General features: G+C 60.9%; 46 protein-coding genes and 1 pseudogene (2 of these 47 only partly in view). 21 read left to right on the forward strand and 26 right to left on the reverse strand.

All coding sequences use genetic code 11. The features are described 5' to 3' along the window. Positions 1-1,220, forward strand: the 3' portion of a protein-coding gene (locus AB3G88_RS27840) for an aminoacyl-tRNA deacylase and HDOD domain-containing protein (protein ID WP_099586025.1). The gene continues 181 nt to the left of window position 1, outside the view; only the last 1,220 of its 1,401 coding nucleotides appear in the window; its start codon lies beyond the left edge, outside the window; the stop codon is at positions 1,218-1,220. Positions 1,221-1,335: 115 nt separating this feature from the next. Here the strand turns inward: AB3G88_RS27840 and AB3G88_RS27845 are convergent. The 5 genes and pseudogenes from AB3G88_RS27845 to AB3G88_RS27865 form a co-directional block, all read right to left on the reverse strand. After that, positions 1,336-1,497 (reverse strand): annotated as a pseudogene (locus tag AB3G88_RS27845) (helicase); the annotation flags it as partial. A 497-nt stretch (positions 1,498-1,994) separates the two neighbouring features. Continuing rightward, positions 1,995-3,410 carry a PAAR domain-containing protein gene (locus tag AB3G88_RS27850; RefSeq protein WP_400525636.1) on the reverse strand — a complete coding sequence of 472 codons (1,416 nt, stop codon included), beginning with the start codon at positions 3,408-3,410 and terminating at the stop codon, positions 1,995-1,997. Positions 3,411-3,467: 57 nt separating this feature from the next. Further along, positions 3,468-3,599, reverse strand: a complete 132-nt coding sequence (locus AB3G88_RS27855; RefSeq protein WP_480452563.1) for a hypothetical protein — start codon at positions 3,597-3,599, stop codon at positions 3,468-3,470. Between the two features lie 535 nt (positions 3,600-4,134). Next, positions 4,135-4,425: a DUF3077 domain-containing protein gene (locus AB3G88_RS27860; RefSeq protein ID WP_400525638.1), complete on the reverse strand. Its 291-nt coding sequence runs from the start codon at positions 4,423-4,425 to the stop codon at positions 4,135-4,137. A 543-nt stretch (positions 4,426-4,968) separates the two neighbouring features. Then, positions 4,969-5,340: a helicase gene (locus tag AB3G88_RS27865; RefSeq protein ID WP_400525640.1), complete on the reverse strand. Its 372-nt coding sequence runs from the start codon at positions 5,338-5,340 to the stop codon at positions 4,969-4,971. 276 nt (positions 5,341-5,616) lie between these two features. Between AB3G88_RS27865 and AB3G88_RS27870 the strand changes: the two genes are divergently transcribed. After that, complete coding sequence (locus tag AB3G88_RS27870; protein ID WP_480452566.1) at positions 5,617-6,492, forward strand: hypothetical protein; 876 nt, start codon at positions 5,617-5,619, stop codon at positions 6,490-6,492. A gap of 77 nt (positions 6,493-6,569) precedes the next feature. On the opposite strand, the gene tagQ is transcribed toward AB3G88_RS27870, so the two are convergent. The 12 genes from tagQ to tagH all read right to left on the reverse strand — a co-directional run bounded on the left by tagQ (position 6,570) and on the right by tagH (position 23,597). Beyond that, complete coding sequence (tagQ, locus tag AB3G88_RS27875) at positions 6,570-7,499, reverse strand: type VI secretion system-associated lipoprotein TagQ (RefSeq protein WP_099586026.1); 930 nt, start codon at positions 7,497-7,499, stop codon at positions 6,570-6,572. Positions 7,500-7,582: 83 nt separating this feature from the next. Then, complete coding sequence (locus tag AB3G88_RS27880) at positions 7,583-9,295, reverse strand: formylglycine-generating enzyme family protein (RefSeq protein ID WP_099586027.1); 1,713 nt, start codon at positions 9,293-9,295, stop codon at positions 7,583-7,585. Beyond that, on the reverse strand, positions 9,288-10,472 hold the full coding sequence (locus tag AB3G88_RS27885; protein WP_191946692.1) for an FtsX-like permease family protein: 1,185 nt from the start codon (positions 10,470-10,472) through the stop codon (positions 9,288-9,290). The genes AB3G88_RS27880 and AB3G88_RS27885 overlap by 8 nt, the downstream gene beginning before the upstream one ends. Beyond that, on the reverse strand, positions 10,472-11,176 hold the full coding sequence (locus tag AB3G88_RS27890) for an ABC transporter ATP-binding protein (protein WP_158879245.1): 705 nt from the start codon (positions 11,174-11,176) through the stop codon (positions 10,472-10,474). Before AB3G88_RS27890 ends, AB3G88_RS27885 begins: the two co-directional genes overlap by 1 nt. Next, positions 11,176-14,154, reverse strand: a complete 2,979-nt coding sequence (locus tag AB3G88_RS27895; protein ID WP_400525646.1) for a serine/threonine-protein kinase — start codon at positions 14,152-14,154, stop codon at positions 11,176-11,178. Before AB3G88_RS27895 ends, AB3G88_RS27890 begins: the two co-directional genes overlap by 1 nt. Beyond that, the gene (locus AB3G88_RS27900) at positions 14,151-14,870 is read right to left on the reverse strand and encodes a PP2C family protein-serine/threonine phosphatase (protein WP_158879247.1); all 720 of its coding nucleotides are present in this window, start codon (positions 14,868-14,870) and stop codon (positions 14,151-14,153) included. Before AB3G88_RS27900 ends, AB3G88_RS27895 begins: the two co-directional genes overlap by 4 nt. Further along, positions 14,871-15,524: a type VI secretion system-associated protein TagF gene (tagF, locus tag AB3G88_RS27905; RefSeq protein WP_480452570.1), complete on the reverse strand. Its 654-nt coding sequence runs from the start codon at positions 15,522-15,524 to the stop codon at positions 14,871-14,873. Further along, positions 15,521-19,021 (reverse strand): type VI secretion system membrane subunit TssM, encoded by a 3,501-nt coding sequence (gene tssM / locus AB3G88_RS27910; protein WP_480452572.1) that lies wholly within the window; start codon positions 19,019-19,021, stop codon positions 15,521-15,523. The genes tagF and tssM overlap by 4 nt, the downstream gene beginning before the upstream one ends. Beyond that, positions 19,018-20,307, reverse strand: coding sequence for a DotU family type VI secretion system protein (locus AB3G88_RS27915; RefSeq protein ID WP_099586034.1), 1,290 nt, complete (start codon positions 20,305-20,307; stop codon positions 19,018-19,020). The genes tssM and AB3G88_RS27915 overlap by 4 nt, the downstream gene beginning before the upstream one ends. 6 nt (positions 20,308-20,313) lie before the next feature. Further along, positions 20,314-21,648, reverse strand: a complete 1,335-nt coding sequence (gene tssK, locus AB3G88_RS27920) for a type VI secretion system baseplate subunit TssK (RefSeq protein ID WP_099586035.1) — start codon at positions 21,646-21,648, stop codon at positions 20,314-20,316. 18 nt (positions 21,649-21,666) lie between these two features. Then, complete coding sequence (gene tssJ, locus AB3G88_RS27925; protein WP_099586036.1) at positions 21,667-22,176, reverse strand: type VI secretion system lipoprotein TssJ; 510 nt, start codon at positions 22,174-22,176, stop codon at positions 21,667-21,669. A 56-nt stretch (positions 22,177-22,232) separates the two neighbouring features. Continuing rightward, positions 22,233-23,597, reverse strand: a complete 1,365-nt coding sequence (tagH, locus tag AB3G88_RS27930) for a type VI secretion system-associated FHA domain protein TagH (protein WP_480452575.1) — start codon at positions 23,595-23,597, stop codon at positions 22,233-22,235. Between the two features lie 394 nt (positions 23,598-23,991). Here tagH and tssA point away from each other — a divergent pair, with 394 nt between their 5' ends. The 14 genes from tssA to AB3G88_RS28000 all read left to right on the forward strand — a co-directional run bounded on the left by tssA (position 23,992) and on the right by AB3G88_RS28000 (position 46,413). Next, positions 23,992-25,011 (forward strand): type VI secretion system protein TssA, encoded by a 1,020-nt coding sequence (tssA, locus tag AB3G88_RS27935; RefSeq protein WP_112192774.1) that lies wholly within the window; start codon positions 23,992-23,994, stop codon positions 25,009-25,011. Between the two features lie 54 nt (positions 25,012-25,065). Beyond that, positions 25,066-25,572 (forward strand): type VI secretion system contractile sheath small subunit, encoded by a 507-nt coding sequence (gene tssB / locus AB3G88_RS27940; protein ID WP_017135823.1) that lies wholly within the window; start codon positions 25,066-25,068, stop codon positions 25,570-25,572. Between the two features lie 2 nt (positions 25,573-25,574). Next, positions 25,575-27,071 carry a type VI secretion system contractile sheath large subunit gene (gene tssC / locus AB3G88_RS27945; protein WP_099586039.1) on the forward strand — a complete coding sequence of 499 codons (1,497 nt, stop codon included), beginning with the start codon at positions 25,575-25,577 and terminating at the stop codon, positions 27,069-27,071. A 171-nt stretch (positions 27,072-27,242) separates the two neighbouring features. Beyond that, positions 27,243-27,731 carry an Hcp family type VI secretion system effector gene (locus AB3G88_RS27950; RefSeq protein WP_017735732.1) on the forward strand — a complete coding sequence of 163 codons (489 nt, stop codon included), beginning with the start codon at positions 27,243-27,245 and terminating at the stop codon, positions 27,729-27,731. Positions 27,732-27,809: 78 nt separating this feature from the next. After that, positions 27,810-28,325: a type VI secretion system baseplate subunit TssE gene (tssE, locus tag AB3G88_RS27955; RefSeq protein WP_005792513.1), complete on the forward strand. Its 516-nt coding sequence runs from the start codon at positions 27,810-27,812 to the stop codon at positions 28,323-28,325. Then, a complete protein-coding gene (gene tssF, locus AB3G88_RS27960) occupies positions 28,322-30,181 on the forward strand; it encodes a type VI secretion system baseplate subunit TssF (protein ID WP_480452578.1) in 1,860 nt (619 codons plus the stop codon). Before tssE ends, tssF begins: the two co-directional genes overlap by 4 nt. Next, positions 30,145-31,188: a type VI secretion system baseplate subunit TssG gene (tssG, locus tag AB3G88_RS27965; protein ID WP_099586041.1), complete on the forward strand. Its 1,044-nt coding sequence runs from the start codon at positions 30,145-30,147 to the stop codon at positions 31,186-31,188. Before tssF ends, tssG begins: the two co-directional genes overlap by 37 nt. Continuing rightward, positions 31,181-33,835, forward strand: a complete 2,655-nt coding sequence (gene tssH, locus AB3G88_RS27970) for a type VI secretion system ATPase TssH (protein WP_112192775.1) — start codon at positions 31,181-31,183, stop codon at positions 33,833-33,835. The genes tssG and tssH overlap by 8 nt, the downstream gene beginning before the upstream one ends. A gap of 86 nt (positions 33,836-33,921) precedes the next feature. Continuing rightward, entirely contained in the window at positions 33,922-35,862 is a 1,941-nt protein-coding gene (locus tag AB3G88_RS27975) for a type VI secretion system Vgr family protein (RefSeq protein ID WP_480452581.1), read from the forward strand. Positions 35,863-35,877: 15 nt separating this feature from the next. Continuing rightward, entirely contained in the window at positions 35,878-36,312 is a 435-nt protein-coding gene (locus AB3G88_RS27980) for a DcrB-related protein (RefSeq protein ID WP_099586044.1), read from the forward strand. A 12-nt stretch (positions 36,313-36,324) separates the two neighbouring features. Further along, the gene (locus tag AB3G88_RS27985) at positions 36,325-40,686 is read left to right on the forward strand and encodes an RHS repeat-associated core domain-containing protein (RefSeq protein WP_191946686.1); all 4,362 of its coding nucleotides are present in this window, start codon (positions 36,325-36,327) and stop codon (positions 40,684-40,686) included. Then, complete coding sequence (locus AB3G88_RS27990; RefSeq protein WP_480452584.1) at positions 40,680-41,138, forward strand: hypothetical protein; 459 nt, start codon at positions 40,680-40,682, stop codon at positions 41,136-41,138. The genes AB3G88_RS27985 and AB3G88_RS27990 overlap by 7 nt, the downstream gene beginning before the upstream one ends. A 201-nt stretch (positions 41,139-41,339) precedes the next feature. After that, positions 41,340-45,794, forward strand: coding sequence for an RHS repeat-associated core domain-containing protein (locus AB3G88_RS27995; RefSeq protein ID WP_480452586.1), 4,455 nt, complete (start codon positions 41,340-41,342; stop codon positions 45,792-45,794). Positions 45,795-45,813: 19 nt separating this feature from the next. After that, on the forward strand, positions 45,814-46,413 hold the full coding sequence (locus tag AB3G88_RS28000; RefSeq protein WP_099586047.1) for a hypothetical protein: 600 nt from the start codon (positions 45,814-45,816) through the stop codon (positions 46,411-46,413). A gap of 100 nt (positions 46,414-46,513) precedes the next feature. Here the strand turns inward: AB3G88_RS28000 and AB3G88_RS28005 are convergent, their stop codons facing one another. The 3 genes from AB3G88_RS28005 to AB3G88_RS28015 all read right to left on the reverse strand — a co-directional run bounded on the left by AB3G88_RS28005 (position 46,514) and on the right by AB3G88_RS28015 (position 48,334). Beyond that, a complete protein-coding gene (locus AB3G88_RS28005) occupies positions 46,514-46,789 on the reverse strand; it encodes an HU family DNA-binding protein (protein ID WP_003176958.1) in 276 nt (91 codons plus the stop codon). Positions 46,790-46,980: 191 nt separating this feature from the next. Next, positions 46,981-48,129 carry an NAD(P)/FAD-dependent oxidoreductase gene (locus tag AB3G88_RS28010; RefSeq protein ID WP_191946685.1) on the reverse strand — a complete coding sequence of 383 codons (1,149 nt, stop codon included), beginning with the start codon at positions 48,127-48,129 and terminating at the stop codon, positions 46,981-46,983. A gap of 37 nt (positions 48,130-48,166) precedes the next feature. Beyond that, positions 48,167-48,334: a rubredoxin gene (locus AB3G88_RS28015; protein ID WP_017528588.1), complete on the reverse strand. Its 168-nt coding sequence runs from the start codon at positions 48,332-48,334 to the stop codon at positions 48,167-48,169. Positions 48,335-48,530: 196 nt separating this feature from the next. Here AB3G88_RS28015 and AB3G88_RS28020 point away from each other — a divergent pair, with 196 nt between their 5' ends. After that, positions 48,531-49,094, forward strand: a complete 564-nt coding sequence (locus AB3G88_RS28020) for a chorismate--pyruvate lyase family protein (RefSeq protein ID WP_112192779.1) — start codon at positions 48,531-48,533, stop codon at positions 49,092-49,094. Next, positions 49,094-49,984 carry a 4-hydroxybenzoate octaprenyltransferase gene (gene ubiA, locus AB3G88_RS28025; RefSeq protein WP_480452589.1) on the forward strand — a complete coding sequence of 297 codons (891 nt, stop codon included), beginning with the start codon at positions 49,094-49,096 and terminating at the stop codon, positions 49,982-49,984. The genes AB3G88_RS28020 and ubiA overlap by 1 nt, the downstream gene beginning before the upstream one ends. 113 nt (positions 49,985-50,097) lie before the next feature. Here ubiA and AB3G88_RS28030 read toward each other — a convergent pair whose 3' ends face one another. Continuing rightward, a complete protein-coding gene (locus tag AB3G88_RS28030) occupies positions 50,098-50,478 on the reverse strand; it encodes a COG4315 family predicted lipoprotein (RefSeq protein ID WP_480452591.1) in 381 nt (126 codons plus the stop codon). A gap of 155 nt (positions 50,479-50,633) precedes the next feature. Here AB3G88_RS28030 and phoB point away from each other — a divergent pair, with 155 nt between their 5' ends. The 3 genes from phoB to AB3G88_RS28045 all read left to right on the forward strand — a co-directional run bounded on the left by phoB (position 50,634) and on the right by AB3G88_RS28045 (position 54,241). Next, entirely contained in the window at positions 50,634-51,323 is a 690-nt protein-coding gene (phoB, locus tag AB3G88_RS28035) for a phosphate regulon transcriptional regulator PhoB (protein WP_003231714.1), read from the forward strand. 82 nt (positions 51,324-51,405) lie between these two features. Then, the gene (phoR, locus tag AB3G88_RS28040; RefSeq protein WP_178117271.1) at positions 51,406-52,692 is read left to right on the forward strand and encodes a phosphate regulon sensor histidine kinase PhoR; all 1,287 of its coding nucleotides are present in this window, start codon (positions 51,406-51,408) and stop codon (positions 52,690-52,692) included. 208 nt (positions 52,693-52,900) lie between these two features. Beyond that, positions 52,901-54,241, forward strand: coding sequence for a hemolysin family protein (locus AB3G88_RS28045; RefSeq protein ID WP_122306676.1), 1,341 nt, complete (start codon positions 52,901-52,903; stop codon positions 54,239-54,241). A 3-nt stretch (positions 54,242-54,244) separates the two neighbouring features. Here the strand turns inward: AB3G88_RS28045 and AB3G88_RS28050 are convergent, their stop codons facing one another. The 5 genes from AB3G88_RS28050 to pstB form a co-directional block, all read right to left on the reverse strand. Further along, positions 54,245-54,916, reverse strand: a complete 672-nt coding sequence (locus AB3G88_RS28050; RefSeq protein ID WP_099586054.1) for a peptidoglycan DD-metalloendopeptidase family protein — start codon at positions 54,914-54,916, stop codon at positions 54,245-54,247. 55 nt (positions 54,917-54,971) lie between these two features. Further along, entirely contained in the window at positions 54,972-55,271 is a 300-nt protein-coding gene (locus AB3G88_RS28055) for a helix-turn-helix domain-containing protein (RefSeq protein ID WP_400525680.1), read from the reverse strand. A 193-nt stretch (positions 55,272-55,464) separates the two neighbouring features. Continuing rightward, positions 55,465-56,373, reverse strand: coding sequence for a response regulator (locus tag AB3G88_RS28060; protein WP_099586057.1), 909 nt, complete (start codon positions 56,371-56,373; stop codon positions 55,465-55,467). Positions 56,374-56,541: 168 nt separating this feature from the next. Further along, entirely contained in the window at positions 56,542-57,303 is a 762-nt protein-coding gene (phoU, locus tag AB3G88_RS28065) for a phosphate signaling complex protein PhoU (protein ID WP_053127580.1), read from the reverse strand. 70 nt (positions 57,304-57,373) lie between these two features. Continuing rightward, a protein-coding gene (gene pstB, locus AB3G88_RS28070) for a phosphate ABC transporter ATP-binding protein PstB (protein WP_027608247.1) crosses the window boundary here: on the reverse strand, positions 57,374-57,671 show its end. 536 nt of this gene lie beyond the right edge of the window; 298 of the gene's 834 nt are visible here — the last part of the coding sequence; its start codon lies off the right edge, out of view; it ends in the stop codon at positions 57,374-57,376.

Genomic DNA, 57,671 nt, shown 5'->3' on the forward strand with positions numbered 1-57,671 from the left:
AGAACCAGTTGCTCGACCTCAACCGCCTCACCGAACTCACCGGTCGCCGCCTCATCGCTGTGTCGCCGGATCGCGTCAAACGCATGCTGGACAAGCATGAGCTGAACCTGCTGCCAGGCCTGCCGGCACTCACCAGTTCGCCGTGCCTGTACGAAGACAGCCTGCTCAATGAGCCAAGCCTGCTGGTGCACTCCGGCGAAGCCGGCCTGCTGCTGGAAATCGCCAGTGACGCTTTCAAGACCATGCTCACCAAGGCGAGCGCCGCGCAGTTCGGCGAGCCGCTGAGCAAAATCCGCCCGAACCTCGACCGCCCCAATGATGACCGCGAGGAAATCACCCAGGCGATGCAGGCGTTCACCGCCCGCCGTATCCAGCAGCGCCTGGAAGCGACCATCGAGATTCCGCCGCTGGCCGATACCGCGCAAAAGATCATCAAGCTGCGCGTCGACCCCAACGCCACCATCGACGACATCACCGGCGTGGTCGAAACCGACCCAGCCCTGGCCGCCCAAGTGGTGAGCTGGGCGGCGTCGCCGTATTACGCGTCGCCAGGCAAGATCCGCTCGGTGGAAGACGCCATCGTACGGGTGCTGGGCTTTGACCTGGTGATCAACCTGGCACTGGGCCTGGCCCTGGGCAAGACCTTGAGCCTGCCCAAGGACAACCCGCACCAGGCCACGCCGTACTGGCACCAGTCAATCTACACCGCCGCCGTGATCGAAGGCCTGACCCGCGCCATGCCCCGCGCCCAGCGCCCCGAAGCCGGCCTGACCTACCTGGCCGGCCTGCTGCACAACTTCGGTTACCTGCTGCTGGCTCACGTGTTCCCGCCGCACTTCTCGCTGATCTGCCGTCACCTGGAGGTCAACCCGCACCTGTGCCATAGCTACGTGGAACAACACCTGCTGGGCATCAGCCGTGAGCAGATCGGCGCCTGGCTGATGCGCTACTGGGACATGCCGGACGAACTGTCCACCGCCCTGCGCTTCCAGCACGACCCGACCTACGACGGGCAGTACGCCGAGTATCCGAACCTGGTGTGTCTGGCGGTGCGTTTGTTGCGCAGCCGGGGGATTGGCTCCGGGCCGGACGAGGCCATTCCGGATGCGCTGCTGGAGCGCCTGGGCCTGAGCCGCGACAAGGCTGAGGAAGTGGTCGGCAAGGTGCTGGATGCCGAGGTGCTGTTGCGCGAGTTGGCCTCACAGTTCAGCCAGGGCTGAATCTGGCGCCTGTCGGATAGCTATCGGGGGCAAGCCCCCTCCCACATTTGGAATGCATTCCCCTGTGGGAGGGGGCTTGCCCCCGATGAATCCAACTCGATTTTACTGAAAAACCTCAACTCTTCTTTTTCTTCGGCTTCAGATACTTGGTCAACCCCTGGAACCAGATCACCAGCGCCGGGTTGCCCTTGATCTGGATCGACTTGTCCTGAATCCCCGTCATGAACGCCAGTTGCTTGTTCTTCGCCTGCATCGTGGCGAAGCCGTACGAGACGTCTGGATGATCGGGTATACACAAATCACGAGATACGACCGATCAGATCAGAGAGTTTTCTGTAGATCTGCCAAGCACTGCCGTGATGTGGGCCTCGGGCGAAGCCCGTTTGATTTACCTAAACTTCAGCAGAACGGCTACTACTATCATCCAGGTAAAACTAGTGGCCATCACCGTCAAATTGATGACTAAATGCCGTTTTAGGTGAGGTGGGAAGTGTTCAAGGTCAGCAGGGTTTACCTCTCCAATAATGATGGACGCCCTCGGCCACACTACCATTCCGGCAATCTTTGATATTTCCAAGAGAGACCAAATCAATCCCCGACGCCCCAGGCTTGGCCCCCAAAGATAAACGTAACGGCTGCTCTTCAAGGCTTCCTTTATATCATCAAGGTGGCAGCGGCTTAGGTACAGACTGTGTGCAATACCGGCAATTGCGAGTAGGCCGGGCACTCCTATAAAAATGATCGCAACCCAGGGACTCCAATTATCGATACTGGTCAAGGTTGCGTGGCCTCGTAGATTTTTCCACCTATATATTCTCCACCCATACCACCGACAGTCGTACCTACCCATGCGCCAGTTCCCACTATGGCAGCGACGCAGACGACGCCTCCAACACCCCCTGTAGCTACGCCGATTGCTAAGCAGATCGAACCACTTGCAGAACTAGCAAAAGCGCCACCTGCAACACCTAGGGCAGTAGAAAGTCCGAACTTTCCCCCTTCAGTGAACTTGATCTTCTCGCAAGCCGCCTCAGAATCACCGCTACACACCTGCTCAATAGCAAGCACCGAAGAAACACCGCCAATGCCAATGGCGAGATAACCCCCCGTCTTCATATATTTGGTAGCACGACTGATCGCCTCCACATGAGCGGAATACCCCGGAATCTGCCCAGGCGCCCCAACTTTGTCCCAGTGATGCACCAAGCTTCGGCTGGAAATCCCGAGCGCCGTTTTCAGCTTGGGATGATCGCCCAGAGTGGTCTGGCCGCGCAGACGAGTGGAGTTCAACAGGTGAGCATCCAACTGCGCGAGCAGGCGCTGGCGTTCGGCGAAGAACTGCGGCGATTTAAGGTGACCATGCTGGCGATAGCTTTCCTGATGCAGGCGTTCGATGGCTTGGAGTGTGTCGCGCAGGTTGGTCAGGTGCTTTTCCATCACTACTGCGCTGACACCTAACCAAGTTGAGGTGTGGCCAATGAAACTGGCAATTTCTGCGCCGTGTCGATACAGAAAGTCAGCTTCATCTGGCGTCAGGGGATCCAGCGATGCGTCCACTTGTTGAGCGGCCTGCATCAGTTGTGCTTCCTGATAACTGCAGGTGGTGTTGTTCGGGTCGCCAAGCACGATCATGGCGCCAGCTTTTACGTAGCCAGTTTTGGGATTGAGGGCTTGAAACTTCCTCATTACGTCGGGATCAGGTGCGGGGAAAAGCAAGTTCTCCAATGCTTCTCGGCTCATGCTCTTGGGCACGACATAGAAGCCGGGTTCCTGGCCCAGCACCCCGTTCAATGCAGATGGGGCGGGAGTGTGCGAAGGGGCATAGGCAGATTGTCGCGGTGCGTCGGGGCGGCCGGTTAGCGTCGAAGACGTCGGTTCAACGGTTCGCCTGGTTGCTGGCGCTTCATAACCTTCGTTGCTGTAGGTCGCCGTGTACACCGAGGGAATGAATTTGGCTTGGCAGGGACAACTACTGAAACTGTCCAACGTGCCAGCCATAAGCCTGCCATGGCTTTCCATATGCGAGATACCGCCGAGGATTTTATAAATCCCTTTATGCTTTCCACACGTAACTTGGTCGCCTTCACAAGCATGTAGGAGGCCATATATATTGACTCTTGGGTCGCCATCCAGAACTGTCCCGCCGCAAGTGGTTTTGTCGCCAAGTCCGATGTAATAACCTTCAGGCATTTGCATTCTCCAATTTATTAAGTTGAAGCCATTTAACCGAGTGGTACGGCGCCCCCATTAAATCGTGCCAAGTATTGCGGTAGCTTTTTCAACGGGCGGCAAAAAATCTTCTGCCTTCTCTACACCTTTACGTCGAATAATCAGCGCAGAGCCTTGGGGTGTATTGATGATTTCGTCGTCATTGCTCAAATAGCTGCCCACCAACGCAACATGGCTATTACCTTTACCCGCACCAGTTACGATTTGTGCCTGGGTGCCGTCTGGATATACAACGTAATCGCCCGTACGCGCTGCGCGTACTTGACGGCGTAAATGGTGACGTGTTCAATGCGCGGAAAAGTTCAGGTGTAAGTTCATTGGTATAAAGCAGAGAATCTGGTGAAGTCATATGGATTATCCTGATCCAGAGGTACATTACGTAGCTTTCCATCTGCCATGTCGAACATAGTCGCTGTCTAAAAAGCAAATGATGAAAAAACAGTGTGTGTAGATTTATTGCCTCGCTACCCTGAAGTTGTAATCGCCAAAAGTACAGTCGGATATTTCCTTAAAAGCCTTAGGAAGAATCTGATGGCATCCCATCAATAGCGTCTACCGGCCGCGTGGAAAGCCAAATATTAGATAGCCTTAAATACAGGCGAAAAACCGGGAGTCGTGCGGGAAACGTGGCAAATGATGCCATGGAGATTCAGGTGCCCGGTGCGATGCACCGGGCAAGGACTACTTACTGCGGGTGCGGACCACCAGGCTGAATAGCCAGGAGCAGATCGTTAAGGATCGCCCTGGCCATTTCGCACAGGTAGTGCGAGGCGAATATGAACTTCTCGGCCCTAGGGTCCATTGCTGCTTCAAGCGAGAGTATTTCGGCGGATTCGAGCAGGTGGGCTGCGTGTTCAACGGCGTCGTACAGCGGAACGCCAGCGTTTACACGAAACAGCTTCAAATGGCTTTTGTTCTCGCCACAGTCTGCGAAGGTGGCGGCGCCAATGGTTTCTGCTGAGGAAAGAATGCTCATTGCTGATCTCCTGAACGCGAAGATTGGCAGGTATCGTGCGCGGTAAAAGATGTTTCATATGGCATAACTAACTCCCTTTGCATGAACAAAAAGAGCTGCCCCAGACGTTTCCAGGCGAAAGGTGGCAGCTGTACGCGGGCTGGAAACCGAGGCAAAAGGAACCCGGCAGACCCGGAGGTCTCCCACGCACAGCCGCCAAAAAGCACAAACATCAGGCAGAAAAAAAGCGCCTGCTGATTGTTTGACGACGCTGTAGCGTCCTTAAGCATCGGGTTTCCAGGCCCGGTCGCTGATGAGCAGCGACGCGAGGGAGGTTAGCGCGAAGGGCTTTGGGCTGCAACTTGTAGAGTGAGTAGGATCTTTCTGGTTGATGCGAAGGCAGTGAACTTGCTTCCCGGTTCAGCCGGGGATAAATCTGTAGTTTGTTAAACCGCATCCGCGAGCAAGCCCGCTCCCACAGGTGACCGAGTTCCAACTTTGGAATGCGGTCGAATGTGGGAGGGAGCTTGCTCCCGATGAATCCAACTCGGTCTAACTGAACGATTACTTCTTCTTCGGCTTCAGATACTTGGTCAACCCCTGGAACCAGATCACCAGCGCCGGGTTGCCCTTGATCTGGATCGACTTGTCCTGAATCCCCGTCATGAACGCCAGTTGCTTGTTCTTCGCCTGCATCGTGGCGAAGCCGTAGGCCGCATCTTTAAACGCAATGACGAACGCCGGCGCAGGATGAACCCCTGAGCGGCTGGTGATGCGCTGGTCTTTGACGATGAAGTGACGGGCAACCTTGCCGTCGAGGGTCTGCAACTGGAACGCCAGGTCTTTATCACCCAACTGTTGCTGGAAGGCAGGATTGGTGCGACTGGCTTTGCCCATCATCAGGCCCAGCACCCACAGCAGAAGACGAAACTTCATAAACGCACAGCCTCATAAATAATAAAGAGCTGGCGCAGTTTAGCCATTCGCCAGAAAAACGCCACTTCGTCATGGAAAAGTGAACAACTCAACACGCAACTTAAGTGCTGACTGACGAGTCATTGTATACGCCACCCACGTTCGGTGTTCACCAGCGGAATAATCAATATTCGAAATCAATATAAAAAACTGTCAATTCTAACAGCAGATAAAAAGCTTGCTGAAAGCCAAGATGATCACTCCTATATCTTACTTTATTGAAACAGGTCCCTCGCCATGAAGCCAACACCTAATACACTCGTCAAAGAGATAGAATTCCATATAAAACTCGGCGATATAAATTACACACTTGCCATCCCCCCAACCATCAGCCAGAAAGATGGAAAACTAATAATTAACGGCTCTCGATTTGTATTCGGCAATGGCCCAGAAGGTGGACTGCATATGTTCGCAGCAAGGATTACCGATGGGCTTACACCTGGCCGTCACAACTTGACTGGCGGATCGGGCAATTCTGTAAATCTGACTTACATAGCGCCAAAGACTAATGTAACGGATACATTCGAGCAAGAGAGCGGCTTTTTTGAACTAAGCACGACTGCAACTATTGAAAACATTGAAGCTAAGTTTGACTGCGTGGCGAAAAACGTAAACCCCCAGATCACGGAAAAAGCGCACCTGAGCCTAGGCAAAATAGCGTTCCATGAGCCGGCCGGTATTAAAACAACAACCGGCGAACTGGTCGGAACGATCACCCCAGGAGGTCATTCATTTGAGCCAACTGTATTTTCCATGCAGTTCGTTACAGCTCCAGGCCATCCGGTTTTTTTAGAGTTTGTCGCGACGGTGGATCACCAGCGTCTGTTTTTCTACCTCCCCGAATCGAAACTGGGCGACGGCACGCTACAAAAACTCCCCATCGACGAAGACCAGAGCGGAAAGTCGGCGGTAGCTGCTTTAGTTTATAACGCTCATGTGTTACATGCAGAGTCAGGCGAGATAGAGTTCAAGTACAACAAAGAGGCCCAAACACTCGAGGGCGATATCGTTTTCGAATCAACGGAAACCAACCCCACCCCAACAAAAATAACGTTCACGAGTAAGCAATTCAAAATAACTGGTTTAACCGGTCAAGCAGTAATATCACGCTAATGTTCCAGCCTGACTGCCGACCGCCACTACTGTCCAATGTGGCGGCCGGCATTCAACGTTTACAGTGAGCCTTCCACTTAAACGTTCGGGCAAGGTACCGGCGCCCAGTCGGCCAGGTTTGGATCGCGGCAGGTGCCTTCGATCTGAGTCTTACCGGCGCTGGCGACCTTCTTGCTTTCATCTTGCTTGGTTTGGGCGGTCTGGAAGGTTTTCTCGGTGGAAACCGCTTCAGTCGGTACGGTTGGCAGCGGTGGCTTCTTCGGCGGCTTGGTACCGGTGCCTTTCTTCTTGTTGGCCGGCGTCACGGCAGGTGCTGCATCGGCCTTGGCCACGGTGACCACGTCGGCACGCTGCACGCCCACTTGTTGCAGGTCTTTCTCGTAGGCCTGGGTGTAGTTGTTCAGGTCTTCGGCAGCTTTGCCGTTGACTGCAACGATCAGGTCATTGGACTCCTTCAGGCCCGAGACGATTTCCGCCAGGCGTTTGCGGCCTTCGGTGTCGTTGACGGTCTTGGCCTTGCGATCAGACACCAATTTGGTGAATGCGCTCTGGTAGCACTGCTGGGACGCCTTGGCGTACGCGGTGCTGCGATCGATGTCGGAGGCGCTTTTGTTGACGTCAGCCGCGTACGAGGCAATGCGCTGGTTGTCATCGGCGATCTGCTTCTGACGCTCGGTGTAATAACCCGCCGCGCCGCCCGCCAGGGCGCCGCCGGCTGCGCCAATGGCGGCATTACGGCCACGTTTTTCCTTGTCGCCGGTCAGGGCGCCGAGGAGGGCACCGCCGGCTGCGCCGATGGCCGCACCGGTGACGACCGACTTGGTCATGTTCGAATCGGTGGCACGCAAGTGCTGCACCGGCTCGTAGCAGTTGGGGTAGTACTCGACCTTGGTGCTGGACGCGACCTTGGAGGCCGGCGATGTGGCGCAACCTGTCAGCACGGTGCTGAAGCCAGCGGCAATCAGCAGTAAGTGACGCTTGGAAACCGCCTTACGGGAAAAAAGCATAAGTTGTGTTCTCTTCTAAGTTTGACTTGCCCAGCCGGCAACTGCCGCCTGAGTCCCTTCCAAGCTCGCCGCACAACCAACGGTCAAGACCGCTGACCGCTCGCTGCGAGCAGTTCCTTCAAGATCGTCGCCGGGTCGGCCCGCTGTTGCTTGCGGTAGTTGCCGACATGGCGAACGAACAGTGTTGCGCGCGTCACCAGGCTCTTGCCGAGCACGGGCTTGCGATCCAACTCTTCCTTGATCCGTTGAAACTGCGCCTGGATCACAGCATCGGTGTAGCGCGTGCCGGTGGCCAGGTTGTCGATGTAAATCGCCACCGCGCCGTCGAGGGCGCTGCGACCGTTGGCAATGGCCATATCAAACAGCTTCGCACTGGCCTCGTCCTTGTTGTCCAGAGACTGTTGGCGACTCTTCTGCAGGTTGGCCAGGCGGATGTTGTAGTTGCTGATGGTCTCGGCCACCAAGGCGGCTGACTGGATCAGGTTGCCCGCCGCTTCTTCGCGTTGCTGGGCGATCAGCGAGACATTGCGCTTGAGCTCTTCGTTGACCAGCCCCAGTTCGGCTTGCAGCTTGGGGTCAACGCTGGCGGCGATGATGCTGTCCAGGCGTTTGGTCGGGTCCTGGGCGTCGTCGATGGCATCGGTCAGCGCGGCAAGGCGCCCTTCTTTTTGCCACTGCACAAACAGCTCCTTGTAACGCGAACGTGGCGCCGACAGCGCGCCAATCGCTACGCGAAAACCCGTGGTTTCGTTGCTTTGCTCGGTGCCGTCGGCGGCGAACAGCGGGTATTCGCGGCGCATGCCGGTGAACAGCGTACCCTCGCCTTCCAGGTAGTTGCCGCCCTTGACCACAAAGCCGCCATAGGTGCCCTGACGTCGCCCGGCATGGACCAATTGAAAAGACTCCTGGACCATCTCCGCCGCATTGCCGATCACGTCGAACATGCCAATCGGATTGGGCAATTTGGTGCCGATGGGCATCAGGCGCGCCGCCTGGCCGGTACCGCCGGCGACTTGGTTGAACACAGCGTAGTCACCCAGCGGGCCATCACTTTCGCTGCCTTCGACGCGACGCGGGAACAGGCGCCCTTCCAGATCCTGACGGCTCACCGCCTGGCCACCGCGTGCGGCAAACTCCCACTCCACTTCGGTGGGCAGGCGCACAAAACCCAGGCCGCCGTCTTCTGCCGACGAACCGCGACCACTGACCGGCAGCAACTCGCGGTGGTATTTCATCAGCCACGCGCTGTACACCGCCGAGAAGCGCTCAGCCTCAAAACGCGACAGTTTCACCTTGGGCAAGCGCCCGGCCATGCCGGTCGGCGCATCGCAGGCGGGGGCCGGTTCACCGCTGGCCAGGGATTGCGCCTGGGCCATGACCTGGGCGTATTGGCGCGCGGTCACTTCGTACTTGCCGATGAAGTACAGCATCGGCTTGAGTGGCGTCTTGGCGTCGGTCTTGGGCATCAACGGCGCGATGACTTTGTTCCAGTCTTTCGGCAAATCCTTGAGGGTGAACTGGCCGTTGATAAAATCGCGGCGGTAGCCGGAAATAAACGACTGCTGGTAACCGGCCTCGCCCTCGGCGAAGGGGTAGCCGAGGCTGATCTCGCGGTCGTCCAGGGTGCCCTGGGCCAGCACGTAGGCGTAGCGGAACACCATATTGCCCTCGCACGGCAGCGGCAGGCTCACGTCATCCGGCAACGGTTTGGGGTTGTCCAGTTTATCGCTTGCTTCATCGGCCCAGGCCATCGAGGCCAGGCTCAGCGCCAGGGCGGCGCCCAGTAACTTATACATCTCTGATTCCTTCAGAAGCCTGGATACGCGCCACTCGCCAACCCCCGCACGCCGCCGCCACGGCGCTGACGCCGAGGACTGCAACCAGGGCCAGGCCGTAATGACGCGCCAGCAGGTGACTGGCGTGTTCGCCCGGCACCTGCACAAATAACGTGTTTAACGCCGCCTCGGCCAGGCCATACAGCCCGGCACTGAGCACGGCGGCAAACCCTGCGCTGTAGAGCGCCTGCACCACCACGAACAACAGCAACGCGCCGGTGGAAAACCCCAACAGACGCAACACCGACAATTCCCGACGCTTGCGCGCCACGGCGGCCAAGGCACCGGCGAAGATCGCCGCAAATGCCCCCGCCAACGCCAACCCAGCGATGACCCAGAATACGATCGACAGGTTGCGGCTCAACGACTGCACCTGGGCGATAGTGTTTGCCTGGGTCGACACCAACAGGTTCTGCCCAGCGAAATACACCCGTAACGGCTCCACATCGCCGAGGCTGCGCGCATACAAGCGAAACGCCGGATAGACCCGCTGTTCAGTCACCGCAACCTCATCACCCGCCCATCCCAACGCCGGTACAGCACGGCCGTCGCGGTAATCTTCCGCCGCTTCCAGCAAGCCCGGCGCGGCGAACAGGCCATCACGGGCGAACGCTTCCAGCGGCAGCACCCCCACCACTTGCACCCGTGTGCGCTGCTCCTCGACACGCCCTGAGATCTGGCGGGCAAAGCGGGTTTCCAATAAATCCCCAGGCCGCGCCGCCAGTTTCTCGGCAGCGGTGTGGCTCAGCACGATCTGACCCAGGCCCTGCGGCAGCGCCACAGCACCCAACAACGGATCACCCGGCGCCGTCGGCAGCATTTCCAAGGTCAGCGCGCCCACCTGCGCCGTCGCCGCAATCTGCCGCGTGCGCGGCACGGCGAACGCCACATCGCTGCGCTGGCCAAGCTGCTCGATAAATCCGCTGCTGAATCGACCACCGCCCAGCGGAATAATTTCACGGGTGGCCGGGTCGGTCTGCAAACGTTCGGTCAAACTGCTAACCAGTCCAAATTTCAGGCCGAATAACACCAGCAACGGCGCGATCACCGCCACCAATGCCAACACCGAACAGGCCGACAGCCAGGCGTCGTTGCGGTAATCCTGCCAGGCCAGCGAAGCGATCAAGGGGATGCGCATCAGCACGCCTCCCCAAGGGTGGCGGTGACGCCACCGTCGGCATCGCGTCGGCAACTGATACGCCGTATCAGCAAGCCACTGGCGCGGGCCAGGGGCTCGTCATGAGTAGCGATGACGCAAGCGGCGCGGTGCTCGCGGGCCTGGGTCAGCAGCGCGTGCATCACACGCTCGGCGTTCAGTGGGTCGAGGGAGGCAGTCGGCTCATCCGCCAGCACCAGTTGCGGTGCATGGGCCAGGGCGCGGGCGCAGCTCACACGCTGGCGCTGGCCCACCGACAGCGCCGAGGGCTTCTTCGCCAACTGGTCGCTGATTTCCAGCTGTTCGGCCAGGCGCGCCACACTGCCATCGTCCTCCAGGCCCAACAGTTGCCGGGACAAGGCGATATTGCCGCGCACATCAAGAAACCCCAGCAGCCCGCCGGTTTGCAGCACATAACCCAGGTGTTGGCTGCGCAACTGCGCCAGGCGCGATTGCTGATCGGCACGCCACAGGCCGCCGATGTCGACAGCATTGAAGTCGAACTGCCCGACCTGATCCGGCGCCAGGACCAGCGCCAGCAAGTCCAGCAAGGTGCTCTTGCCGCAACCGCTGGGCCCGACAATCGCCAACTGCTCCCCGGCACGCAGGTGCAACGCCGGGATCACCAGGCTGTAGCGCTGGCTCCCGACGCCCCGGCTCTTGTGCACCGCGCTCAGGTTCAGCATCACGGCAGCGTCGACAACGGCACGCGGTACAACGCATCGCCCGGCTCGGCATCGCCGAAACGGACCCAGTTGGCGACGTCGTTATGGAAGGTTTCGTAGAGGCGGATTTTCGAATCCAGCTCGTCGATAAAGTCTTCCTGCTCAGCCACGCTCAGCGACAACCACAAATCCTGGGTCATGTTCAGCGACTTGCTGCGGTACGGCAGGCCTTCCAGGTATTCGCCGAGGATGCCGCCGTCTGCCAGGTTGCCGCCCTTGCGCAGCGCTTGCGGGTCGCGGCTCATGTAGGCCGAGGCGCTGGCGATTTCCTGGAAGAAATCCTTGGGTGAGGTCTGGGTCTTGCGCGCCGCGTCGACGATCAGTTTCAACGACTGCTGCAAGTCGTTGAGCTGCAACTTGGTCAGCATCACGCACACCTGGAACGCCGGCAGCGCCGGGTTGGTCAGGTCGCGGTCGGCGGTCCAGGCACTCACCAGTTGCGGTGCCTGGCTCGCGGTTTTGCGGCCGAGGAAGTCCATGTGCATGGCGTAACCCACAGCGGCAGATTTGTCCGCCAGGGTCGGCGCCGAACTGAGCATCGGCACAGGCTGCGGCGTGTTGCTGCGCACCTGGTGTACCAGGTTGGCGAACACGCTGCCGATCTCGTCGACACGCTCACCCAGCTTGCGTACATCGCCACCGGGCACCGGTGTGTAAAGGTCGCCGATCTGCGGGTTGGCGTCGGCGGTGAGGATGCGGTACTGGCTCTCGGCGCCGGCGTGGGTTTTCTTGCCGGCGTCGGTGCGCAGGTGCAGGGCGTAGATCTTGATCTGTTTGCCCAGCGCCGCCTGGCGCACTTCGGCTTCGTTCATCTGGGTGGCGGCAAACGGATCGTTCTTGCGCAGCGCACCCGCATCGGTGACCAGCAGGATAATGCGCCCGCCATAGCCGGACCAGTCCATGCCGTCCACCGCCTGCATCACCCCGGCAAATGCGTCTTCGTTGAACGAATGGCTCGACACGCTGGAGGCTTTGACCTGCCGCGCCATGTCCAGGAAGCGTTGCGGGTCGCGGCCCTGGTCGAGGCTGATCAGGGTCTTGGCCACGTATTCCAGGCCAGGGGTTTTCTTGATGCTGCTGCGAAAACCCACCATGCCAAAGCTGACGCTGTCCAACTCGCCGCGCTCGCCGATGCGGGTTTGCAGCTCATGGACTACGTCGCGAATCTGGTCGATATACGGCTGCATCGACACCGTGGTGTCCACCACCAGCACCACGGCGGTGCGGAAGGCATCGGCATTGGCGTTGATCACCGGCGTCGCGGGCTTGGCCGCTGCGCTGCTGCCGGGGTCGATCGAAGCGACATTGAGCAACTGCACCGGCTGGCCGTTTTCGTCGAAGCTCTCCTTGGAGTCGAAGATCGGCAACAGGTAGAACTGGTTCTGCGGCACCGCGCTGGCGGTGGGTTCCAGGGCGAGGATTTGCGCGTTGTCTTCGCTGTTTTTCTGCGCCTTGGCCAACGCCCCCTTGGCGGCGGTCGGGTCGGCGAGCAGCTTTTCCACTTCGCCGGATTGGCGCAGGAACATCACCGGCGCACGGCCCGAGCGCTCGGTGAACTTGAGCACCAGGCTCTGCTTCCAGTCGCTGACCTGGGCGGCCGGCAGCCAACCGTCGCTGCGCCCGTCGGTGGCGGTGCCGACGCGCACCCACGGCTGGCCGTCGACGTCCTTGCGTTGGTACACGTAGAGCACCGAAAACGCCGGCAGGGCTTTACCTGGCGCGCTGCCGGCCTCATCCGCAAGCTTCGCGCCCGGCTTGCTGAGGACGCGCTGGAACAGGGTTTTCTTGCCCGCCATCAGCAACGGACGCTGACCGCCATCCGCCTCAACCGCTGCCGCCGCGGGCGTTGCTGCGGGTGTTGCTGCCGGCGTTGCCGCAGGCACTGCAGCGGCCGGCGGCCTGGCGGGCTCATCATCGCCACTCAGCCACCAATAGGAAGCACCGCCAATCGCCAGGGCAACCGCCACAGCCACCGCCGCCAGCGCCAACACCGGCCCGCGTCGCTGCTCGCTGTGCTGCGTCGGCGGCACCACCGGTTGACGCACCGGCTCGGGTTGGGCCGTGGGGATTTCGATGGACTCCGGCGTGATGCCGCCCAGGTCGAAACTCAGCGGAATCGGGCGCACCAGGGTGGCCTCGGGCGATTCCATCGGTAATTGATCCAGCGCCAATAACAACGCCGCCGCATCCGGGAACCGCTCGGCCGGATCCTTGGCCAACAACTTGCGCAACACGCCCTGATAACGACCGTGGTGCACCGGCAATTCCGGCAACGGTTCGGTCAGGTGCGCCAGCGCGGTGGACAGCGCGTCGGTGCCGCTGTACGGCAGCTTGCCGACGAGAATTTCGTAGAGCACGACGCCCAGCGCATACAGATCAGCGCGGCCATCGATCTCCTGGCCCCGCGCCTGTTCGGGGCTCATGTAGCTCGGCGTGCCCACGGCAAAACCGGCCTGGGTGAACTGGGTGCGGTCGTCCAGGGACTTGGCGATGCCAAAGTCCGACAACACCGCCGTGCCGTCAGCGCGGAAGAGGATGTTCGCGGGCTTGACGTCGCGGTGCACCAAGCCTTGCCCGTGGGCATAGCCCAGTGCCGAGGCTATCTGGCGGATCAGCGTCACGCCCTGCTCCGGCGTCATACCGGCAGCGATGCGCTCCTTGAGCGTGCCATTGGGCAAAAACTCCATGGCCATGTAATACAGCTCACCGACATTGCCGATGTCATGGATGGTCACGGTATGCGGGTGCGACAGCCGCGCCAGGGTCTTGCCCTCACGCAGGAAGCGCTCGCAGAAGCTCGGGTCGGCGGCCAGTGCCGCCGCCATCACCTTCAGCGCCACCTTGCGCTCCAGCGAGCGCTGGGTCGCCAGGTACACGCTGGCCATGGCGCCTTCGCCGATCTCGCCTTCGATGTCGTAGCCAGGAATCACGATATTCATGCCGATACCTTCACAACGATGGCGGTGATGTTGTCCGGCGCGCCGCGATTGAGCCCCAGGTGCACCAGGCTGCGCACGATTTCATCCGGCGCGTCATGGCTGAGCACTTCGCGGATTTCGTGGTCTTCAACGGTCTTGTTCAGGCCATCGCTGCACAACAGGTAGCTGTCACCGGGGGCGATCAACAGGTCGAGCACCGCCACCTCCAACTGCGCTTCCACACCCACGGCGCGGGTGACGATATTGGCGCGCGGATGTGTGCGGGCGTCGGCTTCGCTGAGCAGGCCGCTGTCTTGCAGGTCTTGCACGTAGCTGTGGTCGCGGGAGATGCCTTCAAGCACGCCGTCACGCAGGCGATACAGGCGACTGTCGCCGGCCCACAGGCAGACGCCGCGCAAGCCACGGGCAGCCAGTACTACCACGGTGCTGCCCATCATGGTCACGCCACGGTTGGCGGTTTCTTCGCGTACGGTGGCGTTGATGCGGATCAGGTCATTGCGCAGGGCGGCCGAGTATTCGTCGAGGGAGCGGCCCAACGGCACACTGCGCAGGCTGTCAACGATCAGGCTGCTGACATAGTCGCCCGCCGCATGCCCGCCCATACCATCGGCGACCACCCACAGGCGGTTTTCCGGCAGGTCCAGGCATGCGTCTTCGTTGACCTGGCGCACCATGCCCACATGGCTTTTGCTCGCGGATTTGTACGTCGCGCCCATCTACACCACACCTTCTTGTCCGAGCAGAAACTGCGCAAAATCGCTGGCGGCGGGCAAGCCCTGACACCGTAATAAACCAGGGGAAATACGTTCCGAGCCTCGGCCCCACCACAGGCTCGCGCCCTCGCAGGCCTGTTCGGCAAGCGCGGTCATGCGCCCATGGGGCACGGTGGCGGACACCCGTTGCAGGCCCGCGAAACGGCTGTCGACCGCACGCGGCTCAGTCGCTGGCAAGCCCAGGCTGTCGAGGCCGTCGTTGAAGCTTTCGAAAGTCGCGCCGCTGTCCAGGGTGCTGAGCAACAGCTCTTCGGCCTGCTCGAACCACGTGTCCGGCCCGCCCACCAGCGAGGCGGGATTGGTGTCGTGATCAAGCAAGGCCACCACCGCCAACGGGAAATAGCGCCCGACCCGATCAATGCTCGGCATCACCACGCCCGCCACTGCGTCCGGCCCGCACACGCCCGGCGCCAGCACAAAGCGCCACAGCGGACTGACCAGGTACACGTTGAGCCAATCAGCGCCCAGGCTGTTCTGGCTGGCGAGCAAACCCGCCGCCAGCCAGCTGTCCCACGGGCCAACAAAACTCTGGGGCAAGGCGCGGCTGACAAAGTCCCCGCGACTGGCCAACTTGCCGTAGAAACCCAGGGTCGTCATAGCCGCTCCGGCAGGCTGAAGCCGTTGAGCACGCGGCTCTTGAACGGGTTGAAAGCACTGTTGGCGCGCAGCTCGTAGGCGATGCTCGCGCCGTCGACCCGCAGGCGCAGGTTGAAGCGGTCCGGCGAGTTGCCGGCAGTAAGGTCCGATTGCTCCAGCAGGCGGAACCACGCCCACGGGCCGTCGAGGGTCACGCCCGAGCGGCCACTGGCCGATGGCGGCATGATGGAAATCCGCACCACGCCAATGCTGCCGGGGTTCGGCCATTGCATCGCTACCGGGCGGCTTGGGCCGTGGTCGTAGCTCAGTTGCTGGCCGTCGAGATCGAGCAGGAACTGGGTAATCGTCGGGTCCATCGACACCGGCTTGAGTTCGAAACGCACGATGGGCTGGGTGCCCCCCGACCGGAAGAACGCATCACGAATCGTCGCGGCGCGCTGGAAGGTTTGCAGCACCCCCGGCGCGATCCCGAGCTTCTGCGCAGCGCCCGGCTGCCAGCGCCAGGTCTGCGCAGACGTGTCCACGTAGGGTTGCAGGTATTTGCGGAAGTAGTTGTCCATCACCCCGCCCACGCCGAAGAACTGCCCGAAGTCATCCAGCGTGGCGTCCCGCGCACTGCCCGGCGACATCGGGTAACGCCCTGCCAGGGACTGGCGATACACGTTGACCACTTCGCTGACCCAGGCCGCGTTCAGCTGGTTACGCACCCCACCCATCATGCTGTTGGTGGTGGAATTGACCACCGACTTGACCATGCCCTGCACCAGCGGCGGCTGGCGTTCGGCATTCAGGCTGACCCGCGTGGCCGCAGCCGCCGCCTGATTCTTGGCTTCGCCGAGCAGCGCATCGCCGCTGGCGCCGACCATGGCGCTGACCTGCACATACAGCGCGTTCATGTCCGACAGCAGGCCATCGATCGCCGCCGGCTCGCCTTCATTCTTGCTGACGATGCTGTTGAGTTCGGCAAAATGCGCGGTCACCGGATCATCCGCCGCCTGCGGTGCATTGCCGGTCGGTTGTTCCTGGCCGAGCAGACTGCCCAGGCGCTCCTTGAGCTTGTCGACACCGCCTTCAACCGGTACGCCTTTGGCGGCCAGCTGACGTTCTTCGGCTTGCAGGTCCGTTTCCCTGGCCACCGCCACCAGCAGCTTTTTCAGCGGTGACGTCGGCCCGGAAATCACCCGCAGCACATCGGCCGCCTGGGCCACGCTGGTGATTGGCACAAAGTCGATATCGGCGAGCAAGGCATCCCACTGGCGCTGGTAGTCCTGGAAATACAGGCGACGCACATCGGCGGCCAGGCTCACCACGTTCTGTTGATCGGCCTGCTCGTGGCCCAGCACCCACTGCTCTTCAGCGAGGGTGCCGGTCTGGTTCAGGCTGCTCAGCAGGAAGGCCTGGCGATAGCCCTTGGCGGTAAAAAACCCACTCAACGGCTCGCCCAACGGCTTGCCGCTTTTACGGCTGAACACCAGCGCGGCATCACGGCCAGCGGCTTCGTTGATGCGAAAGTCCGGGATGCCTTCGGGCAGTTTCTGGCGTTTGACCCGGTCGTAGACACGCTGGGCCACCGGCAGCTGTTGCAGTTGGCGGCGCAGGTCATCGATCAGGCGCGGATCAAGGCGTGCGTTCGGCGGGTGACGATCGAACAGCGCCTGCAAGTGCCCGGTCAACGCCTGACGCTGGTCGGCCGGCAGGTCGCGGGGCAGGTTGCGATCCCAGTCGAGGGCGATCCAGACCTTGATGAAGTCCGGATCGTAATGCTCGCTGTCGGCCAGCATCAGGTAGGCCTTGAGGCCTTCGTAGAGGAAATCCGAGTTGCCGCCGCCGTGCAGTTGCTCTTCGATGCGCGTCACCAGACGCGGCGCGAACACCGCGATCAGCAGCTTGCGGTACACGCTGGCGGATTCGGCTTCGAGCATGTCGCCCTGATACAAGCCCAGGCCTTCGGACCAGCTCGGCGAATCCCCAGCAAGGTTCTTCACTGCGTTGAGCAACGGCAGCACCGCAAGGACTTCACGCTGCGCCGGGCTGAGGTTCTGCACAGTCTGGCCCAGCGGCGCGACCTTTTGGTCGACCTGGGCGATATACGCCTGGTTGGCGCGATAACTCACCCACCACAGGCCGCTGACCACCACCACCAACGCCACCGTAGCCGCGAGTACACCGCGTGCGATCCACTTGCGCCGGCGTTCGACCTTCGGGTTCACACCCACAAGGCCACGTTCGGCAAACGCCACGGCAGTGAACAACTTTTCGATGAAGTAGCTGCGCCCGGTGCCGCTCTGGCGTGCCAGATGCTGGCGGTCCAGGTTCATGCTCTGGGCCATGGCGCCGATCAGGCGGTCAATCGGGCTGCCTTCCTGGGTGCCGCTGGTGAAATACACACCGCGCAACAGCACGCGCTCTTCAAAGGCATTGGGTTTGAACACGCCTTCGAGGAAGCTTTGCAGGCAATCCTTCAACGCGCCGAACTGCTGTGGGAAGCCGTAGATCAGGTCGCGCCGCGCCGGGTCGCGTTCCTGTTGCAGGCGCTCCACCAGACGCTCGTTGAGGCGTTGCTCTAATCCTGCGAATTCGCTTTGCAGATGGGCCAACGGGCTGTCGCTGTTTTTGCCGTCGTCCAAGGCAAAGGTCATACCCCACACTTGGGCGCGGTCTTCCTTGCTCAGGTTATCGAAGTACTCCATGAAACCCGGCACCAGATCGAGCTTGGTCAGCATCAGGTAGATCGGGAAACGTACGCCCAATTGGGTGTACAGCTCCTGGATACGCAGGCGAATCGCAGCCGCATGGGCGGCGCGCTCGGCATCGGTGCCGAGCAGCAGATCCGAAAGGCTGATGGCGATAAACGCGCCGTCGATGGGCCGGCGTGAACGCTGCTTTTTCAGCAGGTCGAGAAAGCCCAGCCACGCGGCTTTATCCACCGTGGAGTTGCTGTCCTGGGTGGTGTAGCGGCCAGCGGTGTCGAGCAGGACGGCCTGATCGGTGAACCACCAATCGCAATTGCGCGTACCGCCGACGCCGCGCACCGCACCGGCGCCCAATTGCGCGGCCAACGGAAAGTGCAGCCCGGAATTGACCAGTGCAGTGGTCTTGCCCGAACCCGGCGGACCGATGATCACGTACCACGGCAGCTCGTAGAGATTGCGCCGCTCGTCACCGCCGAGCTTGGCTTTTTTCAACAGCGCGAGGGCTTCGTCCATGCGCTGGCGCAGGGTCGACAACTCTTCGGCGGTGGCCACGCTGTTGGGGTCGGCCGGGGTTTCGGCGGCCAGGCTGCGCATCACTTCGGCGGCCTGACGGCGGGCCTGGATGATGCGGAACACGCGGTAGGCGATCCACACCCCGAACATCAGGATGATCAGCGCCCAGCGACGCCCTTGCGGCACCAGCACGTCGAGCAACGGCCCGACAAACCAGATGATCAGGCTCAGGGCGATCAGGCCCAATACCGGGATCACCCAGCGAATCATGAAACTGAAAAACGCCTTCACTCGACGCCCTCCGCCAATACGGTGATTTCAACCCGACGATTGCGGGCGCGGCCTTCGGCTGTGCTGTTGGTGGCCAACGGCTCGGTGTCGCTTCTGCCCTCGGCACTGAAGCGATCCGCCTGGCCGGTCTTGGCCGCGAGGATCTCCAGCACCGACTTGGCCCGCGCTTCGGACAGCGCCCAGTTGGACGGGAAGCGCAGCGTGGCAATCGGGCGATTGTCGCTGTGGCCGGTGACGCGCACCTGTCCCTTGACCTTGCGGATGGCATCGGCAATGCGCAGCATCAACGGCTGGTAGTCGTCGACAATGCTGGAGCTGGCCGATGCGAACAGTTCATCGCCCCGAATGGTGACCACCGAACGGTCGACTTTATCTTCCACGGCAACACGACCGGCCTTGATGTCTTCGGCCAGGAACCCGGCCAGACGCGGCCGTTCGATGACCTTGGGCTGCGCCACTGGACGGTCGATGGCCTGCACCGGGATCTCGCCCAGGGCATGGATATTCTTGAACACCGGCTCCGCCTGCGACGCCAGCAGCATGCGCAAGGTGAACAGCAACGCCAGCAGCAGCGCCACGCCAATGGCCACGGCGATCCACGGCGGCATGAATTGCGCCAGGCGGTCCCGCGCCACGGTCACGCCGCGCCAGTGCGGCGACAGCTCACGCTCATGCTCGCCACGGGCACTGCGAATCGCGGCAGCGGTGCGCTCGCGCAAGGCTTCCAACTGGCTGCGACCGTCGTTCATCACGCGGTAGCGGCCTTCAAAACCCAGGCACATGCACAGGTACAACAGTTCCAGCAGGTACAGGCGTTCCCGTGGGCTTTGCAGGCAGTGGTCGAGCAACTGGAAGACTTTCTCGCCGCCCCAGGCTTCGTTGTGCACGGTGATCAGCAGGCTTTGCTTGCCCCAATCGCTGGTGCTGCCCCACGGCGTGCTCAACACGGCTTCATCGAGGGCGGTGCACAGCGCGTAACGGGCCAGCAGCACTTCGTTGCGCGCCACACCGGCGGCTTCGGCGCGCTCTTCGAACTGGCGCAGGTAGGCCAGCAACTGCGCGCGCAGGCTGGCTGGCGCCGGGTGGGCGATGGTATTGCGCAGGCGCGTCAGCAAGGCCAGCAGCGGGCCAGCGGCGCTTTCCAGTGGGTTCAGCCCCTGGCTTTTGCCGGTGAGCATCGGTGCAGCCGGCATCGACAGCGGGGCCGGTTCTGCCCGTGCAGGTTCCGGCGCACGGCCACCTGGGCGCGGCATGAACTGGGTGCGGTCGTCATCATTGGGATGCATCGCGGATTATCCTCGGATCGCCCAGAAGGCCAGGTTCAAGCCCGGGAACTGCCCGGCGATGTGGAAAGCAAAACCGCCGGAGTTGCTCAGTTGCTGCCAATGCTCACTGCCGCGGTCCAGCTCGTAATAGGTGCTGCCCGCGTGATACGGCAGTTGGCGCGGCGCCACCGGCAAGGGCACCAGGCCGATGCCCGGCAGTTGCAGGTTGACCATGTCGCGGATGTGCTCCACCGCGCCGACCTTGCTCTGCTGGCCGAAGCGACCGCGCAGGGTTTCGCCGGGCACATCGGCACGCACCACCAGGATGAAACTGGCGTTGTCGAGCAGGGTTTTGTCGGCAAGCATCGCCACGTGAATGCCGTAGGCTTTCTCGACAATCGGAATCGGCGTGGCCTTGCTGTCGATCAGCATCGACAGCGCTTCACGCAAGGCAGCCATCACCGGGGCGTAGCTCAGGGCCAGGTCATCGTGCTGGTACTGCGGGTATTCCTGGGGACGACGGCCCGCAGTGGAAAAGGTCGAGAACTCACCGGCCAGGCTCACCAGTTCGCTGAAGAAGCGCTCCGGGTGCAGCGGACTCAACTGGCTAAAATGCTGGATCAGCGGCTGGGCGCGGTTGACCAGTTGCAGCAGCATGAAATCAGCAATCTCCGATGCACCACCGGCGCCCGACGCGACCACGCGGCCGGCCAGGGCCTCGCCGCGCTGGTGCAACAGGCCCAGCAGTTCGCTGCGAAACGCGGTCAGCGGTTTGCTCGCGGCCACGTCCAATACCGGTGGAATGTAGGTGTCATCGAGCACCAGGGCGCGGTCGGCGCGCTTTTCCTTGATGCGCACCAGGCCAATGGCGGCGTAGTCGCTGATGCCGTCCTGGGCGGTCAATAGGCGCAACGCACGGGAACCCACGGCCACTGGCGCGCGGTTCTCGAACGGGGCGTTGTCGTCGCGCACTTCGCGCACCTGGCTTACGTAGCGCGCAGCCTCCAGGGCTTCGCCTTCATCAACCGTGTCCCGCGCACCGGCGCGCTTGAGCGGCAAGGCCAGGTACACCAGGCCGTCGCGCAGGTTGTCGTCGATGTTCAGCGGGCTTGGTGCCAGGTCATCCTGGGGGATATTGAACGGCGTGCCGTCAGGCAGCAGACCCCGTGCCGAGACGATGGCCAGCTTGCCCTGGGCCAGCAGGCCCTGGTCGATCAGCAACTCGGAAAACCCCCAGGCACCGGCGGCCAATGGGCGGCTGCGGGCGTCGATCAGGTTTTCCAGGTAACGGTCATGCTGCTGGAAGTGCTGCGTTCCGATGAACATGCCTTCCGACCAGACCACGCGATTGTTCCAGGACATGGGGGCTCCGATTGCTTGTTATTGGGCAGGGCTGGATGGGGAAACCACGACGTCGGCGCGCACGGCACGCACATCGAGGCTGATCTGGTATTCGGTGTATTGGCGCGCTGGCACGTTGATTACCGCGCGCCATTGCGCACGGTCCAACTCGCGGTAACCCACCAGCAAGCCGATCTGGCGCGTGGACGGGTCGAGGTCGCGCTGGATGCTCAGTTGCTGGCCGGGCTGGACCATCACTTCGTCCTGGTCCAGCAGGTCCAGGCCGAGGGTCGATTGGGCACGGTCCGCCAAGGCGAAGTAGTCGGAACGGCCGAAGGTGGCGGCGTTTTTCAGTTCGAAAATGCGCACGCGCACTGGAGCGGCCTGGCCGTTGGCGCCGGGGTTAAGCCCGGAAATTGCGTGGAAGTGCAATTCGACGGCAGCGGTATCCGCCTGCTCCTCGACCGCCGCTTCGGGTTTGACCGCGTCGTTGGCACACGCCGTCAGCAGCAGCGCGGTGGCGACTGCGAGTAAAAACCTGGGAATCATCCTGCGTCCTCAATGACGTACTTAGCTATCCGTTGATCCGTTGTTGCGGCGTGGCGTTAGCGACGCTGTCGCGCGCTGTGTTCTTCGTAGGCTCGGCTGAATTCGCGGCCGAACAGGTCCTGGAAGTCTTCCTGGGCCTCGCGGGAAATATTGCCGTAAAGCTCGGTGAACTGCTGCCAGTACTGGGCCTGGCGCGAGCCGTTGAAAAGGCTCGACAGCCCGCCGGGCTTGCCCATGCGTTCCTCCAGCTGGGTTGGTTCGAATCGCGTGAGCAAGTGCTTGATCGCGGCTTCCACCCCGGCCATCACGGCCAGCTGGTGGGCCCGCAAGTCGTCGAAACTGTCCCGCACGGCAAGGTCCGGCGCCATAAACGCTTGGTTGCCATGGCGAAGCAAAAGCAGTAACGCTTCCTCGGCATTCGGGGCAAATTTCAACGGATTGTTTTCAGCAGGCTGGATCATCGTCTGCTGCATGCGGAACTCGCCCTTGAGGCTGGCGCGGGCGCGCAACACGTCGATCAGGCCTTCGACCATCAGCCGGTAGCTGCGACCGATGCTTTCCATCTGGGCTTCGGCCTGGGCGTTGTCCAGACGCAACTGGTCGAGGCCGGCGCCACGCAGGAAGGCTTGCAAGAGGTCGGGTTGCTGGCTGTCGGCCACGGGGAGCACGGGCTCGACCACAGGTGGCGGCGCGATGACCGGCGCAGTGGGCGGTGGAGTCGGTGCCAGGGGCGGCGGCGTGCTGGGCGGCGGCGTGCTGGCCACCGGCGCGGGCGCGGGCGCGTCACCGAACAAGTCCCAGTCTTCAGGAATCACCGAGCCCGACGCCACGGGCGCTGCAACGACAGGCGCAGCCACTGGCGTCGGCGGGCGGAAGTCATGTTGCTCGGAGGGCACGTGGTCCGGCACGGTCGGCGGCGGTACGGCGGTGGGGCTGAGGAAGTCGAACAGGTCCGGCAGGGTGTCCATCGCCGAGGCGCCCTGGAACTGCGGCGCGATCACGGGCGTGGCTACCGGCGCACTGACCACGGCGCCCATCAGCGCTTCAAAGCTGTTCGGCGACTCACCGGCAAACGGCTGGTTATCGACGGCCTGCACATTGAAATCGATACGCGCCTGAATCTCGTAGTCGCCGATGCGGATCAGCTCGCCATTTTGCAGCAGCTCGCTATTGCCCCGGCGCATGCGCACACCGGCGTTAACCAACTCCACACCGTTGGTGCTGTTATCGGTTAAATAATAACGGCCGTCCTTGTATTGAATAACGCAGTGTTGCGAAGACACCAGCCGCTCAGGATCAGGCAGTACCCAGTCATTATCCGAACTGCGGCCGATCGCCATCGAGCCCTGACTCATGGACTTTTCGGCGCATTGCCCTGGGGTGATCTTGTGATAACTAGTGATAGTCAAACACAGCGACATCTTGCCTCCTTGCTGATACTTCGCGCGCGGGCGATTCCCGGGACAGCGTTTCCCGAGAGAGCCCCATCAGGTCGTGCATCCGACCGTCTACAAACTGCTGATGCCAGCATGATCGCTGATCTTAACTGGGCTCTATGACAAAAATCCTGTCCCGGTGCGCCGTTCGACCCACCGGTCGCGCAGGTTGTTAAGCACCGCACATCTGTCACAGAGGGCGAATAGCTTACCTTGACAAGGCATAAGTACTACACCAAAAATGCACAACTTCTTGAACACCAATGATGGCACATTAATAGCATTGTGCTTATATGACCAAGAAACCATGCAAAGTTCCTTGCGCAACTAATGCATGAATTGCCCGACATCTAACGGGCTGATAGGGAGATCAATTTCAGTGGATGTGCCGTTGCTGCTCACCGCCGTTTCCGCGACTTCGCCCTGTGGCGAAGACATGGAGTATGACGCGCAATTTCTCCAACTGGAGCGTGATGCCAAGGGCCAGCCTGAGCGCAGCATGGGTGACTCCATCCTGCCCGCTGAGCCGCCGGAATGGCGCAGCATCCAGCAGCAGAGCCTCGACTTGCTGCAGCGCAGCAAAGACCTGCGCATCACCCATTTCCTCCTGCAAAGCTCCCTCGCCCTCCAGGGTGTGGCCGGGCTGGCCGACGTCCTGACGCTGATCAACGCCCTGCTGCGCGAATACTGGACCGATCTGCACCCGCGCCTGGATGCCGACGACGATAACGACCCGACTGTGCGCATCAACGCCCTGTCCGGCCTGACCAGCGACGCGACCATTCGCCTGCTGCGCGAAAGCATCCTCACGCGCTCGCGCACCTTCGGCCCCGTGAGCCTGCGCGCTGCACTGAACGCCAGCGGCCTGATGAATTTCCCCGATGAACAACTCGGCGCCCAGCAACTGCACGCCGCGTTCCTCGACAGCGACCCCGAACACCTGCAAGCCACCCGCGACGCCTTGAGTGCCGCCCGTGCGGCCTGCGAAGCCATCGAGCAGCAGGTCAGCGACCAGGTCGGTTCCGCCCAGGGCGTGGACCTTACCCTCTTGAAGCAACCGCTCAAGCAAGCGCTGCAAGTGCTCAACCAAGCGGTTCCAGACACCCAAGGCAGCAGCGAACCCGAGGCCGTCAGTGACGACAATGCCCCCTCGGTCGAGTACGCCGCTGCCCCTGCCGCACCCCGCCCGGCCGGCGACATCGCCAGCCGCGATGAGGTGCTGCGCAGCCTCGACAAGATCCTTGCGTACTACACCCGTCACGAGCCTTCGAGCCCGCTGCCGGTGCTGTTGAACCGGGCGAAGAACCTGGTGCATGCCGACTTTGCGGCGATCGTGCGCAATCTGATTCCCGATGGCATGTCCCAATTTGAAAACCTGCGTGGCCCGGACGGCGAGTAAGCCGGCCGACTGCGCAGTAACAACACCGTCGCTCAAGCGACCAGGAGCAGCAACGTGGCGAAGCAAAGTTCTCAGAAATTCATCGCGCGCAACCGCGCGCCTCGGGTGCAGATCGAGTACGACGTCGAGCTCTACGGCGCCGAGAAAAAGGTCCAGCTGCCCTTCGTAATGGGTGTGATGGCCGACCTCGCCGGCAAACCTGCCGAGCCTCTGGCGCCAGTGGCTGATCGCAAGTTCCTTGAAGTGGACGTCGACAACTTCGACTCGCGCCTCAAGGCCATGCAGCCGCGCGTAGCGTTCCACGTACCGAACGAGCTGACCGGCGAAGGCAACCTGAGCCTGGATATCACGTTCGAAAGCATGGACGACTTCAGCCCGGCCGCCGTGGCCCGCAAGGTCGACTCGCTCAAGCAACTGCTCGAAGCCCGCACCCAGTTGGCCAACCTGCTGACCTACATGGACGGCAAGACGGGCGCTGAAGAAATCATCATGAAGGCAATCAAGGACCCGGCACTGCTTCAAGCACTTGCCAGCGCGCCCAAGCCTGCAGGGGACCAATAATCATGACTGACAATACCGCCCGCGAAGGCGCGCTCAACCTCGGCGCCACCGAAGAAACCAGCGAGTTCGCCTCGCTGTTGATGCAAGAATTCAAGCCCAAGACCGAGCGTGCCCGCGAAGCCGTGGAAACCGCCGTGCGCACTTTGGCTGAACAGGCACTGGCCCAGACTGACCTGGTGTCCAACGACGCGATCAAATCGATCGAATCGATCATCGCCGCCATCGACGCCAAGCTCACCGCCCAGGTCAACCAGATCATCCATCACCAGGATTTCCAGCAGCTGGAAAGTGCCTGGCGTGGCCTGCACTACCTGGTCAACAACACCGAGAGCGATGAGCAGCTGAAGATCCGCGTGCTCAACATCTCCAAGCCGGACCTGCACAAGACCCTGAAGAAATTCAAGGGCACCGCGTGGGACCAGAGCCCGATCTTCAAGAAGATGTACGAAGAAGAATACGGCCAGTTCGGCGGCGAACCGTACGGTTGCCTGGTAGGCGACTACTACTTCGACCAGTCGCCTCCGGATGTCGAGCTGCTGGGCGAGCTGTCGAAAGTCTGCGCCGCCATGCACTCCCCGTTCATCGCTGCGGCCTCGCCGACCGTGATGGGCATGGGCTCGTGGCAGGAACTGTCGAACCCGCGCGACCTGACCAAGATCTTCACCACCCCGGAATACGCCGGCTGGCGCTCGCTGCGTGAATCGGAAGACTCGCGCTACATCGGCCTGACCATGCCGCGCTTCCTGGCGCGCCTGCCGTATGGCGCTAAGACCGACCCGGTGGAAGCTTTCGCCTTCGAAGAAAACACCGACGGTGCCGACAGCTCCAAGTACACCTGGGCCAACGCCGCGTACGCGATGGCGGTGAACATCAACCGTTCGTTCAAGCACTACGGCTGGTGCTCGCGCATCCGTGGCGTGGAGTCCGGTGGTGAAGTGGAAAACCTGCCGGCCCACACGTTCCCTACCGATGACGGTGGCGTGGACATGAAGTGCCCGACCGAAATCGCCATCAGCGACCGCCGTGAAGCGGAGCTGGCGAAGAACGGTTTCATGCCGCTGCTGCACAAGAAAAACACCGACTTCGCCGCGTTCATCGGCGCCCAGTCGTTGCAGAAACCGGCCGAATACGACGACCCGGACGCCACCGCCAACGCCAACCTGGCTGCGCGCCTGCCGTACCTGTTCGCCACCTGCCGTTTCGCGCACTACTTGAAGTGCATCGTGCGCGACAAGATCGGTTCCTTCAAAGAGAAGGACGAGATGCAGCGCTGGTTGCAGGACTGGATCCTCAACTACGTCGACGGCGACCCGGCGCACTCCACCGAAACCACCAAGGCCCAGCACCCATTGGCTGCCGCCGAAGTGATCGTGGAAGACGTCGAAGGCAACCCGGGTTACTACAACTCCAAGTTCTACCTGCGCCCGCACTATCAGCTTGAAGGGCTGACCGTGTCGCTGCGCCTGGTATCGAAGCTGCCTTCGGCCAAGAGCGCCTAACCCACGGATGAGCTGGCTCTTCTGTGGGAGGGGGCTTGCCCCCGATAGCATCACTGGGGTGTGACTGACACACCGAGGTGCCTGCATCGGGGGCAAGCGCCCTCCCACACAAAAGCACTGCCCATTTGGAGTAACTCAAATTCAGTGGCAAGCGCCACACAGGGAGAAAACATGGCTGTTGATATTTTCATCAAGATCGGCGACATCAAGGGCGAGTCCATGGACAAGGCCCACAAGGACGAAATCGACGTACTGAACTGGAGCTGGGGCATGGCCCAGTCCGGCAACATGCACGTGGGCGGCGGTGGCGGCGCGGGCAAGGTGAATATCCAGGACCTGTCGCTGACCAAGTACGTCGACAAAGCGTCGCCGAACCTGATGATGCACTGCGCCAGCGGCAAGCACATCGACAAGGTCAAGCTGACCGTGCGCAAGGCCGGTGGTGAAAGCCAGGTCGAGTACATGGTGATCAACCTGGAAGAAGTGCTGGTCACTTCCCTGAGCACCGGTGGTTCGGGTTCCGATGACCGCCTGACCGAGAACGTCACGCTGAACTTCGCCCAAGTGATGGTCGACTACCAGCCGCAGAAAGCCGACGGCACCAAAGACGGCGGCGCGATCAAGTTTGGCTGGAACATCCGTTCCAACACCAAGCGCTGATAGCCCTTGTGGCCATGGCTTCGCGCCATGGCCCAAGACATTTTGTTTCTCTCGCAACCCGTCCGTGGAGCTGCTTTGGTGGTAACTGAAATCGCTTCCCGCGACCGTCTGCAGCCGTCCTTGCTGGACCGGCTGACCGACGACGATCCAACCAACCCGAAGGAAAGCGCCGACAAACGCGTGCTGTCCCTGACCCAATTGAAAGCCTCGGTCTTGCGCGACCTGGCGTGGCTGCTCAACACCACGTCGTTGCTCGATGCCGATGCCACGCTGCACACCCCGGCCGGCACTTCGGTGGTCAATTACGGCCTGCCGGCGCTCGCCGGCAACAGCGTTTCCAGTGTCGATATCAAGGCCCTGGAAGCCCTGATCTACCAGGCCATCGCCACCTTTGAGCCACGCATTCTGCGCCACACCCTGCGGGTCAAAGCCCGTGTCGGCCATGGCGAAATGAACCACAACGCCCTGAGTTTCGAGATCGAAGGCGACCTGTGGGCGCAGCCGGTGCCGTTGCGCCTGTTGCTGCAAACCGACCTCGACCTGGAATCCGGCCACGTGCGCGTGGTCAATGCCGACCAGCGGAGACGCCCATGAACCCGCGCCTGCTGGAGCTGTACAACCAGGAACTGCACCACGTGCGCGAAAGCGCCGCCGAGTTCGCCAAGGAATACCCGAAGATCGCCAGTCGGCTGACGTTGTCCGGTATGGACTGCGCCGACCCGTACGTCGAACGCCTGCTCGAAGGCTTTGCCTACCTCACGGCCCGCGTACAGCTCAAGCTCGACGCCGAGTACCCGACCTTCACCCACAACCTGCTGGAAATCGCCTACCCGCATTACCTGGCGCCAACCCCGTCGATGACCGTGGTGCAGTTGCAGACCGATCCCGACGAAGGCTCCCTGGCCAGTGGTTTCCCCCTGCCCCGCGACACCGTGTTGCGCGCCGCCCTGGGCCGCGAAACCCAGACCTGCTGCGAGTACCGCACCGCCCACCCGGTGACGTTGTGGCCGTTGCAGGTCAGCAACGCCGAATACTTCGGCAACCCCGCCGCCGTGCTCGGCCGCCTGGCCGCCAGCGAACCCAAGGCCAAGGCCGGTTTGCGCCTGACCCTGCGCACCGGCGCCGAATTGCCGTTCAACAGTCTCGACCTGGACAACCTGCCGCTCTACCTCAGCGGCGCCGACGAGCAACCGTTCCGCCTCTACGAGCAACTGCTGGGCAACGCCTGTGCGGTGTTCGCGCGCAAGCCCGGTGGCGATTGGGTTGAGCGCTTGCCCCAGGACGCACTGCGCTCCCGGGGTTTTGACGATGCCGACGCGGCCATGCCAGTGGTAGCACGGGCGTTTCAGGGCTATCGGTTGTTGCAGGAGTACTTCGCCCTGCCCCATCGCTTCCTGTTCGTCGAATTCGCCGAGCTGAGCCGTGCGGTCAAACGCTGCGATGGCCAGGAACTGGAGCTGATCGTGCTGTTCGACCGCCACGAACCGAGCCTGGAAGGCAGCGTCGGCGCGGCGCAGTTCCTGCCGTTCTGCACGCCGGCGATCAACCTGTTCCCCAAGCGCGTGGACCGTATCCACTTGTCCGACCGCGTCAACGAACACCATGTGATCGCCGACCGCACGCGGCCGATGGATTTCGAGATTCACTCGCTCAGCGGCATCACCGGCCACGGCACCGGGCCGGAGCAGCCGTTTTTGCCGTTCTACGCGGTGCGTGACCCGTCCCGTTACGGCCGTGACCAGGCCTACTACACGGTGCGTCGCGAGCCCCGCGTGCTGTCCAGCGACCAACGTCGCAACGGCCCGCGCTCCACCTACGTGGGCAGCGAAACCTTCGTCAGCCTGGTGGACAGCCGCCAGGCACCCTACGGCCACGACTTGCGCCAACTGGGCGTGACGGCGCTGTGCACCAACCGCGATTTATCGCTGTTCATGAGCGTGGGCAATGGCAAGACCGACTTCACCCTGGCCGACAGCGCCCCGGTGCTGGCCGTGCGCTGCGTGGCGGGCCCGAGTCGCCCGCGTGCCAGCCATGCCCATGACGCCAAGGCCTGGCGCCTGATCAGCCAGTTGTCACTCAACTACCTGTCTTTGAGCGAGCAAGGCCAGGGCGCCGGCGCCTTGCGCGAACTGCTGCGCCTGTACGGCGACAGCAACGATGCGGCGCTGCAATTGCAGATCGAAGGCCTGCGCGACGTCAGCAGCAAAGCCGTGACCCGCCGCCTGCCGATGCCCGGCCCGATTGTGTTTGGCCGTGGCCTTGAGATCACATTGGAATTCGATGAAAACGCGTTTCGCGGCACCGGCGTGTTCCTGCTCGGTGCGGTGCTGGAACGCTTCCTGGCACGCTACGTGTCGATCAACAGCTTTACCGAGACGGTGATCCGTACCACCGAACGCGGCGAGATCATGCGATGGAAAGCCAAGCCCGGGCGGCGTCCGACCCTGTGAGTACCCTGGATGCGATGCATCAGGAGCCCTGGGAATACGATTTCTTCCAGGCATTGCGGCGTATCGAGTGCGAATCGCCCGAGCTGCCGCGCCTGGGCCATTCCCTGCGCCTGGCCGATGACCCGCTGCGTCTTGGGCAACAGGCCGATTGCACCTTCGCCCCGGCCACGCTGGCCTCCGTCGATCCCGGTGGCGACGGCAAGCCGGCGCGGCTGGAGCAGTTCTTTTTCGGCCTCGGCGGCCCCAACGGCCCGCTGCCGCTGCACATCACCGAGTATGTGCGTGAGCGCCAGCGCAACAACGCCGACAGCACCAGCAAGCAGTTCCTGGACGTGTTCCATCACCGTCTGCTCAGCCTGTTTTACCGCGCCTGGGCCGAGGCCCGGCCGACGGTCAGCCATGACCGCCCGGACGATGACTACTGGTCTGCACGCCTCGCCGCCCTGAGTGGCCGGGGCATGCCAAGCCTGCTCAACCAAGGGCTGATTCCCGACACCGCGAAGCTGCATTACAGCGGCCATTTATCCGCACAGACCCGTTATCCGGACGGCTTGAAGGCGATCCTCAGCGAGTATTTCGGCCTGCCCGTGGCGATTGAAGAATACGTCGGCCAATGGCTGGAACTGCCCGAGCGCAGCCGCGTGAGTGTCAGCGCCAACCGGTTGGGCGTGGACTTCTGCCTGGGCAGCCATGTGTGGGACCGCCAGCATAAATTTCGTATTCGCCTCGGCCCGCTCACGCTGGATGACTACATGGGCATGCTGCCCGGCCAACAGCCGTTCAACGAGCTGGTGGCGTGGGTCGCCGAGTACCTGGGCCATGAATTGGACTGGGATCTGAACCTGGTTTTGCAACAACCCGAAGTACCGGCGCTGCAACTCAACGGTCAGTTCCGCCTGGGCTTCAACACCTGGCTCGGCCGCCCTGCGGTTGACGCCAACGACCTAATCCTGGCCCGGCATTACGCCGATCACGCCACCACCTCAAGGAATCCAGAGCATGGGTGAAATCAGTCGCGCCGCGTTGTTCGGCAAACTCAACAGCGTGGCCTACAAGGCCATCGAAGCCGCCACGGTGTTCTGCAAATTGCGCGGTAACCCGTATGTGGAACTGGCCCACTGGTTTCACCAGTTGCTGCAACTGCAGGACTCGGACCTGCACCGCATCATCCGCCAGTTCAACGTGGAGCCGGCGCGCCTGGCCCGTGACCTGACCGAAGCCCTGGACCGCCTGCCGCGCGGCTCGACGTCGATCACCGACCTGTCCTCCCATGTGGAAGAAGCCGTGGAACGCGGCTGGGTCTACGGCAGCCTGATGTTCGGCGAAAGCCAGGTGCGCACCGGTTACCTGGTGCTGGGCATCCTCAAGACGCCAAGCTTGCGCCATGGGTTGCTGGGCTTGTCGTCGGAGTTCGACAAGATCAAGGCCGAGGCCCTGAGCGAACGCTTTGACGAGTACGTCGGCGACTCGCCGGAAAATGCCCTTAGCGCCAGCGACGGCTTCGACGCCGGGGTGCCAGGCGAAGCCAGCGGCGCGATGGCGCCGAGCGCGATGGGCAAGCAGGAAGCGCTCAAGCGTTTCACCGTGGACCTGACCGAACAGGCGCGCAGCGGCAAGCTAGACCCGATTGTTGGCCGCGATGAAGAAATTCGCCAGTTGGTCGACATCCTCATGCGCCGACGCCAGAACAACCCAATCCTTACCGGTGAAGCCGGGGTAGGCAAGACCGCCGTAGTCGAAGGTTTTGCCCTGCGCATCGTCGCCGGTGATGTGCCGCCGGCACTGAAAGACGTGGAACTGCGCAGCCTCGACGTGGGCCTGCTGCAAGCCGGCGCCAGCATGAAAGGTGAGTTCGAACAGCGCCTGCGCCAGGTCATCGAAGACGTTCAGGCGTCACCCAAGCCGATCATCCTGTTCATCGACGAAGCCCATACGCTGGTGGGTGCCGGTGGCGCCGCCGGAACGGGCGATGCGGCCAACCTGCTCAAGCCCGCCCTCGCCCGTGGCACCTTGCGTACCGTGGCCGCCACTACCTGGGCCGAGTACAAGAAGCACATCGAGAAAGATCCGGCCCTGACCCGCCGTTTCCAGGTGGTGCAAGTCGCCGAGCCGTCGGAAGACAAAGCCCTGCTGATGATGCGCGGCGTGGCCTCGACCATGGAAAAACACCACCAGGTGCAGATCCTCGACGAAGCGCTGGAAGCGTCGGTGAAGCTGTCGCACCGCTACATCCCGGCGCGCCAGTTGCCGGACAAATCCGTGAGCCTGCTGGACACCGCCTGCGCCCGCGTCGCCATCAGCCTGCACGCCGTACCGGCCGAAGTGGACGACAGCCGCCGCCGCATCGAAGCCCTGGAAACCGAGCTGCAAATCATCGCCCGCGAGCATGCCATCGGCATCGACATTGGTGCACGCCAGAGCAACAGCGAAGCCTTGCTGACGAGCGAACGTGAACGCTTGGCGACACTGGAAAGCCGTTGGGCCGAAGAGAAAACCCTGGTGGACGAGTTGCTCGCCACCCGCGCAACCCTGCGTGAAAAAGCCGGGGTGGTGGACAGCGGCAACGATGAATTGCGTGCGCAATTAATCGACTTGCAACAGCGCCTCACCGCGCTGCAAGGCGAAACCCCGCTGATCCTGCCGACCGTGGATTACCAGGCCGTGGCCTCGGTGGTCGCCGACTGGACCGGTATTCCGGTGGGCCGCATGGCGCGCAACGAACTGGAAACCGTGCTCAACCTCGACCAGCACCTGAAGAAACGCATCATCGGCCAGGACCATGCCTTGCAGATGATCGCCAAGCGCATCCAGACCTCCCGCGCCGGCCTCGACAACCCGAGCAAGCCGATTGGCGTGTTCATGCTCGCCGGCACCTCGGGCGTGGGCAAGACCGAAACCGCCCTGGCCCTGGCCGAAGCCATGTACGGCGGTGAGCAGAACGTGATCACCATCAACATGAGCGAATTCCAGGAAGCCCACACGGTATCGACCCTCAAGGGCGCGCCACCGGGCTATATCGGCTACGGCGAAGGCGGCGTGTTGACCGAAGCGGTGCGGCGCAAGCCCTACAGCGTGGTGCTGCTGGACGAAGTGGAAAAAGCCCACCCGGACGTGCATGAGATCTTCTTCCAGGTGTTCGACAAGGGCGTGATGGAGGACGGCGAAGGCCGGGTGATCGACTTCAAGAACACCCTGATCCTGCTGACCACCAACGCCGGCACGGAGCTGATTTCCCAGGTCTGCAAAGACCCGGCGAACATCCCCGAGCCCGAGGAAATAGCCAAGGCCCTGCGCCAGCCACTGCTGGAGATTTTCCCGCCGGCGCTGCTGGGCCGCCTGGTGACGATTCCGTACTACCCGCTGAGTGACACGATGCTCAAGGCGATTACCCGCCTGCAATTGGGGCGCATCAAGAAGCGTGTGGAGAGCACCCACAAAGTCGCCTTCGACTACGACGACGCGGTGGTCGACCTGATCGTCTCGCGCTGCACCGAAACCGAAAGCGGCGGGCGCATGATCGACACCATCCTCACCAACAGCCTGTTGCCGGACATGAGCCGTGAATTCCTCACGCGCATGCTCGAAGGCAAGGCGTTGGCGGGGGTGCGGATCAGCAGCCGGGATAACGAGCTGCACTACCAGTTCAACGATTGACCTGACGGAACGCGGAAAAAAATGTGGGAGGGGGCTTGCCCCCTCCCACATTTGGATTGGGTTCCTTCAGCTATTAGGGTACTTCGATGCTTTTTAACCAAGCCTCACGCCTGGCCAAGATCACCAGCCCCCTCGGGCCGGATGTGCTGTTGCTCAATGAAATGGGCGGCGGTGAAGAACTGGGGCGGCTGTTCAACTATGAGCTGCAACTGACGTCCCTGGACGCCAACATCGATCTCAACCAGTTGCTGGGCAAGTCGATGAGCGTCGGTGTGCAACTGGCGGACGGTGGCGAGCGGCACTTCCACGGCATCGTTGCGCGCTGCAGCCAGAACATCGACCGGGGCCAGTTCGCCAGTTACCAAGTGACGCTGCGCCCGTGGTTCTGGCTGCTCAGCCGCACCTCGGACTGCCGGATTTTCCAGAACCAGAGCATCCCGCAGATCATCAAGCAGGTGTTCCGCGACCTGGGTTTTTCCGACTTCGAAGACGCCCTGAGCCGGCCGTACCGCGAGTGGGAATACTGCGTGCAGTACCGCGAGACCAGCTTCGATTTCGTCAGCCGCCTGATGGAACAGGAAGGCATCTACTACTTCTTCCGCCATGAACAGGACCGCCACGTGCTGGTGCTGGCCGACGCCTATGGCGCCCACACCACCGTGCCGGGCTATGCGTCGATCCCGTATTACCCCAAGGATGAGCAGCAGCGCGAACGCGACCACATGCACAACTGGCACCTGGCGCAGGAAGTGCAGCCAGGCTCCCTGGAGCTCAACGACTACGACTTCCAGCGCCCCAGCGCCAGCATCGACGTGCGCTCGGCCATGCCGCGCCCGCACACTGCCGGCGATTACCCGCTGTATGACTACCCCGGCACCTATGTGCAAAGCGCCGACGGCGAACACTACGCGCGCACCCGCATCGAAGCCCTGCAAACCCTGCATGAGCAGATCGAGTTCAACGGCAATGCCCGCGGCCTCGGTTCGGGCCACCTGTTCAGCCTCACCGGCTTCAGTCGCCAGGACCAGAACCGCGAATACCTGATCGTCGGCTGTCGCTATCTCATCGTCCAGGAAAGCCTGGAAAGCGGCGGCGGCTCAGGCTCGGCGCAGTTTGAAAGCAGCCTGACCTGCATCGACGCCCAACAAAGCTTCCGCCCCCTGGCGAGCACCTATCGCCCCATCGTCAAAGGCCCGCAGACCGCGCTGGTGGTCGGCCCCAAAGGCGAGGAAATCTGGACCGACCAATACGGCCGCGTGAAGGTGCACTTCTACTGGGACCGCCATGACCAATCCAACGAAAACAGCTCGTGCTGGATTCGCGTGTCGCAATCCTGGGCCGGCAAGAACTGGGGCTCGATGCAGATCCCACGGATCGGCCAGGAAGTGATTGTCAGCTTCCTCGAAGGCGACCCCGACCGGCCGATCATCACAGGGCGGGTGTACAACGCCGAGCAGACGGTGCCTTACGATCTGCCGGAAAACGCTACCCAAAGCGGTATGAAAAGCCGCTCCAGCAAGGGCGGCACACCGGCCAACTTCAATGAAATCCGCATGGAGGACAAGAAGGGCCTGGAGCAGTTGTACATTCATGCCGAGCGTAATCAGGACATCGTGGTGGAGGTGGATGAGAGCCATTCGGTGGGGCATGACCGTAATAAAAGCATTGGGCACAACGAGACGGTGACCATTGGCAACAACCGCCTGCGCGTCGTCAAGCAGGAAGACATCCTCTCGGTGGGCCAGAGAAAGACCGACAGCATCAGCCAGAGCTACGTGATCGAAGTGGGTGAAAACCTGCGTCTGGTCTGCGGCGAAAGCATTCTGGAGCTCAACGCCAGCGGGCAGATCAACCTGACCGGCGTGCAGATCAGCTTCTACGCCAGCGGCGATGCCGAGTTCAACACCGGCGGCGTGCTGCACCTGAACAATGGTGGCGGCGCTGGCGCCACGCCCGACGGCCAGGGCGTCAAAGCCAGTATCGACGCCAATATCAAAGCCGCGTTTCCCGCGCCTAAAAGTTCCTGACGAGACCTGTTTGCCATGACGTACCGAATCAACGAATTCCAGCTTCAACTGCCGGCCGGCGAGCTTCAGGACGCGACGATCAACATCCTCAAGTTCCCCGAACTGGGCACGTCCCTAATCATCAGCCGCAGCTTGCTGGCCGATGGCGAAACCCTGCACAGCAACTTCAATGACCAGCTCCAGCGCCTGGAAAAACAGGTGCAGGACTTGCGTTACCAACCGGGCGTCGACGTGCGCCTGGGTGCCGCGCAGGAAGTCGAAGGCATCGAACTGCGCAGCCAATTCAACAAGGGCAATGACAAGGTGTTCCAGTATCAGCTGGCGTTGGTGATACCGGGCACGCGCAAAATGCTCGCGTTGAGTTACGTGAAGGCGGACAAGCTTGGAGATACCGAGGCGGCGCATTGGGCGCTGATAAAAAACTCGCTGTCGTTTGACGCTATTTCTTGATGAGCCAATTGCATGTCTGACGCGTTATGGGCTGCCCGGCTAGGCGATGCGCTGACCCACACTTCCATGATGGCCGATATCCTCGGCGGTGTATTGGAGGTGGCGGCCAACGTGGCGATTACGGCACTCGCAACCGCTGCGGTGGCGGCGGCAATAGGTGTGACGGTCGCAACCGCCGGTATTGGCGGCTGCATCCTCGGCGCGGTGGTGGGCATCGTCGTCGGCATGGCAATGAGCAAGACGGGGGCCGATAAGGGCCTCAGTAAGATGTGCGAGGATTTCAGCAACGCACTGTTTCCGCCCGTGGTGGAAGCGACGATTGCGGTGGGTTCAACCAATACTTTCGTCAACAGCATTCCGGCGGCCCGAGCGGCAGGTTCAATTCCTTCTCATGTTGCGCCTGCGGGCACTGAACTCGAACAAGCGCCACCTGAGCCCGACTCTATGCCGCAAGCAGAACCAGGCTTTCTGGATATGGCCGAGGGCTTCTTCTCCCAACTCTGGCGACCAACCGTCGCAACGCCAGCTCCAGGCGTTGTGCCTGCGCTTACCGACATGGTGCTGTGCGCCCGTCACCCGCCGATGCCGCCCCAGCTTCTCGCCGAAGGTTCGGACAAGGTCACCATCAACGGCCAACCCGCCGTGCGCAGCGGCGACCGCAGCATGTGCGACGCGACGGTGGTGTCGTCGGGTTTGATCTCGCCGAACGTCACGATTGGTGGCGGAACGGTGGTGGTGCAAGAGATTCGTAGCGGCAAGACGCCAGGCGTTGGGCTGGCGATTGAAGCGCTGATGATGCTCAAAGGAGCGAAAGGCAAGGCGCTAAGCGACTTGCCCTGCATGTTGCTCAGCGGCGTCTCATCCTATGCGGTCAGCCAGGCCATGGGCGCTGCCGCCAATGCGACGATGGGTTCACCCAACCCGGTGCATGCGGCGACAGGGGCGAAAGTGTTGGGAGGCGATACCGAACTGGACTTCGTATTGCCAGGTATCTTGCCGATCGATTGGCAGCGCTTCTACAACAGTCGGGATGAGCGCCGCGACGGCATGTTTGGCGCGGGCTGGAGCGTTTCGTATGAGGTAAGCGTAGAAATCCTGGCGCATCCGGATGGCGGCGAAGAACTTATCTACACCGACGAACAGGGTCGGCGTATCAACCTGGGTTCGGTGGCGCTGGGCAGCGCGATGTTCAGTCCAGGCGAGGGTTTGAGTGTTCGGCGTCATCGTAACGGTCAATTGTTGATCGAGCGAGATGACGGTCTCTATCGCTTGTTTGATCCAACCCCGACAGCCCGATCAGTGCTACGCCTGAGCCAGTTGGGCGACCGAAATGACAACCGTATTTTCCTCGAGTATGACCCACAAGGGCGCCTGGTCGGCCTGCGAGATACCTTCACGCTGGTGCAGATTGAGCTGGTCCGCGAGCTTGATCGGGTAATCCGGGTCGAGCGTATTCACTCCGATCAACGCCGGGAAACGCTCGCCAGTTATAGCTATGACCTGAACGGCAGTTTAGCCACCGTTACTGATGCGACCGGTCATGTCCAACGGCGCTTCGCCTACGACGCTGGCCTGCGGATGACCGAGCATCAACTGCCCACTGGGTTGCGGTGTTTTTACGATTGGGGCTTGGTTGAAGGGCGCGAATGGCGTGTCGTTCGGCACTGGACCGATGAGGGCGATGAGTACCGATTCGATTACGACTTGAGCGCAGGGGTGACACGTATCACCGACAATTTGCAGCGCGTGAGCATGCGTCTGTGGAATCTGCAGCACCAGATCATTTCGTCCACGGACAACCTTGGCCAAACGTGGCGGTTCGAGTGGAATGACGAACGTCAGATGCTGAGTGCGACCGATCCTCAAGGCGGGCGGTACTCGTTCAACTATGACGAAACCGGAAACCTGATCAGTGAGCAAGACCCCCTGGGGCGTATTGACTCAACCCTGTGGCTGGCGCATTGGGCTTTGCCGCTGATACAGACGGATCCCGCTGGAAACAGCTGGCACTACCGATATGACGCACGCGGAAACTGTATTTGTGCAACCGACCCACTGGGGCATAGCACCCACTACCGTTACGACGTACACGGGCAGGTCGTGGAGATCGTCGACGCGATGGGCAAGAGCAAAAAGCTGCGTTGGAGCTCTCTGGGACAGCTGATCGAGCATATTGACTGCTCCGGCTACCCGACGCGCTTGAGCTATGACAGTCGGGGCTATCTGGCAGTCATCGCCGATGCCTCGGGTGAGCGAACTCAATTCGGCCATGACCCGCGTGGTCGGTTGCTCATGACTCAGTTTCCGGACGGACGAACAGAGCACCTTCAACGTGACGCCAGCGGGCAACTGGTAAATTACATTGATACTGCGGGACATACCACGCTCTATCAACATAATCGCCGAGGCCAAGTACGCCTGCGCATCGATGCACATGGCCGGCAGGTTCAGTTTGGGTATGACGCCTACGGACGATTGCAAACGCTGGCCAACGAGAATGGCGAGAGCTACCGGTTCGCCTGGGACGATGGGGACCGATTGGCAGAGCAGTACAACCTCGATGGCAGTAGCAAACGATATGAATATGACTCGCTGAACAACATAGTGACAGTCAGCCTCGTACCCGCACCTTATGGGAACAGGCTCGACCTTATGCCATCAACCCCCACGGCCCCCCTCGTTTATCAGCTTTCACGGGATGCAGTGGGACGGCTCACCCAAAAAGAGACCGTGGATGGCATCACTGACTATACCTACGCACCTACAGACCAATTGGTGGCGGCTACATTCACCGACAGGCACGGGCGACGCCAGGAGTTGACGTTTGCCTATAATGGCCTTGGGCAACTGCTGAAAGAAGCTAGCCACTCAGGCACGCTTGAACATCACTATGACGAACTGGGTAATCTGATCCAGACCCAATTGCCCGATGGTCGCTGGCTCAGTCGTTTGCGCTACGGCAGTGGCCACCTGCATCAGATCAATCTGGACGGCCAGGTGATAACTGATTTCGAACGTGACCGTCTGCACCGTGAAGTGTTACGCACCCAAGGCCAGATCAGTACGTGCAGCGAATACGACCGCAACGGTCGCTTGCGCTCGCGCTCACGGCAACAGACAGGCCCACTCTACAGGCGACCCGGCGCGATACAGAAACATTTCGAATACGACCCGGCAGATAACCTTGTCGGCAAGTTGGATCAACATCTCTCCGGCCAACACCGTCAGTTGTTCCATTACGATTCCACCGGACGCATTATTGCCAGTCAGGACAGTACGGATGGCCAGCAGGAGACTTTCGCGTACGACGCTGCGGCAAACTTGCTGGATGGACCAGATGCCGGCACCGGGTTCGTCGTTCATAACCAAGTGATCACCTATCAGGATAAACGTTACCGCTACGACGGCTGGGGTCGGATGATCGAAAAGCGCAGCGGTCGCCATGGCGTACAACGCTTTCGCTACGACGCGGAAAATCGATTGATAGAAGTGCTTAACGAACGCGGCCATACCGTCACGATGACCTACGACCCACTCGGCCGGCGCATAGAGAAAGCCGAGCGGGACCATAAAGGACACTTATTGGGCAACACGTGCTTCATATGGGACGCGGCGCAACTGCTGCAAGAGCACCGTCATCAGCAAACCAGTCTCTATATCTATGGTGATAGTGGCTATGAAGCGCTGGCGCGGGTGGATGGAACAGGCCCGCTGCAAAAGGTCCGGTACTACCACAGCGACCTTAATGGCATGCCGGAGCTGTTGACTGAGGCGGATGGCTCCAGCGTTTGGCAGGCCCATTACCGAGTGTGGGGAAATACCTTGAAAGAGGTACGTGAACCTTACTACATAGAAGAGCAAAACCTGAGATTCCAGGGGCAGTATCTGGACCGGGAGACCGGACTGCACTACAACACCTTTCGTTTTTACGACCCGGATATCGGAAGGTTCGCCACCCCTGACCCGATTGGCCTGAGCGGGGGGTTGAATCTATATACCTATGCGCCGAACCCCTTTGGCTGGATCGACCCATGGGGCTGGTCCTGCTGGAGCACTTCGCGGAAAAAATTCTGGAAGGAGGAGGCGACCAATAACGCATCGCGCTACTCAAAAAATAACCTGGCGCGTATGAAAGACGGCTTGGCTCCGCAAATGAAAGTGGAAGTCGTCAACCGCAAGACGGGCGCGGTTGAGGAGAGAGTGGTTTCGATGGAGCTGCACCACCGTGATATACCTCAGCGTACAGGCGGTACGGGCGTCCATGATTCAAAAAACCTCGATGCACTGACCCCGTGGGACCATGAGGCCGCGGATCCTTATAGACATACCGGATATGATCTTTCCAAAATAATCACGGGTATCGACAAATGGTAAATATTGACGACGTTAAGGCGTTCATAAAGAGCGATCACTATCAGGCCATGTTGCTGGCGGTTCAGGAGCAGTTGAATCTCGACATTAACGAGAGTCAGCCCTCGGACATACTTTTCCAACACGACGCCAATAAAATCAATATCGCCAAAGTAGATATCGACGCGCTTGAACAGCTTTTAGAGCACCGTAAAGTCGGGCTTGTACCGTTCGTAAGAGCAAAGCTATCGACACTTATGTCGACCGCTCACGAGCAAGAGGGAAATCAGGACGAGGATAAAATAGTCAAAACCCTCCCTTTCTATAAAAATTTCCTGATCATCTATTTGCTTGAGCTGTTCTTCCTTGAGAACGCACCTGAACAACTGGATGCTTATCTGAAAGGCATACGCATACCCAACAGTAAGAAATACAAAGAGCAACTAGTGAAAATCCATGCAGCACTGGACCATTGAAACCCATATTAAGGTGGGCGTCCCAACTCAGTCGGCGTGCCATTTTCACTACCACGCTGCTGCCTGGCAAGCGAGGGCTTGAAAGACAAGCTGTGGTGAATGGCGCGTCAGAACTGCTTTGATGAGCATGTCGTAACCAGACCAAGAGACCAACTGGCATTGGAAAATCTCAAGTGAATGCCGTGACGCTGGACAAAACGCGTGCCTGACGCACTCTGGGCTGCCCGCATGGGCGATGCGCTGACCCACACTTCCATGATGGCCGATATCCTCGGTGGTGTGCTGGAGGTGGCGGCTAATATCGCGATCACCGCCGTGGCGACCGCTGCCGTGGTCGCGGCCACCGGCATTACCGTCGCCACCGGCGGGCTCGGCTGCTTCCTGTTGGGCGCAGTTGTGGGCACGATTGTCGGCCTGGCCATGAGCAAGACGGGCGCGGACAAAGGCCTGACGAATTTATGCGACAGCTTCAGCAACGCGCTGTTTCCGCCCACGGTGCAGGCCAACATTCTCACCGGTTCCACCGACACACTGACCAACAGCATCCCCGCCGCCCGTGCCGCCGGGGCGATCAGTTCCCACGTCGCGCCAGCCGGTACCGAGCTGGAAGAGCCCGCGCCTGAACCCGAAGCCAGCTATCTGGACATGGCCGAGAGTTTCTTCTCGCAGATGTGGCGTCCGACCGTTGCGACACCGGCTCCCGGCGCCGTGCCCAAGCCGCTGGACGTGGTCGTGTGCATGAAGCACCCGCCGATGCCACCGCAGTTTCTGGCCGAGGGTTCGGACAAGGTCACGATCAACGGCCAGCCGGCGGTGCGCAGCGGTGATCGCAGCACCTGCGATGCAACGGTGGTGTCGTCGGGGCTGATCTCCTCCAACGTGACCATTGGCGGCGGCTCGGTGGTGGTGCGTGAGGTTCGCAGCGGCAAGACACCGGGCGTCGGGCTGGCGGTGACGGCGTTGCTGATGCTCAAGGGCGGCAAGGGCAAGTTCTTCAGCAAGCTGCCGTGCATGTTGATCGGCGGCGCGACTTCGATGGCTGTCAGCAGTGCGATGGGCGCAATGGCCAACGCGGCGATGGGCTCATCGAATCCGGTGCATGCGGCGACGGGCGCGAAGGTACTGGGCGATGTCGAGGAACTGGATTTTGTGCTGCCCGGCATCCTGCCGATTGACTGGCAACGCTTCTACAACAGCCGCGACGAACGCTCGGGCAGCCTGTTTGGTGCTGGCTGGAGCGTGCCCTATGAAGTGTGCGTAGAGATCCGTGCGCATCCCGAAGGCGGCGAGACGTTGGTGTACACCGACGAGCAGGGACGCCCGATTGACATGGGTTCGATCCCGTTGGGCGGCGCAGTATTCAGCGCCGGTGAAGGGCTCGCCGTGCGGCGACACCTCAATGGGCAGTTGCTGATCGAAAGTGATGATGGTCTGTACCGCTTGTTCGAACCCACTGCCAGCCCGTCGCAGTTGCGCCTGAGCCAGCTCGGCGACCGCAATGACAACCGAATCCATATCGACTACGACGAAACCGGACGCCTGGTGCGGCTGCGCGACACGTTCGACCTTGTGCAGGTGGAGCTGATCCGCGATCAAGGTCTATTGGCGCGAATCGAGCGTGTGTACCCCGACCAGCGTCGTGAAGTGCTCGTCAGCTATGCCTACGACGCAGCCGCAAGCCTAGCCGAAGTACGCGACGCGACCGGCCAGATACAGCGTCGCTTTGTTTACGACAACGGTCGCCGGATGGTGGAGCACCAACTGCCCACCGGATTGCGCTGCTTTTATGAGTGGGCGTTGGTTGAAGACATGGAATGGCGTGTGGTTCGACATTGGACCGACGACGGCGACGCCTATCAGTTCGACTACGACTTGCAAGCCGGTCTCACGCGCATCAGCGACGGCTTACAGCGCGTCAGTTCCCGGTATTGGAACGCACAGCACCAAATCATTGAGTACAACGACAATCTCGGTCAGACCTGGCTTTTTGAGTGGAACGACGAGCGCCAACTGCTCAGTGCCACTAACCCGCAGGGTGGCCGCTATGCGTACAGCTACGATGACCCCGGCAACCTGATCGGCGAGAGCGATCCATTAGGGCGCAATAATTCAATAGTGTGGTTGGAGCATTGGGCGTTGCCGGTTTCGGTGACTGATAGCGAGGGCAACACCTGGCACTCACGCTACGACTCGCGGGGCAACTGTATTGTCGAGACCGACCCGCTGGGTCATATCACACGGTATCGCTACGACAGCAGCGGACAACCGGTAGAGATCATCGATGCAACGGGGAAAAGTAAACGGCTGCGTTGGAACCCGTTCGGTCAACTCATTGAGCATATTGACTGCTCCGGCTACCCGACGCGGTTCAGCTACGACGAAAGAGGTTATTTGCAGGTCATCACTGATGCACTGGGTGAGCGTACGACATTCGTACACGACGTCCAGGGTCGAGTGCTGAGCACTCAACTTCCGGATGGGCGTATTGAGTATTTCCAACGCGACACCATCGGCCAACTAACGGCTCATACCGACTTCGCCGGGCACTCTACACACTACCTGCGAAATCGAAAGGGGCAAGTCCGCCAGCGCGTCGACGCGCACAATCGCGAGGTCAACTTTGCCTATGACAGCTATGGCCGGCTGCGCACGTTGACAAACGAGAACGGCGAACGATATCGCTTCGAATGGGACGCCAATGATCGTGTGACCGAACAGCAGGATTTGGATGGGAGTATCCGCCGCTATCACTACGACGTACTGAACAATATTTCGCGCATGGAAGCGGTTGCAGCACCGTACGGTAGCGGGATGGCAGTAGTCACGGCCGTGCTCGAACCGACTGTCGTGCATGACTTTGAGCGCGACGCGGCAGGGCGACTGGTGGGCAAGGTCACCGATGATGGCCGTACTGAGTACACCTACGACTTACTGGACCAACTCAAGGCTGTCACCTTTACCCATAAGACAGGCCAGCAACAAACCGTCTGCTTCAGCTATGACGCCCTGGGTCGAGCTGTAGAGGAGAAAACCGCAGCAGGTGCGTTACAGCATCACTACGACGAGCTGGGAAACCTCAACCAGACGCGCTTACCCGATGGGCGCTGGCTCAACCGCCTCTATTACGGCAGCGGGCACCTCCATCAGATAAACCTAGACGGACGTGTCATCAGCGATTTCGAGCGCGACCGTCTACACCGTGAAGTACTGCGTACTCAGGGGTATCTGAGTACACGCCAGCATTATGATCGCTGTGGCCGTCTGCGCTCCCGCGAACGCGGCCACATCACCCGGGCATCTGTACTGCCTGGCGCAGTACAAAAACAGTTCGAGTACGACACCGCCGATAACTTGGTGGGCAAGCTTGAGCAACAGACCGATGGCCAGCACCGTCAATTGCTGCATTACGATGCAACCGACCGAGTCATCGCCAGCCAGGACAATTTTGCAGCACGACACGAAACCTATTCCTACGACGCCGCTGCCAACCTGCTCGATGGCCCACAACCCGGGGCCGGGCTGGTGGTGCACAACAAGCTCCTGACTTTCCAGGACAAACGCTATCGCTACGACGGTTTCGGCCGGATGATCGAGAAGCGCAGTGCCAAGCGCGGCGTCCAGCGTTTCGCCTATGACGCCGAACATCGTCTGATCGAAGTACGAAATGAACAGGGCGGGCAGCAATCGGTCGTGCACATGACCTATGACCCGCTGGGCCGACGAACATCCAAGACAACCCACGACGCAAATGGCCAACTGCTGAGCGAGACTCGATTCACTTGGGACGGGTTACGGTTGGTGCAAGAGCACAAACATGCGCAGACAAGTCTTTATATCTATGGTGACGAAAGCCACGAACCCCTGGCTCGGGTTGATGGAACAGGCGCCCAGCAAAAAGTGCGCTATTACCATAATGACCTGAACGGGCTGCCCGAGCTGCTTTCGGAAAATGATGGCCAGACAGTTTGGCAAGCCAGCTATCAGGTATGGGGAAACACCGTTCGGGAAACGCGTGAACCCTACTACATCGAAGAACAGAACCTGAGATTCCAGGGGCAGTACCTGGACCGGGAAACCGGCCTACATCACAATATTTTTCGCTACTACGATCCGGACATCGGCCGCTTCACTACGCCTGACCCCATTGGCCTTGCCGGGGGACTGAATCTTTACCTGTATTCAACGAATCCACTGACGTGGATCGACCCCTACGGCCTGAACCCGAAGGATTTGGTACGGTACAAGCCCAAGAATTCCGTTACACCCAAGGCCGGCGGCCGTGGGACAGCCATTAATCGGGCCTGGGGAGAAGAGCGGGAACTCGTGAGCCGCGGTGGTGGTTCAAGAGACTGGGCGCCCCATGAGCGAGACTTGATCGAAAATACCAAGAGCAATGCCCGCTTGAACTCTTTGATGTCCAAAGCGGGTTACACCGGCCACCATATCAACAGTGTCGAAGGTAACGGTGCACTGGGCAAGGCCTGGAAAGGTGACCCACGGAACATTGTATTCTTGCAAAACGCGAACCATCCAAGTGGCATTGACGAACACTTGAACAGCCCCCAAGGGCACAGGAAGAATTACGGTAATGCAGGCAAAGGCCGATTGATCGACCGAGCCAGGACACCGGCTACAAAACCCGGCTGCGGTAAATAGGTTTCCATTGGAGAAGAATATGAGCGCCCTTGATAACGCATTTAAAGAACTGCGCCGCGTCCACAAGAAATTTGACATCGAAGGTCGCTTCGAAAACAACGGCCAGGCAAACGCCAAATGGCCGCAAACCCTGCCTCGGTCCGCTGAGATGGACTCCTTCTACGAACTTTGCGAGCCGGTCGATGTGGAAGTCGAAACGGGCTTGACCCCCATCTGCTTTTTCAACTTGGACGCATTGGAAGACGGTCAAGTCGGCTTCAAGTGGGCAGGCGAATCCAACAAGACTGAGTTGAATGGGAACTGGCCTGCGCAACACTTGGTTTTCATGGATGACATAGGCGGTGGCAAGCCCGTTATCGCGGTGACCGATATGCCAGGCACACCCGTACTGGCGAGCTACGATGCCGTAGCACCGTTCAAGATTGCCGACTCTCTCGCTGATTTCCTGCTGGCATTCGCCAAGACTGTCGAGATCGTCCATGGAAAATTCGACATCTTTGATATCTACAACGACGATGATGAGCTTTCTAGCACGTTCGTGAAGTTACTCAAAAAGGAAGTCAGCCCCTTGTTGGGCGAGGATAACTACGAACGCTTTTTTGACTATTTCTACGGTTGAGCCCAAGCCCATAATCAGCCCCAACAAAAATGGGCACCCAACCCAGTCGGCGTGCCCATTCTTCTTACCGCCCCGCCTCCCTTCGAGACGGTACTGCGCGTTAAGCGTTAACAGTATCTTTCAGCGATTTACCCGGTTTGAACGCAACGGTGTTGCTCGCCTTGATTTTCACTGGCTCGCCAGTTTGCGGGTTTTTGCCGGTGCGGGCGCCGCGATGGCGTTGCAGGAAGGTGCCGAAGCCAACCAGGGTGACGCTGTCCTTGCGGTGCAGGGCGCCGGTGATTTCTTCGAGGACGGCGTTGAGGACGCGATTGGCCTGTTCTTTGGTGAGATCCGCTTTTTCAGCGATTGCGGCTGCGAGTTCTGGTTTACGCATGTGTGAAGCCTCTTTGACGGTTTTTTGTTGTTATGTCCGTGCCGCTCTCTGACGGAACGGCGCCCAAAGCGCCGCAGGCTCTACTCTGCGGCAGACGGAAGTGAGGATGGCATGCCCTCGCACGCTCCGCCAGCCTCGCGGCGACCTTTCTGGGGTGAAAAACGTGCTTATTCCGACAGAACGACCAGCATTTACGCCAGTAGAGGCGGAAGTTCTTTGTTGAGGGCCAGTTTTTCCATCACGGCTGTGCCCGTCAGTGCGTAACCCAGCAGGCGACCGCTGGCGTCGCGGCACAGGGCCTTGATGTCGGCGCCCTGACCCTCGACGCTCCATACACCTTCGGTCCCCCGTGGTGGCGGCGAAACCACCAGCGGGCAGACCGGGGTTTTCACGGTGACGGGCATCGGGCCGTAACTGACGGCTGTCGCGTTGCCTGCCAGCGTCTGGGCCAGGGCGCGGGCGCAGGTCATCAGGGGCATGACGTACAGCAGGTTCAGGCCGTCGACCTCGGCGCAGTCGCCCAGGGCGTAGATATTGGCGTGGGAGGTCTTGAGGTGGCGGTCCACCATGATCCCACGGTTGATTTGCAGGCCGGCAGCGGCCGCCAGGTCCACACGCGGACGCAGGCCGATGGCCGAGACCACCAGGTCACAGGGGATCACGTCACCGTCCGACAGATGCGCTTCAAGCCCATCCGCCGTGCGCTGCAGGCGGTTGAGCACCGGGCCCAGGTGGAACCGCGCACCCAGGCCTTCCAGGCCAGCCTGTACAGCGGCAGCGGCCGCCGGATGCAGCAGGGTTGGCATCACTTGTTCGCACGGGGCGACCAAGTCGATTTCATAGCCGCCGAGGATCAGGTCGTTGGCGAATTCACAGCCGATCAGGCCGGCGCCCAGCAGTAGCACGCGGCGTTTGCCGGCCGCGGCAGTGCGAAAGCGCGCGTAGTCTTCAAGGTCGTTGATCGGAAAAATCAGTTCTGCAGCGTCGCCTTCAACCGGCACGCGCACGGTTTCTGCACCCCAGGCCAGGATCAGGTCGCGGTAAGCCACGGCTTCCTCGCCGATCCACAGGCGCTTGTGGCCCGGATCGATGCCGCTGACGCGGGTGTGGGTACGCACTTGGGCCTTGAGTTGCTCGGCCATGGTGCCCGGTTCGGCCATGCTCAGGCCATCGGCTTCCTTGTTTTTGCCAAAGCCGGTGGAGAGCATGGGCTTGGAGTAGGAGCGCCCGTCATCTGCGGTGATCAGCAACAAGGGGGTTTCGCTGTCGAGTTTGCGAAACTCCCTGGCTACGTTGTAACCGGCCAATCCTGTGCCGATGATCACGACAGGTGCGTTCATTCCTTTCTCCTTGTAGTACTTTTCTGAAAGCTGAAAATTAGCCGATTTCGATCATTTCGAAATCCATTTTGCCCACGCCGCAATCCGGGCACAGCCAGTCTGCCGGGACATCTTCCCAACGAGTGCCGGGCGCGATGCCGTCATCAGGCCAGCCGTCTGCTTCGTTGTAGATAAGGCCACAGACGATACATTGCCACTTCTTCATTACGTGCTTCCTCAGGTTCAGGCGTCTTGGCCGGCGGTCGATGGATCCAGCGTTGCCGCGCGGCTCAGGGCGTTTTGTACTGATCGGGGCCGGCAGATGCAAGCGCGATCGACGCAAGGTGCCGGTTGAGCCCGGCAAAAGTCCAGGGTGCCATGGTAAGCTCGCCGCCTCTTTTGCTGCCAATTACTGACTCTCCGTGCCGCACTCAACCGCCCTCCCCGATGCTTGCCAATGGCTGATCCAGAGCCGTTTGAGCCCTCTGCCCACGCCCTTGACCCTCAATTGGCTGTTCGATGAAGGCTCGCTGACGCGACGGCTGACATGGCTGTCCGACGAGGCGTTCAGCGTGACGCCGCTGTTCGAAGGCTGGCAGCCGTTGCGGGACGATGAGTGCGTGGCCCTTGACCTGGCCCCGGCCACTGTTGGCTGGGTGCGCGAGGTGTATCTGCGCGGGCACGGCCAACCGTGGGTGTTTGCCCGCAGCGTGGCGGCGCGCAGTGCCTTGCAGGGCGACGGGCTGCACATGGATGAGTTGGGCAGCCGCTCACTGGGCGAGTTGCTGTTCTGCGATCAAGCGTTCACGCGCCAGGCCATCGAGGTGTGCCATTACCCACGGCAATGGCTGCCGACTGCCGATCAGGCCGATGAGCTGTGGGCGCGCCGCTCACGTTTTGATCGTGGGTCGCTGAGCGTGCTGGTGGCGGAAATCTTCCTGCCGAGCTTCTGGCACGCGCTGCATGACCATCCGGAGAACCGCTGATGTACCAACGTCTGCTCAAATCCCTGAACCGCCTGAACCCCAGGGCCTGGGATTTCATCCAACTGACCCGCATGGACAAGCCCATCGGCATCTACCTGCTGCTGTGGCCGACGCTGTGGGCGCTGTGGATTGCCGGAAAGGGTTCGCCTTCATTTATCAATATCGTGATTTTCGTACTGGGCGTGGTGCTGACTCGGGCCGGTGGCTGCGTGATCAATGACTGGGCCGACCGTAAGGTTGACGGCCATGTGAAACGCACCGAGCAACGCCCGTTGGTGAGCGGCAGGATCAGTTCCAAAGAGGCGCTGGTGTTTTTTGCGGTGTTGATGGGCATCAGCTTCCTGCTGGTGCTGCTGACCAACGCCACCACCATCCTATTATCCCTTGGCGGATTGGCGCTGGCCGCGAGTTACCCGTTCATGAAGCGCTACACCTATTACCCGCAGGTGGTATTAGGCGCCGCGTTCTCCTGGGGTATGCCGATGGCGTTCACCGCCGAAACGGGCCACCTGCCAGCCACGGCGTGGTTGTTGTACATCGCCAACCTGGTGTGGACGGTGGGCTATGACACCTATTACGCGATGACCGACCGGGACGACGACTTGAAGATCGGCGTGAAGTCCACCGCGATCCTGTTCGGCGATGCCGACCGCGTGATCATCCTGACCCTGCAGAGCCTGGCGCTGGTGTGTCTGTTGTTGGCAGGGGCGCAGTTCGAGCTGGGCAGCTGGTTCCATCTGGGGTTGCTGGCCGCTGCGGGCTGCTTTGCCTGGGAGTTCTGGTACACCCGTGACCGGGACCGCATGAAGTGCTTCAAGGCGTTTTTGCACAACCACTGGGCCGGGTTGGCGATTTTTGTGGGGATTGTGGCGGACTACGGGTTTCGCTGAGTTTTTTGTGGTGGCTGTACCGGCGCCATCGGGGGCAAGCCCCCTCCCACGGGGGTACGCATTCCCACTGTGGGAGGGGGCTTGCCCCCGATGCTTTCAGCGGCGCCGCAGGCTTATGGCTTGATGATGATGTGCCACGCACCGCCCTTGCCATCTCCGGTCTTGTCACCGGCCTTCTTGTCGTCCTTGTAGGTGTACACCGGCTTGCCTTTGTAGGCCCACTGGCTGGTCTGGTCATCACGGGTAATAACCGTCCAATCGCCCGTCTTTGTGTCTGTGGATTCGGCTTTCAGCGGCGGCCAGTTGGTCGCGCACTGGTCCTTGCACACCGACTTGCCTTCGGCATCCTTATCGAAGGTGTAGAGCGTCATGCCCTTGTGATCCACCAACATGCCGCCTTGGGTCATTGCAGGCTCCCCCGCAAACACCAGGCCTGGCAGCGTCAACGCGGCCGTTACCAGCAGGGCTTTCCAGGAAACAGTACGGTAAGTCATCGGAACCTTCCTTTTGTGGTTGTCAGGATTCGGACCCAAAGGGTAGTCCAGAGTGCCGTGATTTGCCCGAGCGACTAAATTACTGTCACACGACTGCAATAATTCCGTTATCTAATGCGGCGCAAGACAGTTAAATGACAAGAGGATTTTTGAGCATGGTTGGCAGGAGCATTCTGATTGTTGACGACGAAGCGCCCATCCGCGAGATGATCGCCGTTGCGTTGGAAATGGCCGGCTACGACTGCCTGGAGGCGGAGAACTCCCAGCAGGCCCATGCCATTATCGTCGACCGCAAGCCGGACCTGATCCTGCTGGACTGGATGCTGCCCGGCACCTCCGGCATCGAACTGGCCCGTCGTCTCAAGCGTGATGAGCTGACCGGGGACATTCCGATCATCATGCTCACCGCCAAGGGCGAAGAGGACAACAAGATCCAGGGCCTGGAAGTCGGCGCGGATGACTACATCACCAAACCCTTTTCCCCACGGGAGTTGGTAGCGCGTCTGAAGGCCGTATTACGCCGCGCCGGCCCGACCGACGGCGAAGCGCCGATTGAAGTCGGCGGCCTGATCCTCGACCCGATCAGCCACCGCGTCACCATCGACGGCACGCCGGCCGAGATGGGCCCTACCGAATACCGCCTGCTGCAATTTTTCATGACCCACCAGGAACGCGCCTACACCCGTGGCCAGTTGCTGGACCAGGTGTGGGGCGGCAACGTGTATGTGGAGGAGCGCACCGTCGACGTGCATATCCGCCGCTTGCGCAAAGCCTTGGGCGATGCCTACGAGAATCTGGTACAAACCGTGCGCGGCACCGGCTACCGGTTCTCCACCAAAGGCTGAGCCAACCCTTCTCCTTCCTTAACAGCTGACAAGGACGCATGTTTAAGTGAACCAGAACTGGCATGGCACCCTGATCCGCCACATGCTCCTGTTGATCACCGGCTGCCTGTTGGTCGGGCTGATCAGCGGCTACTACGGCTGGAGCCTGGCCATCGGCATCGGCCTGTACCTGGGCTGGACCCTCAAGCAACTGCTGCGCCTGCATGAATGGCTGCGCCAGCATAAGCCCGACGAAGCACCACCCGACGGCTACGGCCTGTGGGGCGAGGTGTTCGACAGCATCTACCACCTGCAACGCCGCGACCAACGGGTGCGCGGGCGCCTGCAAGCGGTGATCGACCGGGTGCAGGAGTCCACCGCCGCCCTCAAGGACGCGGTGATCATGCTCGACAGCGACGGCAACCTGGAATGGTGGAACCGCGCCGCCGAGACCCTGCTGGGCCTCAAGACGCCCCAGGACAGCGGCCAGCCGGTGACCAACCTGGTGCGCCACCCGCGCTTCAAGGAATACTTTGAGCAGGACAATTACGAAGAAGCCCTGGAAATCCCCTCGCCGACCAACGACCGGGTGCGCATCCAGCTGTACCTGACGCGCTACGGCAACAACGAGCACCTGATGCTGGTACGCGACGTGACACGCATCCACCAGTTGGAGCAGATGCGCAAAGACTTCGTCGCCAACGTCTCCCACGAGTTGCGCACGCCGCTGACGGTGATCTGCGGCTACCTGGAGACGCTGCTCGACAACGTCGACGAGATCAACCCGCGCTGGAGCCGTGCCCTGCAGCAAATGCAGCAACAAGGTTCGCGCATGCAGACGCTGCTCAACGACCTGCTGTTGCTGGCCAAGCTTGAGGCCACCGATTACCCCTCGGACAACCATCCGGTGGGGGTGCAAAGCCTGTTGCAGACCATCAAGAATGACGCCCAGGCCCTTTCAGGCGAACGCGGGCAGCAGATCAGCCTGGAAGCCGACCCACAGGTATTGCTCAAGGGCAGCGAGGGCGAATTGCGCAGCGCGTTCTCCAACCTGGTGTTCAACGCCGTGAAGTACACCCAGGACAAGGGCACCATCCGCATCCGCTGGTGGGCCGACGAGCAAGGCGCCCACCTGAGCGTGCAGGACTCCGGCATCGGCATCGACGCCAAGCACCTGCCGCGCCTGACCGAGCGCTTCTACCGCGTCGACTCCAGCCGCAACTCCAATACCGGCGGCACCGGGCTGGGCCTGGCGATCGTCAAGCATGTGCTGCTGCGCCACCGTGCGCGCCTGGAAATCAGCAGCGTGCTGGGGCATGGCAGCACCTTTACCTGCCATTTTCCGCCGGCGCAGGTGACGCGTTCGCGGCTCGTCGGGAATGATGAATAACTCGAATACAGCACGAAACCAAATGTGGGAGGGGGCTTGCCCCCACCCACAGTGGATCTCCAGTGTTTTGGACAATACATTCCACGTCCCACCCGGCAGCAACCACTAGGCAAGCGCCCCGTCAGCCGCTACATTGGCCGACTTGCGCCTGCCTTTCAGGCCTGCCTGTCACCCCTTCTTGAACACACGGAACCTGCAAAACCCAATCATGGACCCTTCCCCTGGTATCACCCTCGCCACACTCTTCGCCGACTTCGGCATGATTCTTTTTGCTCTGATCCTGGTACTGCTCAACGGTTTTTTCGTTGCCGCAGAATTTGCCATGGTCAAACTGCGCTCCACCCGGGTCGAGGCCATCGCCCATACCAACGGCTGGCGCGGGCAGATCCTGCGCACCGTGCACAGCCAGCTCGACGCTTACCTGTCGGCCTGCCAGCTGGGTATCACCCTCGCCTCCCTGGGCCTGGGTTGGGTCGGTGAGCCGGCGTTTGCGCACATCCTCGAACCGCTGTTGGCCGCCGTAGGCGTCGAATCGCCGGAAGTGATCAAGGGGGTGTCGTTCTTCGCGGCGTTCTTCGTGATTTCCTACCTGCACATCGTGGTCGGTGAGTTGGCGCCCAAATCCTGGGCGATTCGCAAACCTGAGTTGCTGTCGCTGTGGACGGCTGTGCCGCTGTACCTGTTCTACTGGGCCATGTACCCGGCGATCTACCTGCTCAACGCCAGCGCCAACGCGATCCTGCGCATCGCCGGCCAAGGCGAGCCGGGCCCGCACCATGAGCATCATTACAGCCGCGAAGAGCTCAAGTTGATCCTGCACTCCAGCCGTGGCCAGGACCCGAGCGACCAAGGCATGCGCGTACTGGCCTCAGCCGTGGAAATGGGCGAACTGGAAGTCGTCGACTGGGCCAACTCCCGCGAAGACCTGGTGACCCTTGAGTTCAACGCACCGCTCAAGGAAATCCTCGCGCTGTTTCGCCGCCACAAGTTCAGCCGCTACCCGGTGTACGACAGCGTCCGCCAGGAGTTCGTCGGCCTGCTGCACATCAAGGACCTGCTACTGGAACTGGCCGAACTCGACCATATCCCCGAGTCGTTCAACCTGGCCGAGCTGACGCGCCCACTGGAGCGCGTGTCGCGCCACATGCCGCTGTCGCAGTTGCTGGAACAGTTCCGCAAGGGCGGCTCGCACTTCGCCGTGGTCGAAGAGGCCGACGGCAACATCATCGGCTACCTGACCATGGAAGACGTGCTCGAAGTGCTGGTTGGCGATATCCAGGACGAACACCGCAAGGCCGAGCGCGGCATCCTGGCCTACCAGCCGGGCAAGCTGCTGGTACGCGGCGACACCCCGCTGTTCAAGGTGGAACGCCTGTTGGGCATCGACCTGGACCATATCGAAGCCGAAACCCTGGCCGGCCTGATCTACGAAACCCTGAAACGGGTGCCGGAAGAGGAAGAAGTGCTGGAGGTTGAAGGCCTGCGGATTATCATCAAGAAGATGAAAGGGCCGAAGATCGTACTGGCCAAGGTGTTGATGCTCGACTGAGCCTCAATTGCCCAACGCAAAGTTGGGCAAGGCGCCCACCGGCTGGTTGAACTCATACGGGATCGACACCAGCCCTGCCTCGGTGGCGCGCTGTACGACAAAGTGCAGGTGCGGCCCGCTGCTGTTGCCGGTATTGCCCGACAGCGCCAGCGGGCTCCCCACCGCCACACGCTGCCCCGCCCTCACACTGACCGACCCTTGCTTGAGATGCAGGTACACGCCTTGTGTGCCGTCATCATGCTGCACCCGCACAAAATTCCCCGACGCATCATTGCCGCGCCCGGCCTGCCCGTTCTCGGTCTTCACCACCACGCCACTGCGCGCGGCGATGATCGGCGTGCCTTCGGGCATGGCGATGTCCATGGCGTAGCGACTCTTGGCGTCGGTGTGGCTGAAGCTGCCGTTGGGGCCTTGGGTCAGGCGGAACGGGCCGCCGCGCCAGGGTAAGGGATAGCGGTAGGCTTGCGGTCGGTAGAGGGGTTTGGGCATATCGAGCACCGGTCGTCTTACACGCTCGACTCGGCGCTCATGCAGCTCAAACGCTTGAGCGCCCGGGGTGTGCCGGTCGCTGAAAAACACCACACCATTGGCGTCGGTGGATTTGTAGACGGTCATGGCCAAGGTCGAGGTAGTGACCGTGGCCAGCCCGCAGCACAGTAAAAGGCGAAGGAGCATGGTGTGAACCTTCCGAGATGACTGAGCGGCAGGTTAGCAAGTGTGGATGACAGCTCTATGCTGGCAGCCCATTAAAACAAATATCCACGTTCATCTGCGCGGCTGCCGACAAATTGACCAAAGCATCCAGCGAAAGTTTGTCGATCTTGCCGGTGAGTACGTCGTTGAGGCGGGGCTGACTGATACCCAGTCTTTGGGCGGCTTCTTTTTGAGAAAGCTCCCAGCCGCGGATGGTTTTGCACAGCTCCAACAACAGTTTTGAACGTAGCCGCATATTGGCGGCTTGCTGAGGGGTATCTTCCAACGCGTCCCAAACGGAGCTGAAACGTTCACCGTGAATGTTTTGATTTGTCATGGCTTAACCTAACTCCTGCAATCTGGCGCGAGCCCCTAATCGACGATTCGGGCATAAGCGGTGGACGTTTGTTTCAAGGCATAGCAAAGGCTCGATAACGCTGAAGCGTTATCGAGAGACTATATCGAAACAGATATAAATCAAACCAGAAATGGGGAATCAGACAGCCGGTCGATTTCCGATATTCAGGCGCTTACGCACCCGGCACGAAATGCTTCTGCGCCGTGCCCCGTGCAATCAGGCGAGAGATGTAGTCGAGCTTCTGCGCATCCTGGTCGATAAACCGGAAGGTCAGTTGCAGCCAGTCGCTGTCGGGCTTGGGCTCGAAGGCGACGATGGCGTGCAGGTAGCCGTTGAGGCGGGCCACTTCGGCGTTGTCACCTTGTTCCAGGTCGAGTACGGCACTTTCCAGTACCTGCGGCAGGACTTCCGTGCGACGCACCACCAGCAGCGCTTCCTTGATGCTCAACGCTTTGATGACGCATTGCTGGGTGCCGCTGGACAGACGCAGCTGGCCCTGGCCACGACCGGCTGCCGGTGCGGCGGAAGGGGCTTGCACCGCTGGGCTGCTGAGCAGGCCTTTGCTGGGCGCCGGCGCTGCAGCGGCAACGGGGGCCGAACGCAACGCTTCAGGCTTGCCGCCTGTCAGGGCGCTCAGGGAGTCGTTGCCGAAGGCCGAGTTCATTTTGGTCGGCGCGCTGGCGACCAGGGCGTCGAGGCGGCCGACCTTGTGCAAGGCCTGCTTGACCTTGTTCAGCAGCTGTTCGTTGGTGAATGGCTTGCTGACATACCCGGAAACGCCGGCCTGAATCGCCTGCACCACGTTCTCTTTGTCGCCACGGCTGGTCACCATCACGAACGGCATGGCCTTGAGGTGCGGTTGCTCGCGGCACCAGGTCAACAGCTCCAGGCCGGACATCTCCGGCATTTCCCAGTCGCACAGCACCAGGTCGAAGGTTTCGCGCATCAGGATGGCCTGGGCCTTTTTGCCGTTCACCGCATCTTCAAGCTTGATCCCGGGGAAGTAATTGCGCAGGCACTTCTTCACCAGATCGCGGATAAACGAGGCGTCATCCACCACCAATACACTGACTTTACTCATTGACCCTTCATCCTATAAAAACTTCGGCACGCAGAACGCCTGACTAATGGCATTTTGCCAAAACTCGGTAGTCACAGCTGGACTTTATTTCTTCCGCTGCGCAAAAAATTCAGATGCCAGAAACGAAAACGCCCGGCCAAAGGCCGGGCGTTAATTTCTCGGGCAACCTTACTTATCGTCAGGTTCGCCCGGAACATTAGGGATTTGGTCGGCAGAACCTTCAACTTCGGCCTTCATACGCTTGAGGCCCATGTGCCGTACGTCGGTACCGCGCACCAGGTAGATCACCAGTTCCGAGATATTGCGCGCATGATCGCCGATCCGCTCCAGGGAACGCAGCACCCAGATAATGCTCAAGACCCGCGAGATAGAGCGCGGGTCTTCCATCATGTAGGTCGCCAGCTCACGCAGGGCGGTCTTGTATTCGCGGTCGATGACCTTGTCGTATTGCGCCACCGAGAGCGCCAGGTCGGCATCGAAGCGCGCAAACGCATCTAGGGCATCGCGCACCATGTTGCGCACCTGATCGCCGATGTGGCGCACTTCCACGTAGCCGCGTGGCGCTTCGCCTTCTTCGCACAGCTGGATGGCGCGGCGGGCGATCTTGGTGGCTTCGTCGCCGATGCGCTCCAGGTCGATCACCGACTTGGAGATGCTGATGATCAAACGCAGGTCCGAGGCCGCCGGCTGGCGACGGGCGAGAATGCGCAGGCATTCCTCGTCGATATTGCGTTCCATCTGATTGATCTGGTCGTCGATCTCACGCACCTGCTGGGCCAGGCCCGAGTCGGCCTCGATCAGCGCGGTCACGGCGTCGTTGACTTGCTTCTCCACCAAGCCGCCCATCGCCAGGAGGTGGCTGCGCACTTCCTCAAGCTCGGCGTTGAACTGCGCGGAGATGTGATGGGTAAGGCCTTCTTTGCTAATCATGTTGGCGTCCTTGGAGCGTCCGGTAAGGTGCGGAGAACCGCAGCGTCAATGCAATCAGAACCACAGCTTCCTAGCCGTAGCGACCGGTGATGTAGTCTTCGGTCTGCTTTTTCGCCGGATTGGTGAACAGGGTATCGGTATCGCCGAATTCCACCAGCTTGCCCATGTACATGAACGCGGTGTAGTCGGAAACTCGCGCCGCCTGTTGCATGTTGTGGGTCACGATGACGATGGTGAACTTGGACTTGAGCTCGTAGATCAGCTCTTCCACTTTCAGGGTCGAGATGGGGTCGAGTGCCGAGCAGGGTTCGTCGAGCAGCAGCACTTCCGGCTCCACGGCGATGGTACGGGCGATCACCAGACGTTGC

Source organism: Pseudomonas arvensis, from assembly GCF_056688935.1.

Bases quoted from the DNA above. Each gene is read 5' to 3' on its own strand.
- AB3G88_RS27850 (WP_400525636.1), bottom strand. From the start codon at position 3,410: ATGCCTGAAGGTTATTACATCGGACTTGGCGACAAAACCACTTGCGGC.
- AB3G88_RS27860 (WP_400525638.1), bottom strand. From the start codon at position 4,425: ATGAGCATTCTTTCCTCAGCAGAAACCATTGGCGCCGCCACCTTCGCA.
- AB3G88_RS27865 (WP_400525640.1), bottom strand. From the start codon at position 5,340: ATGAAGTTTCGTCTTCTGCTGTGGGTGCTGGGCCTGATGATGGGCAAA.
- AB3G88_RS27870 (WP_480452566.1), top strand. From the start codon at position 5,617: ATGAAGCCAACACCTAATACACTCGTCAAAGAGATAGAATTCCATATA.
- tagQ (WP_099586026.1), bottom strand. From the start codon at position 7,499: ATGCTTTTTTCCCGTAAGGCGGTTTCCAAGCGTCACTTACTGCTGATT.
- AB3G88_RS27880 (WP_099586027.1), bottom strand. From the start codon at position 9,295: ATGTATAAGTTACTGGGCGCCGCCCTGGCGCTGAGCCTGGCCTCGATG.
- AB3G88_RS27885 (WP_191946692.1), bottom strand. From the start codon at position 10,472: ATGCGCATCCCCTTGATCGCTTCGCTGGCCTGGCAGGATTACCGCAAC.
- AB3G88_RS27890 (WP_158879245.1), bottom strand. From the start codon at position 11,176: ATGCTGAACCTGAGCGCGGTGCACAAGAGCCGGGGCGTCGGGAGCCAG.
- AB3G88_RS27895 (WP_400525646.1), bottom strand. From the start codon at position 14,154: ATGAATATCGTGATTCCTGGCTACGACATCGAAGGCGAGATCGGCGAA.
- AB3G88_RS27900 (WP_158879247.1), bottom strand. From the start codon at position 14,870: ATGGGCGCGACGTACAAATCCGCGAGCAAAAGCCATGTGGGCATGGTG.
- tagF (WP_480452570.1), bottom strand. From the start codon at position 15,524: ATGACGACCCTGGGTTTCTACGGCAAGTTGGCCAGTCGCGGGGACTTT.
- AB3G88_RS27915 (WP_099586034.1), bottom strand. From the start codon at position 20,307: ATGCATCCCAATGATGACGACCGCACCCAGTTCATGCCGCGCCCAGGT.
- tssK (WP_099586035.1), bottom strand. From the start codon at position 21,648: ATGTCCTGGAACAATCGCGTGGTCTGGTCGGAAGGCATGTTCATCGGA.
- tssJ (WP_099586036.1), bottom strand. From the start codon at position 22,176: ATGATTCCCAGGTTTTTACTCGCAGTCGCCACCGCGCTGCTGCTGACG.
- tagH (WP_480452575.1), bottom strand. From the start codon at position 23,597: ATGTCGCTGTGTTTGACTATCACTAGTTATCACAAGATCACCCCAGGG.
- tssC (WP_099586039.1), top strand. From the start codon at position 25,575: ATGACTGACAATACCGCCCGCGAAGGCGCGCTCAACCTCGGCGCCACC.
- AB3G88_RS27950 (WP_017735732.1), top strand. From the start codon at position 27,243: ATGGCTGTTGATATTTTCATCAAGATCGGCGACATCAAGGGCGAGTCC.
- tssF (WP_480452578.1), top strand. From the start codon at position 28,322: ATGAACCCGCGCCTGCTGGAGCTGTACAACCAGGAACTGCACCACGTG.
- tssG (WP_099586041.1), top strand. From the start codon at position 30,145: ATGGAAAGCCAAGCCCGGGCGGCGTCCGACCCTGTGAGTACCCTGGAT.
- tssH (WP_112192775.1), top strand. From the start codon at position 31,181: ATGGGTGAAATCAGTCGCGCCGCGTTGTTCGGCAAACTCAACAGCGTG.
- AB3G88_RS27975 (WP_480452581.1), top strand. From the start codon at position 33,922: ATGCTTTTTAACCAAGCCTCACGCCTGGCCAAGATCACCAGCCCCCTC.
- AB3G88_RS27980 (WP_099586044.1), top strand. From the start codon at position 35,878: ATGACGTACCGAATCAACGAATTCCAGCTTCAACTGCCGGCCGGCGAG.
- AB3G88_RS27985 (WP_191946686.1), top strand. From the start codon at position 36,325: ATGTCTGACGCGTTATGGGCTGCCCGGCTAGGCGATGCGCTGACCCAC.
- AB3G88_RS27990 (WP_480452584.1), top strand. From the start codon at position 40,680: ATGGTAAATATTGACGACGTTAAGGCGTTCATAAAGAGCGATCACTAT.
- AB3G88_RS28000 (WP_099586047.1), top strand. From the start codon at position 45,814: ATGAGCGCCCTTGATAACGCATTTAAAGAACTGCGCCGCGTCCACAAG.
- AB3G88_RS28005 (WP_003176958.1), bottom strand. From the start codon at position 46,789: ATGCGTAAACCAGAACTCGCAGCCGCAATCGCTGAAAAAGCGGATCTC.
- AB3G88_RS28010 (WP_191946685.1), bottom strand. From the start codon at position 48,129: ATGAACGCACCTGTCGTGATCATCGGCACAGGATTGGCCGGTTACAAC.
- AB3G88_RS28015 (WP_017528588.1), bottom strand. From the start codon at position 48,334: ATGAAGAAGTGGCAATGTATCGTCTGTGGCCTTATCTACAACGAAGCA.
- ubiA (WP_480452589.1), top strand. From the start codon at position 49,094: ATGTACCAACGTCTGCTCAAATCCCTGAACCGCCTGAACCCCAGGGCC.
- AB3G88_RS28030 (WP_480452591.1), bottom strand. From the start codon at position 50,478: ATGACTTACCGTACTGTTTCCTGGAAAGCCCTGCTGGTAACGGCCGCG.
- phoB (WP_003231714.1), top strand. From the start codon at position 50,634: ATGGTTGGCAGGAGCATTCTGATTGTTGACGACGAAGCGCCCATCCGC.
- phoR (WP_178117271.1), top strand. From the start codon at position 51,406: ATGCTCCTGTTGATCACCGGCTGCCTGTTGGTCGGGCTGATCAGCGGC.
- AB3G88_RS28045 (WP_122306676.1), top strand. From the start codon at position 52,901: ATGGACCCTTCCCCTGGTATCACCCTCGCCACACTCTTCGCCGACTTC.
- AB3G88_RS28050 (WP_099586054.1), bottom strand. From the start codon at position 54,916: ATGCTCCTTCGCCTTTTACTGTGCTGCGGGCTGGCCACGGTCACTACC.
- AB3G88_RS28055 (WP_400525680.1), bottom strand. From the start codon at position 55,271: ATGACAAATCAAAACATTCACGGTGAACGTTTCAGCTCCGTTTGGGAC.
- AB3G88_RS28060 (WP_099586057.1), bottom strand. From the start codon at position 56,373: ATGAGTAAAGTCAGTGTATTGGTGGTGGATGACGCCTCGTTTATCCGC.
- phoU (WP_053127580.1), bottom strand. From the start codon at position 57,303: ATGATTAGCAAAGAAGGCCTTACCCATCACATCTCCGCGCAGTTCAAC.